Origin of the sequence: Rhizobium tibeticum, assembly GCF_900110205.1 — a bacterium.
Classification (GTDB): Bacteria; Pseudomonadota; Alphaproteobacteria; order Rhizobiales; family Rhizobiaceae; genus Rhizobium; species Rhizobium tibeticum.
Map to the genome: position 1 here is coordinate 114,510 of NZ_FOCV01000012.1, position 56,322 is coordinate 170,831.

The 56,322-nt window shown below is 59.8% G+C and carries 58 protein-coding genes and 2 pseudogenes (1 of these 60 cut by a window edge); 48 read left to right on the forward strand and 12 right to left on the reverse strand.

Features of this window, described 5'->3' with window-relative positions; genetic code table 11:
• From pyrH to lpxB, 11 genes are all read left to right on the forward strand, one after another.
• A protein-coding gene (gene pyrH / locus BSG20_RS15210; RefSeq protein WP_072376537.1) for a UMP kinase crosses the window boundary here: on the forward strand, nt 1-615 show its 3' portion. 108 nt of this gene lie to the left of the window's left edge; the window shows 615 of its 723 coding nt (coding positions 109-723); the start codon falls outside the window, past its left edge; its stop codon occupies nt 613-615.
• A 52-nt stretch (nt 616-667) separates the two neighbouring features.
• Nucleotides 668-1,228, forward strand: coding sequence for a ribosome recycling factor (frr, locus tag BSG20_RS15215; protein ID WP_024316952.1), 561 nt, complete (start codon nt 668-670; stop codon nt 1,226-1,228).
• 43 nt (nt 1,229-1,271) lie between these two features.
• Nucleotides 1,272-2,018 (forward strand): isoprenyl transferase, encoded by a 747-nt coding sequence (locus BSG20_RS15220; protein ID WP_072376535.1) that lies wholly within the window; start codon nt 1,272-1,274, stop codon nt 2,016-2,018.
• A complete protein-coding gene (locus BSG20_RS15225; RefSeq protein WP_072376533.1) occupies nt 2,018-2,854 on the forward strand; it encodes a phosphatidate cytidylyltransferase in 837 nt (278 codons plus the stop codon). Before BSG20_RS15220 ends, BSG20_RS15225 begins: the two co-directional genes overlap by 1 nt.
• 28 nt (nt 2,855-2,882) lie before the next feature.
• On the forward strand, nt 2,883-4,016 hold the full coding sequence (rseP, locus tag BSG20_RS15230) for an RIP metalloprotease RseP (RefSeq protein WP_072376531.1): 1,134 nt from the start codon (nt 2,883-2,885) through the stop codon (nt 4,014-4,016).
• A 194-nt stretch (nt 4,017-4,210) separates the two neighbouring features.
• On the forward strand, nt 4,211-6,547 hold the full coding sequence (gene bamA, locus BSG20_RS15235; protein ID WP_072376694.1) for an outer membrane protein assembly factor BamA: 2,337 nt from the start codon (nt 4,211-4,213) through the stop codon (nt 6,545-6,547).
• A 50-nt stretch (nt 6,548-6,597) separates the two neighbouring features.
• The gene (gene lpxD / locus BSG20_RS15240; protein WP_072376529.1) at nt 6,598-7,659 is read left to right on the forward strand and encodes a UDP-3-O-(3-hydroxymyristoyl)glucosamine N-acyltransferase; all 1,062 of its coding nucleotides are present in this window, start codon (nt 6,598-6,600) and stop codon (nt 7,657-7,659) included.
• Nucleotides 7,652-8,119: a 3-hydroxyacyl-ACP dehydratase FabZ gene (gene fabZ, locus BSG20_RS15245; protein WP_072376527.1), complete on the forward strand. Its 468-nt coding sequence runs from the start codon at nt 7,652-7,654 to the stop codon at nt 8,117-8,119. The genes lpxD and fabZ overlap by 8 nt, the downstream gene beginning before the upstream one ends.
• The gene (gene lpxA, locus BSG20_RS15250; RefSeq protein WP_072376524.1) at nt 8,116-8,934 is read left to right on the forward strand and encodes an acyl-ACP--UDP-N-acetylglucosamine O-acyltransferase; all 819 of its coding nucleotides are present in this window, start codon (nt 8,116-8,118) and stop codon (nt 8,932-8,934) included. Before fabZ ends, lpxA begins: the two co-directional genes overlap by 4 nt.
• Before the next feature lie 3 nt (nt 8,935-8,937).
• Entirely contained in the window at nt 8,938-9,819 is an 882-nt protein-coding gene (locus BSG20_RS15255; protein ID WP_072376522.1) for an LpxI family protein, read from the forward strand.
• The gene (gene lpxB / locus BSG20_RS15260) at nt 9,816-11,003 is read left to right on the forward strand and encodes a lipid-A-disaccharide synthase (protein ID WP_072376520.1); all 1,188 of its coding nucleotides are present in this window, start codon (nt 9,816-9,818) and stop codon (nt 11,001-11,003) included. Before BSG20_RS15255 ends, lpxB begins: the two co-directional genes overlap by 4 nt.
• 74 nt (nt 11,004-11,077) lie before the next feature.
• Here the strand turns inward: lpxB and gltA are convergent, their stop codons facing one another.
• The gene (gltA, locus tag BSG20_RS15265; RefSeq protein ID WP_024316962.1) at nt 11,078-12,367 is read right to left on the reverse strand and encodes a citrate synthase; all 1,290 of its coding nucleotides are present in this window, start codon (nt 12,365-12,367) and stop codon (nt 11,078-11,080) included.
• Between the two features lie 595 nt (nt 12,368-12,962).
• On the reverse strand, nt 12,963-13,679 hold the full coding sequence (gene lexA, locus BSG20_RS15270; RefSeq protein WP_072376518.1) for a transcriptional repressor LexA: 717 nt from the start codon (nt 13,677-13,679) through the stop codon (nt 12,963-12,965).
• 199 nt (nt 13,680-13,878) lie between these two features.
• Here lexA and BSG20_RS15275 point away from each other — a divergent pair, with 199 nt between their 5' ends.
• Both BSG20_RS15275 and kdsA read left to right on the forward strand, forming a co-directional pair.
• Nucleotides 13,879-14,763: a VOC family protein gene (locus tag BSG20_RS15275; protein WP_072376516.1), complete on the forward strand. Its 885-nt coding sequence runs from the start codon at nt 13,879-13,881 to the stop codon at nt 14,761-14,763.
• On the forward strand, nt 14,760-15,605 hold the full coding sequence (kdsA, locus tag BSG20_RS15280; protein ID WP_072376514.1) for a 3-deoxy-8-phosphooctulonate synthase: 846 nt from the start codon (nt 14,760-14,762) through the stop codon (nt 15,603-15,605). Before BSG20_RS15275 ends, kdsA begins: the two co-directional genes overlap by 4 nt.
• Before the next feature lie 22 nt (nt 15,606-15,627).
• Here the strand turns inward: kdsA and BSG20_RS15285 are convergent, their stop codons facing one another.
• Nucleotides 15,628-17,472, reverse strand: a complete 1,845-nt coding sequence (locus tag BSG20_RS15285) for a methyl-accepting chemotaxis protein (RefSeq protein WP_072376512.1) — start codon at nt 17,470-17,472, stop codon at nt 15,628-15,630.
• 425 nt (nt 17,473-17,897) lie between these two features.
• Between BSG20_RS15285 and eno the strand changes: the two genes are divergently transcribed.
• From eno to BSG20_RS15355, 14 genes and pseudogenes are all read left to right on the forward strand, one after another.
• On the forward strand, nt 17,898-19,172 hold the full coding sequence (gene eno, locus BSG20_RS15290; protein WP_007790407.1) for a phosphopyruvate hydratase: 1,275 nt from the start codon (nt 17,898-17,900) through the stop codon (nt 19,170-19,172).
• A gap of 140 nt (nt 19,173-19,312) precedes the next feature.
• Nucleotides 19,313-19,633, forward strand: coding sequence for an FtsB family cell division protein (locus tag BSG20_RS15295; protein WP_072376510.1), 321 nt, complete (start codon nt 19,313-19,315; stop codon nt 19,631-19,633).
• A 146-nt stretch (nt 19,634-19,779) separates the two neighbouring features.
• Nucleotides 19,780-20,826, forward strand: a complete 1,047-nt coding sequence (gene pdhA / locus BSG20_RS15300; protein ID WP_018858807.1) for a pyruvate dehydrogenase (acetyl-transferring) E1 component subunit alpha — start codon at nt 19,780-19,782, stop codon at nt 20,824-20,826.
• Between the two features lie 17 nt (nt 20,827-20,843).
• Entirely contained in the window at nt 20,844-22,220 is a 1,377-nt protein-coding gene (locus BSG20_RS15305; RefSeq protein ID WP_072376508.1) for a pyruvate dehydrogenase complex E1 component subunit beta, read from the forward strand.
• An 18-nt stretch (nt 22,221-22,238) separates the two neighbouring features.
• Entirely contained in the window at nt 22,239-23,588 is a 1,350-nt protein-coding gene (locus tag BSG20_RS15310; RefSeq protein WP_072376506.1) for a pyruvate dehydrogenase complex dihydrolipoamide acetyltransferase, read from the forward strand.
• A gap of 19 nt (nt 23,589-23,607) precedes the next feature.
• Nucleotides 23,608-24,249, forward strand: coding sequence for an SGNH/GDSL hydrolase family protein (locus BSG20_RS15315; RefSeq protein ID WP_024316973.1), 642 nt, complete (start codon nt 23,608-23,610; stop codon nt 24,247-24,249).
• A 2-nt stretch (nt 24,250-24,251) separates the two neighbouring features.
• Nucleotides 24,252-24,829, forward strand: a pseudogene (locus BSG20_RS15320) (GNAT family N-acetyltransferase).
• 15 nt (nt 24,830-24,844) lie between these two features.
• Nucleotides 24,845-26,290: a dihydrolipoyl dehydrogenase gene (lpdA, locus tag BSG20_RS15325; RefSeq protein WP_072376504.1), complete on the forward strand. Its 1,446-nt coding sequence runs from the start codon at nt 24,845-24,847 to the stop codon at nt 26,288-26,290.
• 51 nt (nt 26,291-26,341) lie between these two features.
• Nucleotides 26,342-26,620 carry a GlsB/YeaQ/YmgE family stress response membrane protein gene (locus BSG20_RS15330; protein ID WP_072376502.1) on the forward strand — a complete coding sequence of 93 codons (279 nt, stop codon included), beginning with the start codon at nt 26,342-26,344 and terminating at the stop codon, nt 26,618-26,620.
• Between the two features lie 14 nt (nt 26,621-26,634).
• Nucleotides 26,635-26,882, forward strand: a pseudogene (locus BSG20_RS15335) (GlsB/YeaQ/YmgE family stress response membrane protein).
• A 42-nt stretch (nt 26,883-26,924) separates the two neighbouring features.
• Nucleotides 26,925-27,896 (forward strand): lipoyl synthase, encoded by a 972-nt coding sequence (gene lipA / locus BSG20_RS15340; RefSeq protein WP_072376500.1) that lies wholly within the window; start codon nt 26,925-26,927, stop codon nt 27,894-27,896.
• A gap of 61 nt (nt 27,897-27,957) precedes the next feature.
• The gene (locus BSG20_RS15345; protein ID WP_072376498.1) at nt 27,958-28,530 is read left to right on the forward strand and encodes a P-loop NTPase family protein; all 573 of its coding nucleotides are present in this window, start codon (nt 27,958-27,960) and stop codon (nt 28,528-28,530) included.
• 41 nt (nt 28,531-28,571) lie between these two features.
• Nucleotides 28,572-29,141, forward strand: coding sequence for an AAA family ATPase (locus tag BSG20_RS38840; RefSeq protein WP_072376496.1), 570 nt, complete (start codon nt 28,572-28,574; stop codon nt 29,139-29,141).
• A gap of 9 nt (nt 29,142-29,150) precedes the next feature.
• Nucleotides 29,151-29,594 (forward strand): type II toxin-antitoxin system RatA family toxin, encoded by a 444-nt coding sequence (locus tag BSG20_RS15355; protein ID WP_024316979.1) that lies wholly within the window; start codon nt 29,151-29,153, stop codon nt 29,592-29,594.
• Here the strand turns inward: BSG20_RS15355 and BSG20_RS15360 are convergent.
• Together BSG20_RS15360 and BSG20_RS15365 are read right to left on the reverse strand one after the other, a co-directional pair.
• Nucleotides 29,585-30,085, reverse strand: a complete 501-nt coding sequence (locus BSG20_RS15360) for a CinA family protein (protein WP_072376494.1) — start codon at nt 30,083-30,085, stop codon at nt 29,585-29,587. The two genes, BSG20_RS15355 and BSG20_RS15360, sit on opposite strands and share 10 nt — an antisense overlap.
• A 1-nt stretch (nt 30,086) precedes the next feature.
• Nucleotides 30,087-31,298 (reverse strand): bifunctional 2-C-methyl-D-erythritol 4-phosphate cytidylyltransferase/2-C-methyl-D-erythritol 2,4-cyclodiphosphate synthase, encoded by a 1,212-nt coding sequence (locus tag BSG20_RS15365; protein WP_072376492.1) that lies wholly within the window; start codon nt 31,296-31,298, stop codon nt 30,087-30,089.
• A gap of 160 nt (nt 31,299-31,458) precedes the next feature.
• Here BSG20_RS15365 and dusB point away from each other — a divergent pair, with 160 nt between their 5' ends.
• The 8 genes from dusB (at nt 31,459) to hflX (ending at nt 41,568) form a co-directional block, all read left to right on the forward strand.
• Nucleotides 31,459-32,460, forward strand: a complete 1,002-nt coding sequence (gene dusB / locus BSG20_RS15370; protein WP_072376490.1) for a tRNA dihydrouridine synthase DusB — start codon at nt 31,459-31,461, stop codon at nt 32,458-32,460.
• Nucleotides 32,457-33,611, forward strand: a complete 1,155-nt coding sequence (locus BSG20_RS15375; protein ID WP_072376488.1) for a two-component system sensor histidine kinase NtrB — start codon at nt 32,457-32,459, stop codon at nt 33,609-33,611. Before dusB ends, BSG20_RS15375 begins: the two co-directional genes overlap by 4 nt.
• The gene (gene ntrC / locus BSG20_RS15380) at nt 33,608-35,059 is read left to right on the forward strand and encodes a nitrogen regulation protein NR(I) (RefSeq protein ID WP_024316984.1); all 1,452 of its coding nucleotides are present in this window, start codon (nt 33,608-33,610) and stop codon (nt 35,057-35,059) included. The genes BSG20_RS15375 and ntrC overlap by 4 nt, the downstream gene beginning before the upstream one ends.
• A gap of 190 nt (nt 35,060-35,249) precedes the next feature.
• Nucleotides 35,250-37,520 (forward strand): sensor histidine kinase NtrY-like, encoded by a 2,271-nt coding sequence (locus tag BSG20_RS15385; RefSeq protein ID WP_072376486.1) that lies wholly within the window; start codon nt 35,250-35,252, stop codon nt 37,518-37,520.
• Entirely contained in the window at nt 37,510-38,874 is a 1,365-nt protein-coding gene (gene ntrX, locus BSG20_RS15390) for a nitrogen assimilation response regulator NtrX (RefSeq protein ID WP_024316986.1), read from the forward strand. The genes BSG20_RS15385 and ntrX overlap by 11 nt, the downstream gene beginning before the upstream one ends.
• A 65-nt stretch (nt 38,875-38,939) precedes the next feature.
• Nucleotides 38,940-39,803, forward strand: a complete 864-nt coding sequence (locus tag BSG20_RS15395) for a D-amino-acid transaminase (protein ID WP_072376484.1) — start codon at nt 38,940-38,942, stop codon at nt 39,801-39,803.
• 110 nt (nt 39,804-39,913) lie between these two features.
• Nucleotides 39,914-40,156: an RNA chaperone Hfq gene (gene hfq, locus BSG20_RS15400; protein WP_003539403.1), complete on the forward strand. Its 243-nt coding sequence runs from the start codon at nt 39,914-39,916 to the stop codon at nt 40,154-40,156.
• Nucleotides 40,157-40,233: 77 nt separating this feature from the next.
• The gene (gene hflX / locus BSG20_RS15405; protein WP_072376482.1) at nt 40,234-41,568 is read left to right on the forward strand and encodes a GTPase HflX; all 1,335 of its coding nucleotides are present in this window, start codon (nt 40,234-40,236) and stop codon (nt 41,566-41,568) included.
• 69 nt (nt 41,569-41,637) lie between these two features.
• Here the strand turns inward: hflX and mazG are convergent, their stop codons facing one another.
• On the reverse strand, nt 41,638-42,471 hold the full coding sequence (gene mazG, locus BSG20_RS15410) for a nucleoside triphosphate pyrophosphohydrolase (RefSeq protein ID WP_072376692.1): 834 nt from the start codon (nt 42,469-42,471) through the stop codon (nt 41,638-41,640).
• A 6-nt stretch (nt 42,472-42,477) separates the two neighbouring features.
• Complete coding sequence (locus BSG20_RS15415) at nt 42,478-43,065, reverse strand: nucleoside deaminase (RefSeq protein ID WP_072376480.1); 588 nt, start codon at nt 43,063-43,065, stop codon at nt 42,478-42,480.
• Between the two features lie 261 nt (nt 43,066-43,326).
• On the opposite strand from BSG20_RS15415, the gene cysG reads away from it, so the two are divergent.
• Genes cysG through BSG20_RS15440 form a run of 5 tightly spaced genes read left to right on the forward strand, consistent with a single transcriptional unit; the run spans nt 43,327 to nt 48,532 of the window.
• Nucleotides 43,327-44,763 (forward strand): siroheme synthase CysG, encoded by a 1,437-nt coding sequence (gene cysG / locus BSG20_RS15420; protein WP_072376690.1) that lies wholly within the window; start codon nt 43,327-43,329, stop codon nt 44,761-44,763.
• Nucleotides 44,764-44,765: 2 nt separating this feature from the next.
• Nucleotides 44,766-45,080 carry a DUF2849 domain-containing protein gene (locus BSG20_RS15425; RefSeq protein ID WP_037117850.1) on the forward strand — a complete coding sequence of 105 codons (315 nt, stop codon included), beginning with the start codon at nt 44,766-44,768 and terminating at the stop codon, nt 45,078-45,080.
• 8 nt (nt 45,081-45,088) lie between these two features.
• Nucleotides 45,089-46,759 (forward strand): nitrite/sulfite reductase, encoded by a 1,671-nt coding sequence (locus BSG20_RS15430; RefSeq protein WP_047517260.1) that lies wholly within the window; start codon nt 45,089-45,091, stop codon nt 46,757-46,759.
• Between the two features lie 10 nt (nt 46,760-46,769).
• Entirely contained in the window at nt 46,770-47,282 is a 513-nt protein-coding gene (locus BSG20_RS15435; protein WP_072376478.1) for a DUF934 domain-containing protein, read from the forward strand.
• Nucleotides 47,283-47,320: 38 nt separating this feature from the next.
• The gene (locus BSG20_RS15440; protein ID WP_072376476.1) at nt 47,321-48,532 is read left to right on the forward strand and encodes a UbiH/UbiF family hydroxylase; all 1,212 of its coding nucleotides are present in this window, start codon (nt 47,321-47,323) and stop codon (nt 48,530-48,532) included.
• Here the strand turns inward: BSG20_RS15440 and BSG20_RS15445 are convergent.
• The 5 genes from BSG20_RS15445 to BSG20_RS37425 form a co-directional block, all read right to left on the reverse strand.
• A complete protein-coding gene (locus BSG20_RS15445) occupies nt 48,512-49,462 on the reverse strand; it encodes an AEC family transporter (RefSeq protein ID WP_072376474.1) in 951 nt (316 codons plus the stop codon). The genes BSG20_RS15440 and BSG20_RS15445 overlap by 21 nt on opposite strands.
• Nucleotides 49,463-49,505: 43 nt before the next feature.
• Nucleotides 49,506-50,255 (reverse strand): cytochrome c biogenesis CcdA family protein, encoded by a 750-nt coding sequence (locus BSG20_RS15450; protein WP_072376472.1) that lies wholly within the window; start codon nt 50,253-50,255, stop codon nt 49,506-49,508.
• A gap of 166 nt (nt 50,256-50,421) precedes the next feature.
• Nucleotides 50,422-50,712, reverse strand: coding sequence for a hypothetical protein (locus tag BSG20_RS15455; RefSeq protein WP_072376470.1), 291 nt, complete (start codon nt 50,710-50,712; stop codon nt 50,422-50,424).
• 313 nt (nt 50,713-51,025) lie between these two features.
• A complete protein-coding gene (locus BSG20_RS37420) occupies nt 51,026-51,253 on the reverse strand; it encodes a hypothetical protein (protein WP_024316999.1) in 228 nt (75 codons plus the stop codon).
• 207 nt (nt 51,254-51,460) lie between these two features.
• Entirely contained in the window at nt 51,461-51,616 is a 156-nt protein-coding gene (locus BSG20_RS37425; RefSeq protein WP_072376468.1) for an entericidin domain-containing protein, read from the reverse strand.
• Between the two features lie 529 nt (nt 51,617-52,145).
• Here BSG20_RS37425 and msuE point away from each other — a divergent pair.
• Genes msuE through BSG20_RS15490 form a run of 8 tightly spaced genes read left to right on the forward strand, consistent with a single transcriptional unit; the run spans nt 52,146 to nt 56,210 of the window.
• Nucleotides 52,146-52,709: an FMN reductase gene (gene msuE / locus BSG20_RS15470; protein WP_072376466.1), complete on the forward strand. Its 564-nt coding sequence runs from the start codon at nt 52,146-52,148 to the stop codon at nt 52,707-52,709.
• 19 nt (nt 52,710-52,728) lie between these two features.
• Complete coding sequence (locus BSG20_RS36460; RefSeq protein WP_167371569.1) at nt 52,729-52,899, forward strand: hypothetical protein; 171 nt, start codon at nt 52,729-52,731, stop codon at nt 52,897-52,899.
• A gap of 22 nt (nt 52,900-52,921) precedes the next feature.
• The gene (locus BSG20_RS36465; protein ID WP_167371568.1) at nt 52,922-53,080 is read left to right on the forward strand and encodes a hypothetical protein; all 159 of its coding nucleotides are present in this window, start codon (nt 52,922-52,924) and stop codon (nt 53,078-53,080) included.
• A 9-nt stretch (nt 53,081-53,089) separates the two neighbouring features.
• Nucleotides 53,090-53,221: a hypothetical protein gene (locus BSG20_RS38400; RefSeq protein WP_280142192.1), complete on the forward strand. Its 132-nt coding sequence runs from the start codon at nt 53,090-53,092 to the stop codon at nt 53,219-53,221.
• A gap of 36 nt (nt 53,222-53,257) precedes the next feature.
• A complete protein-coding gene (locus BSG20_RS15475; RefSeq protein WP_072376688.1) occupies nt 53,258-53,857 on the forward strand; it encodes an RBBP9/YdeN family alpha/beta hydrolase in 600 nt (199 codons plus the stop codon).
• 8 nt (nt 53,858-53,865) lie between these two features.
• A complete protein-coding gene (locus BSG20_RS35610; RefSeq protein ID WP_143147486.1) occupies nt 53,866-54,141 on the forward strand; it encodes a hypothetical protein in 276 nt (91 codons plus the stop codon).
• 37 nt (nt 54,142-54,178) lie between these two features.
• Nucleotides 54,179-54,838 (forward strand): peroxiredoxin, encoded by a 660-nt coding sequence (locus BSG20_RS15485; RefSeq protein ID WP_024318796.1) that lies wholly within the window; start codon nt 54,179-54,181, stop codon nt 54,836-54,838.
• A gap of 40 nt (nt 54,839-54,878) precedes the next feature.
• The gene (locus BSG20_RS15490) at nt 54,879-56,210 is read left to right on the forward strand and encodes an LLM class flavin-dependent oxidoreductase (protein WP_072376462.1); all 1,332 of its coding nucleotides are present in this window, start codon (nt 54,879-54,881) and stop codon (nt 56,208-56,210) included.
• The last annotated feature ends 112 nt before the right edge of the window (nt 56,211-56,322 follow it).

Sequence of the window (56,322 nt, forward strand, 5' to 3'; positions counted from 1 at the left end):
GCTGACATAGCCGAAGCGCGGCAGATGGGCGTGGAAGTCGGCGTTGTCGTCGGCGGCGGCAACATCTTCCGCGGCGTTGCAGTTGCCTCCAAGGGCGGCGATCGTGTCACCGGCGACCACATGGGTATGCTTGCGACCGTGATCAACGCGCTGGCGCTGGCAACCTCGCTGCGCAAGCTCAACATCGATACCGTCGTACTGTCGGCGATTGCGATGCCCGAGATCTGCGAGAGTTTCTCACAGCGCGCGACGCTCTATCATCTGTCGCTCGGCCGCGTCGTGATCTTCGCAGGCGGTACCGGAAACCCGTTCTTCACGACGGACTCGGCGGCCGCGCTGCGCGCTGCCGAAATGGGTGCGGAAGCGATCTTCAAGGGAACGCAGGTCGATGGTATTTATTCGGCAGACCCGAAGAAGGATCCCGAAGCGACTCGTTTCGACCATCTGACGCACAGGGAAGTCCTCGACAAGGGGCTGGCCGTCATGGACGTCGCGGCCGTGGCGCTGGCACGGGAGAATTCAATTCCGATCATCGTCTTCTCGATCCACGAGAAGGGTGGTTTTGCTGAAATCCTCAAGGGCGGCGGCCTCAAGACCGTCGTTTCTGACAACTGATCGAGTGGACGGCTGGTTTTGCCGCAGCTTCTACCAAGACGGGAGCAATGACATGAGTGAAGGCATCGACATCAAGGAACTCAAGCGCCGCATGGATGGCGCGATTTCCGCGTTCAAGCACGATATCGCATCGTTGCGCACGGGCCGCGCCTCGGCCAACATTCTCGACCCCGTCATGGTCGAGGCATATGGTTCGCGTGTGCCGCTGAACCAGGTGGCCAACATTACCGTGCCGGAGCCGCGCATGCTGTCGGTTTCGGTCTGGGATAAATCGATGGTCAACGCGACCGACCGCGCCATCCGCGAGTCGAATCTCGGTCTCAATCCGATCATCGACGGCCAGAACCTGCGCATTCCGCTGCCGGAACTCAATGAGGAACGCCGCAAATCGCTGGTGAAAGTCGCCCACGACTATGCCGAGAAGAGCAAGGTTGCAATTCGCCATGTGCGCCGCGACGGTATGGACGGCCTTAAGAAGGCCGAAAAAGACGGTGTGATTGGCCAGGATGAAAGCCGGGCGCAATCAGATCGTGTGCAGAAGATGACAGACGAGACGATTTCTGAAGTCGACCGCTTGCTTGGCGAGAAGGAAAAGGAAATCATGCAGGTTTAGGGCGCGCTGCGGCTGCGCCATTGCTGCAAGAACCGGACGGGAAATGTCGGAACGAACATTTTTGACTGTGCCAGAACACGTCGCCATCATCATGGATGGCAATGGCCGATGGGCAAAGCAGCGCGGACTTCCGCGGACGATGGGTCATCGAAAGGGCGTTGACGCGGTGCGCGAGACCGTGCGCGCTGCGGGTGACGCAGGGATCAAGTATCTCACCCTCTTCGCCTTTTCCTCGGAGAATTGGCGCCGTCCGGAAACCGAGGTTTCCGATCTGCTTGGCTTGCTGAAGGCCTTCATTCGTCGCGACTTGGCGGAGCTTCATCGCCAGAACGTGCGCGTGAAGGTGATCGGCGACCGGCTCAGCCTCAAGAGCGATATCCTCGATCTTCTGGTGGACGCAGAAGAGAGGACGAAGTCGAACACCGCACTGACCCTCGTTATCGCCTTCAACTATGGTTCGCGCGACGAGATCGCTCGTGCAATGGCAAGTCTTGCGCGTGACGTCGAGGCAGGACGGCTGAGGGCGCAGGACATTTCACCCGCGCTCATCAATGCGCGGCTCGATACGGCGGGCATCCCGGATCCCGATCTGATCATCCGTACGAGTGGTGAGGAGCGCCTTTCCAACTTCCTGCTCTGGCAGGCCGCTTACTCGGAGTTCATTTTCGTTCCTGAATATTGGCCCGATTTCAGCCGGGAGATCTTCCATTCAGCGTTGGAGACCTTCGCGTCGCGCGACCGTCGTTTCGGTGGATTGGTAGCCCAAACGGCTGCGGCAGTAGGTACTTGATGCAGCAGGAGCTGAAGTTACGCATTCTCTCCGGAGTGATTCTTGCCGTCATCGTTCTGCTCGCCACCTGGTATGGTGGTGTCGCCTTTAGCCTTTTGTCCGCATTGATCGGACTGCTGATTTATTATGAATGGTCGACAATCACGAGGCTTGCGACCGAGCAACCGGTCGCCAACGCGATCGGTTGGCTGGGGCAGGTGGCAATCGCCGTGGCCGTCGTGGCTGGCACATTTAGCTATTCGCTGCTTCTGTTATCGCTGTTCTTCCTGGTTGCTGTTGGCTTCGTGCTTGTGTCGAAAACATCGTCACGCTGGTTTCCCACGGGTATGATGTACGCCGGTCTTACCGGCATTGCGCTGTCGAGTATACGCGGCGCCGACAGCGTCGGGCTCGTTGCGATGCTCTTCGTCTTTGCAGTCGTGTGGGCAACCGACATTCTTGCCTATTTTGTCGGCCGCGCCATCGGGGGCCCGAAACTGGCGCCGAAGATATCTCCGGGAAAGACATGGTCCGGTGCCATTGGCGGAGCCGTCTCCGCAGTGATTGCCGGCAGTCTGGTGACTTATTTTGCGTTTCCGCAAAGCGTCGTGTTTGTGGCGCCGATCGCGTTCGTCCTGTCGATATGTAGCCAGGCCGGCGATCTCTTCGAATCTTTCATCAAGCGGCGCTTCGGCGTCAAGGATTCGAGCCGTCTCATTCCTGGGCATGGTGGCGTCATGGATCGGGTCGACGGGCTCATTTTTGCCTGCTTTGCAGCGTTCTTGCTAGCTGGGCTTTTTTCGCTGATAAAGGGCGGCGAAATGACGTCGCTCGGTGCAGCCCTGTTCGGCGTATAATGTCTGCAAAGGCTGGCGGAAAGATCAGATGCTTGGCTTGACCGGTATATTGGCGTTGCTGACGGGCTATATCGTGCCCTTCGTCCTCGTCTTGTCGTTGCTCGTCTTCGTGCACGAGATGGGGCACTATCTTGTCGGGCGCTGGAGCGGCATCCGGATATTGGCGTTCTCGATCGGCTTTGGCCCGGAATTGGTCGGCTTCACCGACAAGCACGGAACCCGCTGGAAGCTTTCACTGATACCGCTTGGCGGCTACGTCCGCTTTTTCGGCGATGAGGATGCGTCGAGCAAGCCCGATGATGACAAGCTCGCAGCGATGTCGGAAGAGGATCGTGCGCGTTCGTTCGCCGGCGCGAAGCTGTGGAAGCGTGCCGCAACGGTTGCCGCCGGCCCGATTGCCAATTTCGTCCTGGCGATTGCGATTTTTGCGGTTCTTTTCTCGATCTACGGCCGATCGGTCGCGGATCCCGTTGTCGCGGAGGTCAAGCAGGGCAGCGTGGCTGCCGAGGCGGGCGTGGTGCCGGGTGACCTTCTGATCGCTATCGATGGCACGAAGGTCGAGACTTTCGACGACGTCCGGCGCTACGTCAGCATTCGGCCCGAGCAAAGAATCATCGTGACGATCGAGCGCAACGGCGAGAAGTTGGATGTGCCGATGGTACCGGCTCGAACCGACATGACCGATCAGTTCGGCAACAAGATCGAGATCGGCCTTATCGGTATCGTCACGAACCAGGAGGTCGGCCACTTCCGGGTGCAGACCTATTCGCCGCTGGCGGCGGTCAAGGAAGGAACGATCCAGACCTGGCACATCGTAACCGGCACCTTCAAGTATATCGGCAATCTTATCTCCGGTTACATGAAGCCCGACCAGCTCGGTGGACCGATCCGCGTGGCGCAGGCTTCCGGCCAGATGGCGACACTAGGCGTTGCAGCTTTGCTGCAGCTCGCTGCTGTCTTGTCGGTTTCTATCGGATTACTGAACTTGATGCCGGTTCCGGTACTTGATGGTGGTCATTTGATGTTCTATGCGATTGAGGCGGTGAGGGGAAAACCGTTGGGATCGTCTGCCCAGGACATTGCGTTCCGCATTGGCTTGGCGATGGTTTTGAGCTTGATGGTTTTTGCCACCTGGAACGATATAAGTGCTTTGATAGGCTGATTGCCGGACGAGGGAAAATTACCGTTTATTTACGATGTTTCAAAGCTGTAGTGGCGAATGCGTCACGCTTGGAAATGAAGTAAACAGAAATTAACTTGCTCCCTTGCTTGTATGTCAAAAGCGGGTAAAACGACACACGTGACCGGAATCGGGGGACGCCTGGGCCGGGGACGAGAAAAAAGGTAATGGGTGAAATGAAGGCTGGTTCAAGATTTTTGAACGCAGTATCGGCGGTTGCGCTGTCTGCAGGTATTGTTGCTTCGGGGGCAGGTGCAACGGTTTTCGTCTCGGCAACGACGGCAGAAGCTGCAGTCATTCAGCGTGTTGATGTACGCGGCGCAAGCCGTGTCGGCGCCGAAGCCGTACGCTCGAACCTGACGATCGTGCCTGGCAGGAGCTTCTCCAACACAGACATCGATGACTCGGTGAAGCAGCTTTACGACACCGGCTATTTTTCCGACGTCAAGATCTCTGTCTCCGGTAGCACGCTGGTTGTTTCCGTTGAGGAAGCGCAGCTGGTCAACCAGGTCGTCTTCAACGGCAACCGCAAGATCAAGGACGACAAGCTCGCTGCTGTCGTGAAAACGCACGCGGCCGGACCATATAACGAAGCGCAGATCCAGTCCGACATTCAGGCAATCAAGGACGCGTACGCCGCGACCGGCCGCAGCGAAGTGCAGGTGACCACGCAGGTCGTGCCGCTCGGTGAGGGACGCGTCAATCTGGCCTTCGTCGTCGACGAAGGTGATCGCACCAAGATTGCTGCCATTAATTTCGTTGGCAACAACGCCTATAGTTCGGGTCGTCTCTCGTCGGTTATCGCGACGAAGCGCTCGAACTTTCTGTCGTTCCTGACCCGCAAGGACGTCTACAGCGAAGACAAGCTTCATGCCGACGAAGAAACACTGCGTCAGTTCTACTACAATCGCGGCTATGCCGACTTCCGTATCATTTCATCGGATGCGGCTTTCGACGAGGCAACGAACAAGTACACGCTGACCTTCAACATCGAAGAGGGTCCGCGCTATAATTTCGGTGCCGTGACCGTGCAGTCGACTGTTCCCGGTATTGATGCTACGCAGCTTCAGGGTATCGTCCTCACGCACGAAGGTCAGGTCTATAGCGCCAAGCAAGTCCAGAAGTCGATGGAAGCGATCTCCGATCAGGTTGCCTCCGCCGGGTATCCGTTTGCGCGCGTGACGCCGCGCGGCAATCGTGACCTGACCAACAATACGATCGGCGTCGAATACCTCGTTGATCAGGGCGAGCGCGCCTACGTAGAACGCATCGAAATCCGCGGCAACAGCCGTACGCGTGACTTTGTCATTCGTCGCGAGTTCGACATGAGCGAAGGCGACGCCTTCAATCAGCAGATGATCACCAGGGCCAAGCGCCGTCTCGAGGCTCTCGGCTATTTCTCGTCCGTCAACATCTCGACGCAGCCTGGCAGTTCGCCGGATCGCGTTGTTGTCGTCGTTGACGTGCAGGACCAGGCGACCGGCTCGTTCGGTATCGGCGCAGGCTATGCTGCCGGCGGCGACGGTCTGCTGCTCGAGGCATCTGTCGAGGAAAAGAACTTCCTGGGCCGCGGTCAGTACATCAAGATTAGCGCCGGTGGTGGTCAAGAGGGCTCTCAGACCTATGGCTTGAACTTCACGGAGCCCTACTTCTTGGGCTACCGCCTGGCTGTTGGTTTCGATCTTAACCACAGTGAGACGTCGAGCAACGACAATTACGACTACGAGGAAAACAGTGGCGTATTGCGCGCGACGGCGCCGATCACGGAAGATCTGGCGACGACGTTCCGCTACAACTACAAGCAGATGAAGTATGATCCCTCGGGCTCGCTGAGCAATCTGTCTGCGCCATACCAGAACCTCGTTGAAAACAGTCCGTGGGTGAAGTCGTCCGTTTCGCAGACGCTGACCTATAACACGCTCGATGACATGACGCTGCCTCGCGAAGGTATCTATGCAAGCGCCACGCATGAAATCGCTGGCCTTGGTGGCGACTCGGAATTCTACAAGATCTACGGTAAGGCGCGGTATTTCCACCTGCTTGCGGACGATGCTGATATCATCGGATCGGTTTCGGGTTCGGCGGGTTATGTCATCGGCTTTAACAAGAATCTGAACGTCTTTGACCAGTTCACGCTGACCAACGGTGATATTCGCGGCTTCGAGAACAAGGGCATCGGCCCACGCATTGCCGGGGCAAACGACGACCCGCTCGGTGGAACGACCTATTTTACGGTGTCGGCTGAAGCGACCTTCCCACTCCCTGCGGTCCCGCGTGACTTCGGCTTGCGCGGCGCCGTGTTTGCCGATGCAGGTACGCTGTTTGGCAATGATGTCGATCCGCGTGGTGATAGTGTGAACGGCGATGACGCATCGCTGCGTGCTTCTGTCGGTGTTGGTCTTATGTGGGCGTCGCCATTCGGTACGCTGCGCGTCGACTACGCTATTCCGGTCCTCAAGGAAGACTTCGACAAAACTCAGCACTTCAAGTTTGGCATAAACAACCAATTCTGATATCGGCAGTCCGGAACCGTAAAATCGAATTCCGTTCTGGAGATTTGCCGATGGAGCAAAATGGCTTTTTTCTGCCCCATGATGGCGTGAAACTCGTGGAGTTGGCGCAGTATCTTGGGGCAGAGCTTGCTGATCCCAAAGATGCAGATGTCGTGATCCGCTCCGTTTCGCCCGTAAGTCGGGCGAAGGCGGGTGACCTCTGTTACATCATGTCGAAGAAGAGCAAGGACGAGCTCGCGACGTGCGCGGCGTCTGCCGTCCTTTGCAGTGTCGGCTTGCGATTGCTGGTGCCGGATCATCTGCCTGTTCTGATTTCGAAGAATGCTCATGCGGCCTTTGCCATGGCTGGGGGCTACCTCTATCCGAAGGCGCTGCGCCCTGAAGCACTGTTGTCCGAAGCTTCCGGTATCTCCGATCGTGCAATCGTTGATCCGACCGTCCGGCTCGAGGGCAAGGTTTCGGTCGAGCCATTCGCGGTCATTGGTGCGCATGCTGAAATCGGTGAGGGCACACACATCGGGGCGGGCGCCATCATTGGGCCAAACGTCAAGATTGGCCGCAATTGCACGATCGCGGCTGGTGCGAGTGTGCTGTGCGCACTCGTCGGCAATGGCGTCATCATTCACAACGGTGCGCGGATCGGCCAAGATGGCTTCGGTTACGCCCCAGGCCCGCGCGGGATGATCAAGATCGTGCAGGTCGGCCGGGTCATCATCCAGGATCATGTCGAGATCGGCGCCAACACCACGATCGATCGCGGGACGATGGATGATACGGTCGTCGGCGAAGGCACAAAGATCGACAATCAGGTGCAGATCGGCCACAACGTGCGCATCGGACGCCATTGCGCCATCGTTTCCCAGGTCGGCATTGCCGGCAGCACGGTGCTCGGCGATGGCGTGCAGGTCGGCGGGCAGGCTGGACTGAACGGGCATATCAAGATCGGTGACGGAGTGCAGATCGCCGCAAAGAGCGGCGTGATCGGAGACATACCTGCCGGCGAACGCTACGGTGGCGTGCCCGCGCGTCCCATCAACGATTTTCTGCGAGAGACGGCAGCGATCTTGGCGCGATCAACGGGCAGCAAGAAAATGGGAGAAAAGAATGACTGAGGAAGCCAAGACTTCGCTCTCTTCGGCGGATATCAACGAGATCATGAAGCTGCTGCCGCATCGTTATCCGTTCCTGCTCGTGGACCGGATTATCGAGATCGATGGCGACGATTCGGCGATCGGCATCAAGAATGTGACGGCAAACGAACCGCACTTCACCGGTCACTTTCCGGAGTCGCCGATCATGCCGGGTGTCCTGCTCATCGAGGGCATGGCTCAGACGGCCGGCGCGATCTGCGCCAAGAAGGAAGGTGAGACCGGCAACCTGGTCTACTTCATGACGATCGACAATGCGCGCTTCCGCAAGCCGGTCGTTCCCGGTGATCGCGTCGAATATCACGTGAAGAAACAGAAACAGCGCGGTAATATCTGGAAGTTCCATTGCGATGCTAAGGTTGATGGAGCGCTCGTCGCTGAAGCCGATATCGGGGCGATGATCGTTCGCAAGGATCAGGCATGAGCACTATAGCAGCCACTGCCAGCATTCACGCTATGGCCGTCGTCGAAGATGGCGCCGTGATCGGCGAGAATGTCAAGATCGGCCCTTTTTGCCATGTGGGCCCGAAGGTCGTGCTGGGCGATAACGTGGAACTGCTGACGCACGCGGTTGTGTCCGGCCAGACGACGATCGGCAAGGGATGCCGCATTTTCCCGATGGCCGTCATCGGCGGCGATCCGCAGAGCGTTCATCATGGCGGCGAAGAGACGACCTTGACGGTTGGCGACAACTGCACTTTCCGCGAAGGCGTGACGGTAAACACGGGTACCGCCGATTTCGGTGGTCAGACGATTGTCGGCAACAACAATCTCTTCCTGGCGAACTCTCATGTCGCCCATGATTGCCGGGTCGGAAACAACGTCATCATGTCCAACAATGTGATGCTCGCGGGCCACGTGACGATCGAGGATCGTGTCATTCTCGGTGGCGGCTGTGCCGTGCATCAGTTCACGCGTGTCGGCCGGCAGGCCTTTGTTGGTGGGCTCTCGGCTGTCAGCTATGATGTCATTCCCTATGGCATGCTCAATGGCAATCCAGGTCTTCTGAGCGGCCTGAACGTCGTTGGGATGACCCGCGCCGGTGTTGACCGGGCGACGATTCATGCCGTGCGGCGGGCCTACAAGGCGATCTTCGAAGGCGACGGTTCGATCCGTGACAATGCCGCCGCGATCAGGGATGAGTATGCCGATTGCGAACAGGTCATGCAGATTCTCGATTTCATTGCCGCCGAAAGCGATCGCGCTCTTTCCTCTCCGACGAGGGGACAGAAAGGGTGATGCTTGGCTCTCGCTGGTGACATGGCAAAAGGCCGCTTGGCAATCATCGCGGGCAGTGGCCTTCTGCCGTCTCATGTCGCCACCGCGGCGCGGCAAGCAGGTGAGAATCCCTTCATTGTTGCGCTGAAGGACGAGGCCGACCGTTCTTGGGAAGGCTTTGACCATGCAGTGATCGGCGTCGGCGATTTTGCTGCTCTCAATCGCATCTTTGCAAGCAACGGCATAGACCGCGTCGTCATGTCCGGGGCTGTGCGCCGGCGTCCGGAGTGGCGGGAAGTCCGGCCGACGCTGAAGACTCTGGTGAAATTGCCGTCGACAATCCGTACGCTGCTCGCTGGCGGCGACGATACGGTACTGCGCATGGTTATCACCTTGATTGAAGAGAATGGACGCCGGGTCGTCGGCGCGCACGAGATCGCACCGGATCTGCTTGCATCGGTCGGTCCATTGGGCGCCTTGCAGCCAAGCGCCGACGATACGAAGGACATAATACGTGCAGCCGAAGCGGCGGATGCGCTCGGTAGGCTGGACGTTGGTCAGGGGTCGGTTTCAGTCGGCGGTCGCATCGTTGCGCTCGAAGGAGTGGAAGGCACGGACAGCATGCTGGAGCGTGTCGCTAACCTGCGGTCGGCCGGGCGAATTTCCGCGCGCCGGCGCGGAGTGCTCGTGAAACTCTGCAAGCCTCAGCAGGATATCCGCGCCGACCTTCCATCGATCGGAATTTCGACGATCGAGAACCTGCGCCAGGCGGGATTGGCCGGCGTGGCCGTTGAAGCGGGCCGCTCGCTGATCCTGGAGCGTGACGCTGTCATCAAGGCCGCGGACGAGGCTGGTATCTTCGTCTGCGGACTGGATAGGGGATTGCGATCCTGGGGGTTAGCGTGAGCGAGGCTTCGCTAAAAGTTGCTATCGTCGTTGGAGAGGTATCGGGCGATCTTCTGGGCGCGGATCTGGTCGCGGCGCTAAAGCGGCAATATCAAGGTCGCGTCGAGCTGATCGGCGTTGGCGGCGAGGGGCTGGACGCGCAGGGCCTGCGCTCGCTTTTCGATTTCTCCGAACTATCGGTCATGGGCATCACGCAAGTGCTTTCGAACCTGCCACGGCTGGTTCGACGCATTCGAGAGACGGCGGCGGCGATCATCGCGGCAAAACCGGATGTACTTGTTATCGTCGACAGTCCCGATTTCACCCATAGGGTCGCCAAGCGCGTGCGCGCGGCGCTGCCCGAACTGCCCGTCGTCAATTATGTCTGTCCAAGCGTATGGGCGTGGAAGGAATACCGCGCGCAGCACATGCTCTCATACGTCGACCAGGTGCTGGCAGTCTTGCCCTTCGAGCCGGAAGTGATGCGCAAGCTGGGTGGTCCGCCGACAATTTATGTTGGTCACCGTTTGACCGCCGATCCGAACCTCCTGGATGCACGGCGCCAGCGGGCGCAGACGAAACCGCGAAATGAAACCGACCGCAAGACGGTGATGTTGCTGCCCGGTTCGCGTTCGTCCGAGATCATGAAGCTGCTGCCGCATTTTGGCGATGCCGTGAGCGAGCTGGTGGCGCGCAACGGCGACGTGCGCTTCGTTTTGCCGACCATGCCACGACGCGAATCCATGATCCGTGATCTCGTCAAGGATTGGACGACCAAGCCGGAGATCCTGACGGGGGTGGAGGCGAAGTGGCAGGCATTCGCTGAAGCGGATGCGGCCATGGCCGCGTCCGGGACTGTCGTGCTGGAGCTTGCGCTGACCGGTGTTCCCTGCATTTCGGCCTACAAGACCGACTGGATCATCAAGCTCATGACCAGCAAGATCAAGACGTGGAGCGCGGCCCTCCCGAACCTGATCACGGACTACACCGTCGTGCCCGAATATATCAATGAAGTCGTCCGAGGCGGCAGCTTTGCCCGCTGGATGGAGAAGCTTTCGGCAGATAGCTTGCCGCGACGGGCGATGATGGAGGGGTTTGATGCCCTCTGGCAGAGGATGCAGACCGAAAAGCCGCCCGGAGAGCACGCGGCTGAGATTGTTCTCGACGTCCTGCAAAAGAAAAAGCCCGGCCATTTCTTGAACTGACCTCCGAAGGTTGGTGTCCAACTTTCGGGGGTCAGTCCATTCTGACCGGGCTTTCTGCTGTCTGCTGTCGCGGTTTAGCGCTTGGAGACCGGCAGGTAATCGCGCTGCGGCTCGCCGATGTAGAGCTGGCGCGGACGGCCGATACGCTGCTCCGGATCTTCGATCATCTCGTTCCACTGTGCAATCCAGCCGACCGTGCGGGCCAGAGCAAACAGCACGGTGAACATGGTCGTGGGGAAGCCCAGAGCCTTGAGCGTGATGCCGGAGTAGAAGTCGATATTCGGATAGAGCTTCTTTTCGATGAAGTATTCATCAGTGAGAGCGATACGCTCCAGTTCCATTGCGACCTCGAGCAAAGGGTCGTCCTTGACGCCGAGTTCGCCGAGAACCTCGTGCGTCGTCTTCTGCATGATCTTGGCGCGCGGATCGTAGTTCTTGTAGACGCGATGACCGAAGCCCATGAGACGGAACGGATCGTTCTTGTCCTTGGCGCGGGCTATGTATTCCGGAATACGGTCGACGGTGCCGATCTCGGTCAGCATGTTCAGCGCTGCTTCATTGGCGCCACCGTGAGCCGGGCCCCAGAGGCAGGCAATGCCGGCGGCGATGCAGGCGAACGGGTTTGCGCCCGATGAGCCGGCGAGGCGGACCGTCGAGGTCGACGCATTCTGCTCGTGGTCGGCGTGCAGAATGAAGATGCGGTCCATGGCGCGGGACAGCACCGGATTGACGACATATTCTTCGCACGGAACAGCAAAGCACATGCGCAGGAAGTTCGAGGCGTAGTCGAGATCGTTCTTCGGGTAAACGAAGGGCTGGCCGACGTGATACTTGTAGGCCATGGCCGCAAGCGTTGGCATCTTGGCGATCATGCGCAGGCTTGCGACCATGCGCTGATGCGGATCCGTGATATCGGTGGAGTCGTGGTAGAAGGCCGACAATGCACCGACGCAGCCGCACATGACCGCCATCGGATGCGCGTCGCGGCGGAAGCCCGTGAAGAACCGGCTCATCTGCTCATGCACCATCGTGTGATGCGTGACGCGATAGTCGAAATCCTTCTTCTGGGCAGCGGTCGGCAGTTCGCCGTAGAGGAGCAGGTAGCAGACCTCGAGGAAGTCGCCATGCTCGGCAAGTTGCTCGATCGGATAACCGCGATGTAGCAATACACCGGCATCACCATCGATGTAGGTGATTTTCGATTCACAGGATGCGGTCGAGGTAAAACCAGGATCGTACGTGAAGGAAGCCGTGTGCTTGTACAGGGCGCCGATATCAATGACGTCAGGGCCGATCGTGCCGCTCTTGACGGCGAGATCGACTGACTTATCACCGATTTTCAGTGTTGCGCTTTGTTCCGTCATTCTGATCCTCCAAACTGGCGGTTGGCGCCATAAAAGCGCCATAGGGTTAAGCGTCGTCGACGATAGCTATATGATCGCGCGCCTAATGCCAAGTTCCCGTGATGCCATTTTGTGCATCGCAGTATCAACTTTTGGGCACTGCTGCGATGAGCCCTGCGCATAGCAGAAGCTAATGATTATCCTTGGCTTTTCTGGCTTCCGATTTTGCTTCGGATTTCAATCGATTATTGTTGCCTGAAGCCTGAAGAGCTTGCATTGTGGTTGCAGGGGCGGCTGTTTTTGGCGCAGATGCATGCCGGGGTTGAAGCCATTTGTGAGGGAGGCCGCCCCCGGCGTGGATGGGCTTGCTCGCGTGGCAGAGCGTTCCTTGCTCCGGGCTCAATCTGCTCACAAGCCTCCGCGTGCTTTGCGCACGTCGAGCGCACTGCTATTCACCGGAGAAACCCTGCGTCGCGGCTCTGGCGCCACCGACATATGGAAAGACGAACAGGCAACACCAAAGTGTGACCGCCTATTAACACGCTTTGACCGCCCCTGGATGCGGCATCGGGCATACAACTGGCGAAGCGGCACGTTTGACGGTGAGCCCCTGCGGTCAATGATAACGACGAATGAGACCGACGAGCTTGCCCTGAACCTTGACGCGGTCGGGTCCAAAAATACGCGTTTCATAAGCCGGGTTCGCGGCCTCGAGTGCAATGGAGGCGCCCTTCCGGCGGAAGCGCTTGAGGGTCGCTTCTTCGTCATCGACGAGTGCGACAACGATGTCGCCGGGATTTGCGGTGCTGCCATTGCGAATGATCACCGTGTCGCCATCGAAAATGCCGGCTTCGATCATCGAGTCGCCCTTGACCTCAAGCGCATAGTGCTCGCCCGGGCCAAGCATGTCGGCCGGAACGGTGATGTCGTGAGTATTGTTCTGGATTGCCGAAATCGGTACGCCGGCGGCGATCCTTCCCATAACCGGTACAGAGGCGGAGTTGCCGTTGTCGGCATGTGCTGCCGGCTTCGGCGGCGCAACGGGCTGTGGTTTGCCGAGGCTGCCTTCGATGACGCTCGGCGAAAAGCCGCGGCGGGGTTGCAAGCTCGGGTTATATGCCTCTGGAAGCTTGATGACCTCCAGGGCGCGGGCCCGATTCGGCAGTCGGCGAATGAAGCCACGTTCTTCGAGCGCTGTAATCAGCCGGTGAATGCCTGACTTCGACGCGAGGTCCAAGGCATCTTTCATTTCATCGAAAGAAGGGGGGACACCGGACTCCTTCATTCGCTCGTGAATGAAGAGGAGAAGTTCCTGTTGTTTGCGCGTCAGCATCGCAGTTGAGCCCCAGAGTCGTGAAACAAAGCCAGAACAGACACTATATGTTCCATATGTGTTCCGCAAGTGCCTAAATTTTCGTAAAACTTCCCCGCAACTTGTTCAGTTTTCTCAGATCATTTGACTGAAAGCGCCGAAGGGGGTTGCATTGTCCTGCTACCCGGCGCACATCTTCGCAAATTCCGGAGAGTTTGCTATGAGCGAAGCGCATCCGCTGGACCACATCGTGCTGCCGGTCTCCAATATTGGACTCGCGCGCGAACGTCTCGGAAAACTTGGGTTCACCGTCGCGCCTGATGCCCGGCATCCGTTTGGAACAGAGAACGCCTGCATATTCTTCTCCGACGAAACTTACCTAGAGCCCCTGGGGGTCGCCAACGCGGAACTGCACGAGGCGTCGGCGAAGAAAGGGAATGTCTTCACCGCGCGTGACCGTGCCTTTCGGTTTCGATGCGGGGATGATGGATTCTCTGCCGTGGTCTTCGCGACCGCAGATGCCGATCGCGATCACGCCCGGTTCCTTTCCGAACGGATCAATGGTGGCGAGATGCTGCAGTTCGAGCGACCGATGAAGATGCCAGATGGCTCGGAGGCCACAGCCGCGTTCAAGCTCGCTTTCGCGGTGGATCTGCGGGCTCCGGATTTCTTCTTTTTCACGTGCCAACGCGTCAATCCGCTGCCAGCCGATCGAAAAGCGCTGCAAGTGCACGCGAACGGCGTCCAAGGGATCGCAGAGATCGCTCTGGTTTCGCCAGATCCGAAGGCGTTCGGGTCATTCGTACGCGCAGCGGCGCACGGCCCGGGGATCGTCAACGACGCTTTCGGCGTGAGCGTCGCCGCTCCGAATGCCAGGATCAGCGTTCTATCCCCCGATGGATTGTATGCCTATTTCGACCTTCCTGCAGCGTCCACCGATCGCGGCTTGCGCGGCATCGCGATCGTCTTCAAAGTTGGCGATCTCGCCGTGACAGAAGCGCATTTGGCTGCTAACGGGATGACCTACACGCGCAAGAACAATCGAATTCTGGTGAAGGCGGCTGCCGGGCAGGGCGCGCTCTTCGCCTTTGAGGAGAAAAGATGAGCCAGACAAAGTCCGAAGTCGTGGTTGGCGAAGGCGCCGGCCGTGTCACCTTTTCCAATGCCGGCAAGCTGTCGCTGATTGCTGGGCCCTGCCAGATGGAGAGCCGCGACCATGCCTTCATGGTCGCGGGCGTGCTAAAGGAACTCTGCGACAAGCTTGGTCTCGGCCTCGTCTACAAGTCCTCCTTTGACAAGGCGAACCGAACCTCGCTGTCGGCCCAGCGTGGGATCGGCCTCGAAACGGCGCTTGCGGTCTTTGCTGACCTCAAGAAGGAATACGGCTTTCCGGTTCTGACTGACATCCACACCGAGCAGCAGTGCGCCGAGGTGGCGACCGTCGTCGATATCCTGCAGATCCCGGCCTTCCTCAGCCGCCAGACCGACCTGCTGGTCGCAGCCGCCAAGACCGGCTGCACCATCAACGTCAAGAAGGGCCAGTTCCTTGCTCCTTGGGACATGAAGAATGTCCTCAACAAGCTGAACTCGACCGGCAACCCCAATATCCTGCTGTGCGAGCGTGGCGCCTCCTTCGGCTACAACACGCTGGTTTCGGACATGCGTTCGCTGCCGATCATGGCGGCGATGGGCGCTCCCGTGATCTTTGACGCCACGCATTCGGTGCAGCAACCAGGCGGGCAGGGCGGCTCAAGCGGCGGCCAGCGCGAATTCGTGGAGACGCTGGCACGGGCAGCCGTTGCCGTTGGCGTCGCCGGCGTCTTCATCGAAACGCACGAAGACCCTGACAATGCGCCGTCCGACGGGCCGAACATGGTTCACCTGAAGGATATGCCGCGGCTACTCGAAAAGTTGCTGGCCTTCGACGTGATCGCCAAGGCGGCCTGAAACCTGAAGAAAGTGCCGGCCGTCAACCGGCAAGCGCCATCCGTTTGTGGGTCGGATATCCCCTGGTCAGGGAGTTGCCCGTATCGTCGAGACGGAAACGCGACAGCAGGTGGTTGAGGTGCACTGCCTCGTCGCCGAGTTCTCGGCAGGCGGCGCTGGTTTGCTCGACCATCGCCGCGTTCTGCTGCGTGACGCTGTCCATGGTGTTGACGGCGGCGTTGACTTCCAGGAGCGCGGTGGTTTGTTCGGAGGAAGAACGCACGATCCCCTCGATCAGCGCAGTGACATTCAGAACCTGCTGATCGATAGTGCTGAGCGCTTCGCCTGTGCGGTTGACGAGGCCAACGCCTGCTGAAACCTGTCTGGAAGACGTCTCGATCAACTGTTTGATTTCTTTCGCCAGATTGGCGGAGCGACCGGCAAGGTCGCGCACTTCCTGCGCAACGACGGCAAAGCCTTTTCCGGCCTCACCTGCACGGGCGGCCTCCACACCGGCATTGAGCGCGAGGAGGTTGGTCTGGAAGGCGATTTCGTCGATGACGTTGATGATCTCGCCGATCTGCGCGGATGATGTCTCGATCTTCTCCATCGCGGCCACCGCCTCGTGCACGACGGTTGCCGAGTAGCTGGCGCTTTCCTTGGTGGCCGTCATCATCGCGTTCGCTTCATTGGCCCGTTCCGATGAGTTCTTGACGGTGACGGTGATCTGGTCGAGCGCGGAGGCTGCCTGCTCCAGTGAGGCAGCCTGATGTTCCGTTCGCCGGGCCAGATCATCCGTGCTCGAGGCGATTTCGCTCGAGCCGGTCCTTACCGTATTCGTGACGGCCGAGATTTCCTTCATTGCGCTGGAAAGCGTGCGGATGCTCGAGTTGAACTCCTGGCGCAGCTTTTCGTAGGCAGCTTCGAAGGGTTCGCTGAGCTGGACAGTGAGGTCGCCGCCCGAAAGGCGCTCCAGACCGCGGCTCAGGCTTGCAATGACGCGCTCGCGGGCGGCTTCTTCTTCTGCCTTGGTCGCGGCAAGCGCCGCATCACGCTGTGTCTGCACCTGGCGTTCGGCATCTTGGCGCTCGCGGATATTGTTTCGCTCTTCGGCAGATTGACGGAAGACGGCGACGGCGCGAGCCATCTCGCCGATCTCATCGGCGCGGCGGCTGAAGGGCACTTCCTTCGAATAATCGCCACCGGCAAGGATCGCCATATAGTCGCGCATCGCCGAGAGCGGCACGATCGCGCGTCGGCGGAAGGCATAGAGGCCGCCGAGCAACAGGCAAAAGGACACAGCGGCTGCCGCAAGCGTGATCGTGGAGAGGATGCGGGTTTGTTCGGCAGCATCCCTTTCGGCAGCAGCAAGGAAGGCGTTCGCCATGTCCACGAGCTTATTGACGGCCTCTTCATGAACATGGAAATTCGTTGAAAGCTTCTCGAAGGCCGCCGGGATGACGGCTGCGTCGTTCCTGAGAATGGCCGGGGCGAGTTCTTCCGCCAGCACCTTCCAGAAGACGTCGCCTTTGACGAGGACGTCGTTCAGGAGTTTTTCCTTGAGATCGGCGCTGAGGGCCGTTTCCGACCAATATTTGCGGCGATCCTCATAGGCGGGCTTCAGGACAGTCTGGATGCGCTCGATATTCTTCGGCGCGACTTCAGGACGCTGCACCGCCTCAAGTGCAAGCATGTAGGTTTCGACGATGTAGAGAGGCGGCGGCAGGATATCGGCGACGAGATCCTTGCCGTAGACGATCTGCTTATACATTTCGCCGTTCACCCGCAGCTTGTTGAAGGCGTAGTTCTGTATGCCGATCGAAGTAATCAATCCCGCGGTGACGACGGCCGCGAAGATGGCAAGGCTGCGAGCAATATTGAGTTTCATCCGGCGCGCCCCGTAAATTTTGATAGTGAACAGGTGTGGTTTATTGAAATGGCTTGGAATTTTGAGGGAACTTAAAAGCCCTACAAGCAGGCGGGTTTGAACCGCACAAGGAAGTGCATCATGCAATACTACTTGCCGGCGGACAGGCAGTATTTCCTTATCGAGTATTAATTGTAATATTAATTGGTTACTGATCGATAAATGTGCAACCACATCGAATGCCGTGACTTGTTTTTCAAAACCTGTAGTTTCGAAACACTGGAGCAGGGCAGGAGAAAGATGGAGTGGCAAGCCTCTTCAAAAGCCTGACATATTCGCGCGGTAGGCCGTGACATGCCGTGTGTCGTCGGTGTGGCATTGTAATTTGCGTGCCTTCGATTAAACAGGCTTCGAACGATTTATCCACCCTCGAGCAGGAAGAGCCGATGACCGCAATTACCGACATTATCGCCCGCGAGATTCTCGACAGCCGTGGTAACCCGACCGTCGAAGTCGATGTCTATCTCGAAGATGGCAGCATGGGCCGCGCGGCGGTGCCGTCGGGCGCTTCGACCGGTGCTCACGAAGCAGTCGAAGTGCGCGATGGCGGCAAGCGCTATCTCGGCAAGGGTGTTGAAAAGGCCGTCGAAGCCGCCAACACGGAAATCTTCGACGCGATCGGTGGTATCGACGCCGAAAACCAGATCCAGATCGACAACATCATGATCGAGCTGGACGGCACGCCGAACAAGTCGCGTCTTGGCGCCAACGCCATCCTCGGCGTGTCGCTAGCCGTTGCCAAGGCAGCTGCACAGGCTTCCGGCCTGCCGCTTTACCGCTACGTCGGCGGCGCCAGCGCCCACCTCCTGCCGGTTCCGATGATGAACATCATCAACGGTGGTGCGCATGCCGACAACCCAATCGACTTCCAGGAATTCATGATCCTGCCGGTCGGCGCCGATTCCATCCGTGAAGCCGTTCGCATGGGCTCAGAAGTCTTCCACGTCCTTAAGAAGGAATTGTCGGCTCAAGGTCACAACACCAACGTCGGCGACGAAGGTGGCTTCGCGCCAGGCTTGAAGAGCGCGCCTGAGGCCCTGGACTTCATCATGAAGTCCATTGAAAAAGCCGGCTACAAGCCGGGCGACGATATCAGCCTCGGCCTTGACTGCGCCTCGACGGAATTCTTTAAGGACGGCAAGTACGTTCTCGAAGGTGAAGGCCGGACGCTGGAATCGGGCGCCATGGCCGAATATCTTGCTCAGCTCGCGGCCCAGTATCCGATCATCTCGATCGAAGACGGCATGGCTGAAGACGATTGGGACGGCTGGAAGGCTCTGACCGATCTGGCTGGGAAGAAGGTTCAGCTGGTCGGCGACGATCTCTTCGTGACCAACTCGGCCCGTCTTCGTGACGGCATCCGCATGGGTGTTGCCAACTCGATCCTCGTCAAGGTCAACCAGATCGGCTCGCTGACGGAAACGCTCGATGCCGTCAACACCGCACACAAGGCTGCCTACACCGCCGTCATGTCGCACCGTTCGGGCGAAACCGAAGACTCTACGATTGCAGATCTGGCTGTTGCCACGAACTGCGGTCAGATCAAGACCGGCTCGCTGTCGCGTTCGGACCGCCTGGCAAAGTACAACCAGCTGATCCGTATCGAAGAAGGCCTCGGCCCGCAGGCCCGCTATGCCGGCCGTTCGATCATCCGCGGCTAATCGCATCTGATTTTTATCGACTTCGAACCCGCGCCTCAAAAGGCGCGGTTTTTTCTTGCCGATTTTTCATAGTCAACGGACAGTTAATCTCTGCCCGGTAGGCTTGAGCGCATCGAGGTAATGCGTTCGAGCGTGCGTTTATGTGGACAAAGCATCACAAGAAGAAAAAGATCGGTCGTTTCGTCGTTCCGGCGATGACGATCGCGTTTCTTTCCTACTTCGGCTATCATTGCATTCATGGTGATTACGGTCTGCGGGCAACCGAGGGGTTCGAGCGTCAGCGGATAGCGCGCGAAAGGGAGTTGGCGGTTCTAAAAGGCAAGCGCGAGCATCTCGAAAAGCAGGTCGCGCTGCTGAGCGACGGTTCGATGGACAAGGATATGCTGGACGAGAAAGCGCGTCTTCAGCTGAATGTTTCTCGTGCCGACGAGATCGTCATATTCAATCACTATTCCAATTAACCGAAATTCAGTTAATCTCGATAAATGCTTATTTATCAGTAATTTACTGATGAATACGAGCCATGCATTTATGGCATTGCTGCGGCGAAATTTCTTCCCTATGGTACGCGCCACCAAAGAACCGACAAACCCACAGGGAGGGTTGAATGGCGCCGCGAAAAACCGCGACCGTTTCCAGCCGTAAAACTAGCGCAAAGCCGGCAAACAAGGCATCCAATGGTGGTCCTGTTGCTGATTTTACGCGCGATGAGGAGCTCAAGGCCTATCGCGAGATGCTCCTGATCCGCCGCTTCGAGGAGAAGGCCGGACAACTCTACGGCATGGGCTTCATTGGCGGTTTCTGTCACCTCTACATCGGCCAGGAAGCTGTGGTCGTCGGTATGCAGATGGCCCAGAAGGAAGGCGATCAGGTCATAACCGCCTATCGCGACCATGGCCACATGCTGGCCACCGGCATGAGCGCGCGCGGCGTCATGGCCGAATTGACCGGACGCCGCAGCGGTTATTCGCGCGGCAAGGGCGGCTCGATGCACATGTTCTCTAAGGAGAAGCATTTTTACGGCGGTCATGGCATCGTTGGTGCCCAGGTCTCGCTCGGAACGGGCCTTGCCTTCGCCAACCGCTACCGCGGCAATGACAGCGTCTCCGTCGCCTATTTCGGTGATGGTGCCGCCAACCAGGGCCAGGTCTACGAGAGCTTCAATATGGCTGCTCTCTGGAAGCTCCCGATCATCTATATCGTCGAAAACAACCGCTACGCCATGGGCACGTCGACTGCGCGCGCTACCGCGCAGTCGAACTACTCGCTGCGTGGCTCCGGTTTCGGCATCCCCGGCATCCAGGTCGATGGCATGGATGTCCGTGCGGTGAAGGCTGCAGCGGACGAAGCGCTCGAGCATTGCCGTTCGGGCAAGGGGCCGATCATCCTCGAGATGCTCACCTACCGTTACCGCGGCCACTCGATGTCCGACCCGGCGAAGTATCGCACCAAGGAAGAAGTGCAGAAGATGCGCTCCGAGCAGGATCCGATCGAACAGGTGCGTGCGCGCCTGCTCGAAAAGGGCTGGGCCTCCGAAGACGATCTGAAGGCGATCGACAAGGACGTCCGCGATGTCGTTGCTGATAGCGCCGACTTCGCCCAATCCGATCCGGAGCCGGATGCATCCGAGCTCTATACTGACATTCTGCTCTAATCGGGGAGGGACGACCCATGCCAATCGATATTCTCATGCCCGCCCTCTCTCCGACGATGGAAGAAGGCACGCTTTCCAAGTGGCTCAAACAGGAAGGCGATACCGTCAAGTCAGGTGACGTCATTGCCGAGATCGAAACCGACAAGGCGACGATGGAAGTCGAAGCCGTTGATGAAGGCGTCATCGGCAAGCTGCTGGTGCCGGCCGGTACCGAAAATGTGAAGGTCAACGCCAAGATCGCAGTCCTGCTGCAGGACGGCGAGTCGGCCTCCGATATTTCGGCAGCACCTGCCGCGCAGCCTGCTCCCGCCACCACGGCCCCACAGGTGGAAGAAAAGCCGGCTGCTGCTCCTGTTCCAGCCGGGCCGAAGGCAGCCGTGCCGAACGATCCGGAAATTCCGGCCGGTACCGAAATGGTGTCGATGACCGTTCGCGAAGCGCTTCGCGATGCCATGGCGGAAGAAATGCGGGCTGACGAGAGCGTTTTCGTCATGGGCGAGGAAGTTGCCGAGTACCAGGGCGCCTACAAGGTCACACAGGGCCTCCTGCAGGAGTTCGGTGCGCGCCGCGTCATCGATACGCCGATCACCGAGCACGGCTTTGCCGGCGTCGGCGTCGGTGCTGCGATGTCTGGCCTGAAGCCGATCGTCGAGTTCATGACCTTCAACTTCGCTATGCAGGCGATCGACCAGATCATCAACTCCGCTGCCAAGACGCTCTACATGTCCGGCGGCCAGATGGGCGCCCCGATCGTGTTCCGCGGCCCGAACGGCGCTGCTGCCCGTGTCGGCGCCCAGCACAGCCAGGATTACTCGGCCTGGTACAGCCAGATCCCGGGCCTCAAGGTCGTCATGCCTTATACGGCATCCGACGCCAAGGGTCTGCTGAAGGCTGCCATCCGCGATCCGAACCCGGTCGTCTTCCTCGAAAACGAAATTCTCTATGGTCAGCATTTCGATGTGCCGAAGATGGATAATTTCGTCCTGCCGATCGGCAAGGCGCGTATTCATCGTCCGGGCAAGGACGTGACGATCGTCTCCTTCGGTATCGGCATGACCTATGCGGTCAAGGCTGTCGCCGAACTCGAGAAGATCGGCATCGACGCCGAACTGATCGACCTGCGCACGCTGCGCCCGATGGATATTCCGACCGTGATCGAATCGGTCAAGAAGACCGGCCGTCTGGTCACTGTCGAGGAAGGCTATCCCCAGAACTCCGTCGGCACCGAAATTGCCACCCGCGTCATGCAGCAGGCCTTCGATTATCTCGACGCGCCGGTTCTGACGGTCGCCGGCAAGGACGTTCCGATGCCTTATGCCGCCAACCTCGAGAAGCTCGCTCTCCCGAATGTTGGTGAAGTCGTCGATGCCGTGAAGGCCGTTTGCTACAAGTAACAAGGGGAGGGTATTTCGATGCCTATCAACATCACGATGCCTGCCCTGTCTCCGACCATGGAAGAGGGCAACCTCGCCAAGTGGCTGGTCAAGGAAGGCGACACGGTCAAGTCGGGTGACGTCATTGCAGAGATCGAGACCGACAAGGCGACGATGGAAGTCGAAGCCGTCGATGAGGGCACCGTTGCCAAGATCGTCGTTCCGGCCGGCACTGAAGGCGTCAAGGTCAATGCCTTGATCGCCGTGCTCGCAGCGGAAGGTGAAGACGTGTCCGCCGCTGCCAGCGGCGCAGGCTCCGCTGCTCTGGCTCCAAAGGTCGATGCCGCGGCAGCGCCGAAGGCTGAAGCCGCACCGGCTCCCGCCGCTGAGGCGCCGGCGGCGGCCGCTCCTGCTCCGGTCGCTGCACCCGCAGCCGCGCCGCCAAGTGGCAACCGCGCCTTCTCCTCGCCGCTCGCGCGTCGTCTGGCGAAGGAAGCCGGTATCGATCTGTCTGGCATCGCCGGCTCCGGTCCGCATGGCCGCATCGTCAAGAGCGACGTGGAAGCCGCTGCCGCAGGTGGTGCCAAGGCTGCTCCGGCCGCCGTTGCCACGCAAGCTGCTGCACCGGCTCCGGCTGCTGCACCCAAGGGCGCTTCGGAAGAAGCCGTTCTCAAGCTGTTCGAGCCTGGCTCCTACGAGCTAGTGCCGCATGACGGTATGCGCAAGGTGATCGCCAAGCGCCTCGTCGAATCCAAGCAGACGGTGCCGCACTTCTACGTCACCGTCGATTGCGAGCTCGATGCGCTGCTGGCGCTGCGCGCCCAGCTCAACGACGCGGCTCCCCGCAAGGATGGCGGCGCCTCCTACAAGCTGTCCGTCAACGACATGGTCATCAAGGCCATGGCTCTGGCGCTGCGCGATGTTCCGGATGCCAACGTCTCCTGGACCGAGGCCAACATGGTCAAGCACAAGCACGCCGATGTCGGCGTTGCGGTCTCGATCCCGGGCGGCCTGATCACGCCGATCATCCGCAAGGCCGAGGAAAAGACCCTGTCGGTGATCTCCAACGAGATGCGCGACCTCGGCAAGCGTGCAAAGGATCGCAAGCTGAAGCCTGAGGAATATCAGGGCGGCACGACGTCTGTTTCGAACATGGGCATGATGGGCGTGAAGAACTTCGCAGCCGTCATCAACCCGCCGCATGCAACGATCCTTGCCGTCGGCGCTGGCGAGCAGCGTGTCATCGTCCGCAAGGGCGAAATGGTCATCGCAACCGTGATGAGCGTCACGCTTTCGACCGACCATCGCTGCGTCGACGGTGCGCTCGGTGCCGAGCTGCTGCAGGCGTTCAAGGGCTACATCGAAAATCCGATGGGTATGCTCGTCTGAGACCGGAGCGGTGGCGGAAATGACGAAGACCGTTCTTTGCTATGGTGACTCGCTGACCTGGGGTTATGACGCCGATACGATCGGGCGTCATGACTACAAGGATCGCTGGCCAAGTGCACTCCAGGCGGCACTCGGCAACGAGGTGCGTGTTATCGCCGAAGGATTGAATGGACGGACCACCGCCTTCGACGACCATCTCGCCGACTGCGACCGGAATGGCGCGCGCATCCTGCCGACGATTCTGCAGACGCATGCGCCGCTTGATCTTGTCATTCTGCTTCTCGGTACCAACGACATGAAGCCCGTCGTGGCTGGATCGGCTTTTGCCGCCTGCCAGGGCATCGCACGGCTGGTGCGGTTGATCCGCAATCATGCCTGGCCGTTCGAATTCGATGGGCCTGACATTCTGATCGTTGCGCCACCGAAGATTCGCGAGACGGCAAACGTGCCCTTCGCGGCCTCGTTCGTCGGCGGCATCGAGGAATCGACAAAGCTTCCGACGCTCTATCGTGATCTCGCCGACGAGCTCGGCTGCGGCTTCTTCGATGGCAATTCGGTGGCGAAGACGACGCCGGTCGATGGCATCCACCTTGACGCTGAAAATACCCGCGCTCTCGGGCGCGGCATGGAATCGACTGTGCGGATGATGCTGGGGCTTTGAGCATGAGATCCTTCGTTTTGCTTCCGCCCGCCGCGCGGGAGGATGCGACGGAGCTGGCGTTGCTCACGGATACCGCCTCTCACGGCTTCGCCTCCTGGCTTTGCTCACGGAGCAAGGAAGCGGCGGTGGCGGCGTCACCCGACGGAGCGCGGACGGCAGAAGCCGCGCGGCGACGATGGGCAAGGCAACTGGTGCGATGCCGTGATTGCCGGGCCCATGGCGAGATCGCGGGAGCCGCGATCGGCTACGGACGAGATGAAGGCATACGCAACATTCCGGCGGATCGCCCGGCGCTGAAGCCGGTTATCAATCTCCAGCAGATGGTGATTGGAAGCTGATTTATCGGAACGCTCGGTGTCCACAGCCATTTGCGCGGCACCGGGATCGAAGGCTTCTGGTGGATCAGATCGAGCGGGCAAAAACCGCGCCGGTCAGTCTGATCACAGCAAGTTACAACGAAGCGGCTCTGTCGCTTTACAAGAACAATGGATTTTCGCAGACGGCGCGCGCAGATGCCGTGGCGTTCTTCGAAAACGGCAGAAAACACGAGTGGGTGCTACTCACCCGCGACGCCCGATAGCAAAGGCAGGAAAACATGGCTGAGAATTACGACGTCATCATCATCGGCTCCGGACCGGGGGGCTATGTCGCCGCCGTGCGCGCCACCCAGCTTGGCCTCAAGACCGCGATCGTGGAACGCGAGCATCTCGGCGGCATCTGCCTGAACTGGGGCTGCATCCCGACCAAGGCTTTGTTGCGCTCGGCCGAAATTCTCGACCATTCCAACCATCTCAAGGATTACGGCCTCGTGCTGGAAGGCAAAGTCAGCGCCGACGTCAAGGCTGTCGTCGCCCGTTCGCGCGGCGTGTCGGCGCGCCTGAACGGTGGTGTCGGCTTCCTGATGAAGAAGAACAAGGTCGATGTGATCTGGGGCGAAGCCAAGATCACCAAGCCCGGCGAAATCGTCGTCGGCAAATCGTCCAAGCCTGTCGTCGAGCCGCAGAACCCGGTGCCGAAGAACGTCAAGGGCGAGGGCACCTACACCGCCAAGCACATCATCGTCGCCACAGGCGCCCGTCCGCGCGCACTGCCTGGCATCGAGCCGGACGGCAAGCTGATCTGGACCTATTTCGAAGCGCTGAAGCCGGATGTGCTACCGAAGTCGCTGATCGTTATGGGCTCGGGCGCCATCGGCATCGAATTCGCAAGCTTCTATCGCTCCATCGGCGTCGATGTGACTGTTGTCGAAGTCATGCCGACGATTATGCCGGTCGAGGATGCGGAAGTCACCGCGATCGCCCGCAAGCAGCTGGAAAAGCGCGGCCTGAAAATCTTCACGAGCGCCAAGGTCGCGAAGGTCGAAAAGTCCGCCAACAGCGTCACCGCGCATGTCGAGACATCGGACGGCAAGGTGCAGCAGATTACGGCTGACCGGATGATCTCGGCAGTCGGCGTTCAGGGCAACATCGAAAACCTCGGATTGGAGGCTGTCGGCGTCAAGACGGATCGCAGCTGCATCATCATCGACGGTTACGGCAAGACCAACGTGGCAGGCATCTATGCGATCGGCGACGTTGCCGGTCCACCGATGCTCGCCCACAAGGCTGAGCACGAGGGCGTCGTCTGCGTCGAGAAGATCGCGGGACTGCCGAACGTTCACGCCACCGACAAAAACAAGGTTCCGGGCTGCACCTACTGCAACCCGCAGGTCGCCTCGGTAGGCCTCACTGAAGCCAAGGCCAAGGAGCAGGGCCGCGACATCCGTGTCGGCCGCTTCTCCTTTGCGGCCAACGGCAAGGCGATCGCGCTGGGAGAAGACCAGGGTCTATGCAAGGTGATCTTCGACAAGAAGACCGGCGAGCTGCTCGGCGCCCACATGGTCGGCGCCGAAGTGACCGAGCTCATCCAGGGCTTTGTCGTCGCAATGAATCTCGAGACGACCGAGGAAGAACTGATGCACACGATCTTCCCGCATCCGACCGTTTCCGAAACGATGAAGGAAGCAGTCCTTGATGCCTATGGTCGTGTTCTGAACGCTTGATAGTTTCCGTCGCCGCCCTCTATCTCGGGGTGGCAAATCCATCCCTAGGGGGTGGAAAAAACAAAAGGAAATTATCATGTCTATGGTACGCAGGCACTGCTCATCTTTCTGCTCATCGGTCTGCTCGCGGGCTTCCTCGCAAGCCTGGTCGTCGGTGGAGGTGGATTGATACGATGCCTGCTGAGCGGCATCATCGGCGCGTTTGTTGGGGGCTTTCTCTTCAACGCCCTCGGAATATCGCTCGGGATCGATAATGTGCTTGTGGTGCAGATCATTCACGCAACGGTCGGGGCCATCATCGTGGTGCTGATCGCGAGGGCGATAGCGTAAGGGCGAGGGGCAGGATGGAAGGCGTAGGTTGGATTGCGGCAATCATCATCGGCGGTTTTGCAGGCTGGCTCGCGGGCAACTGATGGAGGCGCGCTACGGGATATTGCTCAACATCGTGCTCGGGATTGTCGGCTCCGTGATCGCAACGGCGATTTTGGCACAATTTCATATAGAGGTGGCTGGCGGCAGGCTCGGCTACTTCGTCACGGGTTTTCTTGGTGCCTGCTCGCTGATATTCGTCGCGCGGCTCGTCCGCCGATAGATAGGGCTTTTGCCGCATGGAGCGGCGGAGATTTGAATTGCCATGGTAACCATTCTCGACACGATCAATCCCGACGCCAAGCGCGTGCGGCATCCGGAAAAGGCGCATCGGCCCGATCAGGAAGTCCTGCGCAAGCCGGACTGGATTCGCGTCAAAGCACCAACCTCCAAGGGCTACGCGGAGACACGCTCGATCGTGAAGGAGCATAAGCTCGTCACCGTCTGCGAAGAGGCTGGATGCCCTAATATCGGCGAATGCTGGGACAAGAAGCACGCGACGTTCATGATCATGGGCGAGATCTGTACCCGCGCTTGCGCCTTCTGCAACGTCGCGACTGGCAAGCCGAATGCGCTCGATATGGCCGAGCCGGAGAATGTCGCCAAGGCGGTGAAGGAGATGGGGCTCTCCCACGTCGTCATCACCTCCGTCGACCGTGATGATCTGGCGGACGGCGGTGCCGAGCACTTCGAAAAGGTGATCTGGGCGATCCGTGCTGCCTCACCGACGACGACCATCGAAATCCTGACGCCTGACTTCCTCAAGAAGCCGGGCGCGCTGGAGCGCGTCGTTGCCGCCAAGCCCGACGTCTTCAATCACAACATGGAAACCGTGGCCGGCAACTATTTGACCGTTCGTCCAGGTGCCCGCTACTTCCACTCCATCCGCCTGTTGCAGCGCGTGAAGGAACTGGACCCAACCATGTTCACCAAATCGGGCATCATGGTCGGGCTCGGTGAGGAGCGCAACGAAGTGCTGCAGCTGATGGACGACCTGCGTACAGCAGACGTCGACTTCCTGACGATCGGCCAGTACCTGCAGCCAACCCGCAAGCACCACGCGGTCATGAGCTTCGTCACCCCAGACGAATTCAAGTCCTATGAGACGGTTGCCTACACCAAGGGCTTCTTGATGGTGGCCTCCAGCCCGTTGACGCGCTCGTCACACCATGCCGGCGAGGATTTCGCTCGCCTGAAGGCCGCACGCGAGAAGAAGTTGCTGATCCCCGCCGAGTAAGAGCGGTTGTTCCTAATCTGAAGTTGTGTATGTTGCGCGGCTCCCAGTCTCGGAGCCGCATATGCCCAACGACACCACCGCGATAGAGGATGCTGCCGAAGTCCTTGGTGCGGCGCGCAGGATCGTTGTTTTCGGCTGCTCCGGTGGTGGCAAGAGCACTTTTTCCCAGAAACTCGCGCGGGTCATTGGCGTCCGCTACGTGTCCATGGATCGCGAGGTCTCCTGGCTGCCGGGTTGGATGTCACGCGCGAGGCCTGAGCAAAGGCAACGGATCGCTCAGATCGTTGCCGAGAGCCACTGGATTATCGACGGCAACAATCCGAGCTCACTCGACCTTCGATTGCCGCGCGCCGATCGGGTCGTCCGGGTGCGGATCCAGCGCTGGCTGTGCCTTTGGAGTATCGTCAAACGCGAGTTCTTGGACCGCGGAAAGACCCGCCCCGACATGGCCCCGGGTTGCCTTGAGCAGATGCCGGATTGGCAATTCATTTCCTATGTCTGGAACTTCGAGCGGGATGACGTACCGGAATTTATGGAGGGCATTCGTCGCTACGGTGCATCGGTTCCTGTCGTCCAGCTGAAAAGCCGAGCAGACATGGCGCGCCAGCTGCAGCGCCTCGATCCAGTAGACTGAGCGACCTTTTCAATTCGACCCCTGTCTGCAGGGATGGAAACATGCCAAATTTCATTACCGATTTTGCGCACGCGGCCGAATTATTGCTCCGCTCTAAGCGTGTTCTGGTCGTTGGATGCTCGGGTGGCGGGAAGACAACGCTATCGCGCCAGCTCGCGCGGCGGCTCGGCATAAGCCATATTTCGATGGACCGTGAGTTCTATTGGTTGCCTGGCTGGGTGAAGCGGCCGAAAGCTGAGGAGCGGGACTTGATCGCGGTTGCGGTTGCGTCTGAACGGTGGCTGATGGATGGAACGGGATCGTCAACCTTCGATCTCCGTCTGCCGCGAACAGAATTCGTCCTATGGGTGCGATTACCACGCTGGCGCTGCGTTCTTGGTGTCACCGGTAGGTGGCTGCGCTGGCGGGGAAGGGCGCGGCCTGAATTGCCGGCGGGCTGCCCCGAAAAGCTCGATCTCGAATTTCTGAGATTCATCTGGAGTTTCGAGCGCCGGTTTGTGCCACATATCGTTGCTGGAATCGATCGATTCAGTCCCGACGTGCCCGTCCTTCAGTTGAAATCGCATCAGGAAATGCGCCGCCTTCTTGATCTTCTCGGCGCTCCCACTTAACTGCCGATCATGCCTCAGTTCGAAACGCATCGCCCCGTGCCGCATTCCGCCGATCAAATGTTCGACCTCGTCGCCGATGTCGAGCACTACCCACAATTCCTACCACTCTGTGAGGCGCTAAGTATTCGCAGCCGCAAGGAGCGTGACGGCAAGGTGTTGCTGATCGCTGATATGACCGTAGGTTACAAGGCTATCCGCGAAACCTTCACGACGCAGGTGCTGTTGAACCGGGCCGAACGCCTTATCGAGGTGAAGTATATCGATGGGCCATTCCGCTATCTCGACAATCGCTGGCGCTTCGAGGAAACGGCAACGGGCTGCAACGTCCACTTCTTCATCGACTACGAGTTCAAGAGCCGCATCTTGGGGGCAGTCATGGGCTCGATGTTTGACCGCGCCTTCCGCATGTTCTCCGAAGCCTTTGAAACGCGGGCGACCAAGATCTACAGCTGAGCCAGTTCCTGGATCATGCCAAATGCGGTCCTGACCGTCGCAAGGCGCACCTCGTCGCGACCGATATCGCCATAGTGCATCTTCTGATGAGTGAGGCCGCCGGCGCGTGACTTGGCAGCGAGATGGACGAGGCCGACCGGCTTTTGCGCCGACCCGCCGCCGGGGCCGGCAATGCCCGTCACGGCAACGGCGATGGCAGCGCGGGAGCGGAAGAGGGCACCGTGCACCATCTGCCGCGCCGTCTCCTCCGACACAGCACCGAAGCGGATCAGCGTTTCCTCCTGCACGCCAAGCATCTCCATCTTGGCGGTGTTGGTATAGGTGACGAAGCCTCTGTCCACGACCGAAGAAGACCCCGAGATCTCGGTCAGTGCGCCGGCAATCAACCCACCGGTGCAGGATTCTGCCGTTGAGACCATCAGCCCCGCAGCAGTGAAGTCGCGAATGATGGCTTCGGCTTGTGCGACGATATCAACCGGGAAGATACTCATCTCAGTTTTCCCTATAGACGACGGTTGCCGTCGCGATCGCGGCAATGCCCTCGCGGCGGCCGACGAAACCGATCGTCTCGTTCGTCGTCGCCTTGACCGAGCAGCGATCGATGGAAATGCCGAGAAATTCCGACAGCTTGGCGCGCATCGCGTCACGGTGAGGCCCGACTTTCGGGGCTTCGGCGATCAGCGAGACGTCGGCATTCATGATCGTGCCGCCGCGCTCGCGCACGATCTTCGCCGCATGTTCGATGAAGATGCGCGAGGGTGCACCCTTCCATTGCGGATCCGATGGCGGAAAATGGTCGCCGATGTCGCCGGCGCCACAGGTCGCAAGCAGCGCGTCCGTCAGCGCATGCAACGCCACGTCAGCGTCAGAGTGGCCCTTGAGCTTCTGATCGTGGGGAATGAAAACGCCGCAAAGCGTCACGCCATCGCCGGGCTCTAGCTGGTGAACATCGTAGCCGTTGCCCGTGCGCACATCGGGGAGTGCCTGACCGGAGAGTCTGCTGTCTGCCATCGCAATGTCTCGTTTGACCGTCAGTTTCACATTGTCCGCCAGCCCCTCGACGATTCGTACCGGTATACCGGCCCATTCGGCAATGGCCGCGTCATCGGTAAAGTCCGTCAGGTTTGCGGAGGCTGCCTTCTCGTGGGCGGCCAAGATAGGTTCGAAGGCAAACGACTGCGGCGTCTGCGCTGCATAAAGCTGTGAGCGGGGCACCGTATCGAGAACCGTTCCGTCGAGGTCGGCTCGCTTCAGCGTATCGGCTACAGGCATAGCGGGGAGAATCGCGGGCACGCCTTCCGACAGGACGCTGGCGATGCGATCGAGAAGGGCGTGGTCGAAGAAGGGCCGCACAGCGTCATGGATCAGAACATGTGTGAGGTTCTTGCTGCGCAAATGGTGCAGTCCCGCCAGAACGGATTGCTGGCGCGTCGCGCCGCCATGGACCGCATCGATCGGCGCGCCCGAGTGGACCTGACTGGCTGCCTTGGCAAACAGGACCTCGTCATCGGGGTGGATGACCACGACGATGTGGCGGGAAAGCTCCCAACTGGCGAATTTCTCCAATGTATGAGCGATTACCGGCTTGCCGCCAATTATCCGATATTGCTTGGGGCCCTCTTCGGACGCGCCTGCGCGTTCGCCACGCCCGGCTGCTACGACGACAATACCTATTGCTGGTTGCTTTTCATGCATTTGCGGCATAAATCCTCAAAACGCGATTTTGCACCGGTGCTTAGCGGCTTGGCGCATCGAATTCCAGCATTTGCCCTAAAAATGTCAATTCGCGCACTGCCCTCTTGGCAAGCCATCTAAATCTGTCTAAAAATAGTGCACGCATTTTGCGTGCCTGAAAGATAATCAATTGCTGGACTTTGACCTCGCATCACCTTTGCGGATCGGACCTGTGGAAGTCAGGAACCGCGTTGTTTTGGCACCCATGTCCGGCGTCACGGACATGCCGTTTCGGCAACTGGCGTGGCGCCATGGCGCCGGGCTTGTGGTCACCGAAATGGTTGCGAGCCGTGAGCTCGTCAACAGCACCGCCGAATCATGGGCCCGCCTTGAGAGTGCAGGCTTTGAGCCGCACATGGTGCAACTCGCTGGCCGCGAAGCGCATTGGATGGCCGAGGCCGCGAAGATCGCGGCCGACCATGGCGCTGATATCATCGACATCAACATGGGGTGCCCGGCCAAGAAGGTGATCGGCGGTTATTCCGGCTCAGCCTTGATGCGCGATCCTGATCACGCCCTGAGCCTCATTGAGGCGACAGTCAAGGCGGTGAGCGTTCCCGTGACCCTGAAGATGCGGCTCGGTTGGGACGAGAATTCCATCAACGCGCCCGAGATTGCGCACCGCGCGGAGGAGGCAGGCGTCCAGTTGATTACGATCCACGGCCGTACGCGCATGCAGTTTTATGAAGGCCGGGCTGACTGGGACGCAATCCGGGCGGTGCGCAATGCCATCGCCGTTCCCCTGGTCGCAAACGGCGATGTTGAAACCGTCGAAGATGCGCACGCGATTCTGCGGCGCTCAGGAGCCGATGCCGTCATGATCGGCAGAGGGTGCCAGGGCAGGCCATGGCACCCCGGTGTATTGGCCGGTCACGCGGCGCCTGACGTATGGGAAATCCCCGACATTGCCGCTGAACACTACCGCATGATGCTTGCGTTCTATGGCGATGCGGTCGCCGTCCGCCATGCACGGAAGCACCTCGGTTGGTATCTCGATCGCTTCGCACCTGATGTCGCGGCCGAGGAGAAGGCTGCAATCATGACAGCACGCGAGCCTGAAGAGGTTGCCGCACGGTTTTACGATGCATTGATGGCTGCGGCATCGAACACGCAGACCCGGGAGGCTGCATGACGAATGACGTGTCATCGTCGCTCGACAACGGAGGCAGCGCCGTTGCCACTGCTGTGCTCAACGCGATCCAGAATCCCGTCGTAATGGTCAACGAGGCCGGCCTCGTCGCTTTCGCCAATTGGGAAGCGGAGGCCTTCTTTGGTGCCAGCGCCGCCCACCTTGCCCGGTACAAGATCTCGACCTTCATTCCCTTTGGCAGTCCGCTATTGGCCTTGATCGATCAGGTTCGCGAACGGCGGGCGCCGATCAACGAGTATCGCGTCGACTTGAGCTCGCCGCGCCTCGGACAGGACAAGCTCGTCGATTTATACGTTGCCCCGGTTGTGAGCGATCCGGGCTCGGTGGTGATCGTCTTTCAGGAGCGGTCGATGGCGGACAAGATCGATCGCCAGCTGACGCATCGTGCGGCCGCTCGCTCAGTCACCGGCCTTGCCTCCATGCTGGCGCATGAGATCAAGAATCCGCTTTCCGGCATTCGCGGTGCAGCACAGCTGTTGGAGCAATCGGTCGTCGACGACGACCGCGCATTGACGCGGCTGATCTGTGACGAAACCGACCGCATCGTCTCGCTCGTGGACCGCATGGAGGTCTTCTCAGACGAGCGGCCGGTTGATCGGATGCCCGTCAATATTCACTCGGTTCTCGATCACGTGAAGGCTGTGGCGAAGGCGGGCTTTGCGCGGCACCTGCGCATCACCGAGAACTACGACCCCTCATTGCCGTCCGTCTACGCAAACCGCGACCAGCTTGTTCAGGTGTTCCTCAATCTCGTGAAGAATGCCGCCGAAGCCGTAGGCGATCGCCCGGATGGCGAAATCGTTTTGACGACGGCTTACCGCTCGGGCATTCGTCTATCCGTCGCCGGTACGCGCGAAAAGATTTCGCTGCCGCTCGAATTTTGTGTTCAGGATAATGGCCCTGGCGTGCCGGCCGACTTGCTGCCGCATCTGTTTGATCCGTTCATTACGACAAAGACGAACGGCAGCGGCCTCGGCCTGGCGCTCGTCGCCAAGATTATCGGCGACCATGGCGGCATCATCGAATGCGACAGCCAGAACAGCCGCACCACATTCCGCGTCTTGATGCCTGCCTCCAAGGACGCATCGCTGGAAGACGCAACGACCATAACTCCCACAGGACCTACTCGATGACAGCAACGATCCTCGTCGCGGATGATGATGCGGCAATTCGTACCGTGCTTAATCAGGCTCTGAGCCGCGCCGGCTATGACGTGCGAATTACCTCCAACGCCGCCACGCTCTGGCGCTGGGTTTCGGCGGGCGAGGGCGATCTCGTCGTAACCGATGTCGTGATGCCGGACGAGAACGCCTTCGATCTGTTGCCGCGGATCAAGAAAGCGCGCCCGGATCTACCCGTGCTCGTCATGAGCGCCCAGAACACCTTCATGACGGCGATCAAGGCTTCCGAGAAGGGCGCCTACGATTATCTGCCGAAGCCGTTCGACCTGACGGAACTGATCGGCATCATTGGTCGCGCGCTCGCCGAGCCGAAGCGCAGACCTGCCAAGCTTGACGAGGACATGCAGGACGGAATGCCGCTCGTCGGCCGTTCGGCAGCGATGCAGGAAATTTACCGCGTCCTTGCACGCTTGATGCAGACGGATCTGACCCTGATGATCACCGGCGAGTCCGGCACCGGCAAGGAACTCGTGGCGCGGGCGCTGCACGACTACGGCAAGCGTCGCAACGGGCCGTTCGTTGCCATCAACATGGCGGCGATCCCGCGCGACCTGATCGAATCCGAGCTTTTCGGCCACGAGAAGGGTGCATTCACGGGCGCCCAGACGCGCTCGACCGGGCGTTTCGAGCAGGCCGAAGGCGGCACGCTGTTTCTCGATGAAATCGGCGATATGCCGATGGATGCCCAGACGCGCCTCCTGCGTGTGCTGCAGCAGGGCGAATACACCACTGTGGGCGGCCGCACGCCGATTCGGACCGACGTTCGGATCGTCGCCGCGACCAACAAGGACCTGAAGCAGGCGATCAATCAGGGACTCTTCCGCGAGGACCTGTACTATCGCCTGAATGTCGTTCCGCTGCGTCTGCCGCCTCTGCGCGATCGTGCCGAGGATATTCCGGATCTCGTGCGCCACTTCATCCAGCAGGCGGAAAAGGAAGGGCTCGGCTCCAAGCGCTTCGATCAGGAAGCGCTCGATCTGATGAAAGCCTACGCCTGGCCGGGGAACGTGCGCGAACTGGAGAACCTCATTCGCCGGCTGATGGCACTTTATCCACAGGATGTAATCACGCGCGAAATCATCGAGGCTGAGCTTCGGTCCGATGTTCCAGACAGTCCCATCGACAAGGGTCCGATCCGCACTGGCAATATGACGATCGCCCAGGCTGTCGAGGAAAACATGCGGACGTACTTCGCCGGTTTCGGCGATGGCCTGCCACCGCCGGGGCTTTACGACCGTGTGCTGACGGAAATGGAGTATCCGCTGATTCTCGCCGCCCTTACGGCCACGCGCGGTAACCAGATAAAGGCGGCCGATCTTTTGGGTCTGAACCGCAATACGCTGCGCAAGAAGATCAGAGAGCTCGGCGTATCGGTGTACAGAAGCTCCCGCACTGCTTGACAATGTGACTGCCGACGTTGCATTTTCGCCACAATGCGTTGCTTAGAAGTCACGCATGGGGTTCGGGTTTTCGCAGCTGCCCAAGAGCGAACGGCACTTGTCGTTGCGTCGTGTCGGCAGGCTGGCGGCTTCCGGCCCTGTCCGCGGGGAGCGGCGGAAGCGACGGTCTGCCGCCAGGAGAATTAAGCGAATGGAACAGGATGCGATGCCGCCTGCGGCGGAAGGCGAAGCTGTCACGGCCGTGACCGATCGCCGTGCCCTGTTTGCGCTACCGGGCCTGATCCTTGCCGGCGGGGCGCTTCTCTGCGCGACGCTGACGCTCTTCGTCTTGCTTGGGTTGACCCCGATCGCGCCGACCTACCATGTCGTCGTCACCTCCGTCGTCGTGAACTCGTTCTTCGTACTCGGTTTGATGGCCCTCATTGCACGTGAGGTTTCCCGCCTCGTCAAGGCACGCAAACGCGGGCGCGCGGCGGCACGCCTTCACATCCGCATTGTTGTGCTCTTTTCGATCGTCGCAATCACCCCGGCGATCCTTGTCGCCATTTTCGCCAGCATCACGCTGAATGCCGGCCTCGACCGGTGGTTTGCCCTTCGTACGCAGTCGATCATCAGTTCCTCCCGCAACATCGGGCAGGCATACATGATGGAGAATGCGAGCTACCTGCAGGGCCAGACCGTATCGATGGCGAACGACCTCGAACGCAATCGAGCGCTGTTCAATCTCGATCGCACAGGCTTTTCCGATTTGATGACGCGACAGGCGCGGGGCCGCGGGCTGCTGGGCGCATTTCTGGTCCAATCTGACGGCTCTGTGATTATCCAGGCTGATATCAAGACCGAGAAGCCGCTGCCGGCAATTCCTCAGGACGCTTTGAACAAGGCCGCGGCCGGGCAGCCCACCTTGATCCCGCCGGGCATAACGAACTTAGTCGGCGCGATCATCAAGCTCGATGCGATTAATGGTGCGTTTCTCTACACGGTTCGCGCCGTGGATCCGAAGGTGATGGGCGCCATGCGGATGATGGAGGAGAACGCCACCGAATATAAATCGATGGAAGCGGGACGTTTCTCACTGCAGATCGCGTTCGCGGTCCTTTACATCGGCTTCGCTCTCATCGTTCTGCTCGCTGCCATCTGGACGGCGATTGCCGTAGCCGACCGTATCGTGCGCCCGATCCGGCTGCTGATTACGGCGGCGGATAGCGTGGCTTCGGGTAACATGGATATCGTCGTGCCCGTCCATGCCGTGGACGGCGACGTTGCAAGCCTGTCGCGCACATTCAACAAGATGATCTCGGAAATCCGCACGCAACGTGACGAGATCCTGGAGGCCAAGGACGAAGTGGACGACCGTCGTCGCTTCATCGAAGCCGTTCTTTCCGGCGTGACGGCCTCGGTCATCGGTGTCGAGAACGACCGCAGGGTGACGATCGTCAACAGTTCGGCGGAAGCCCTGATGGCGTTGCCGGCGTCGGAAATGCTCGGCAAGCAGCTTTCCGAGATTGCGCCCGAGGTGGATCAGGTTTTGACCGAAGCTGCTTCCCGCTATCGTGGCGATTTCCGCAAGCAGATCGCTCTTGTGCGCGCTGGGACCGTACGGACCCTCAGCGTCCAGGTGACGCGCGAGGAGGTTCGCGACATGAGCGAATCCTATGTCATCACGCTCGATGACATCACTGATCTCGTCATCGCCCAGCGCTCGACGGCATGGGGCGATGTCGCCCGTCGTATCGCTCACGAAATCAAGAATCCGCTGACGCCGATCCAGCTGTCGGCCGAGCGAATCCAGCGCCGCTACGGGAAACAGATCGACCAGGACGACCGGGGTGTCTTCGACCAGTGCACGGAGACCATCATCCGCCAGGTGGGCGATATCGGCCGCATGGTCGACGAGTTCTCATCGTTCGCTCGGATGCCGAAGCCGATCAAGGAGCCGAGCGATCTCCGCAAGATCCTGCACGACGCGGTGTTCCTGCGCGAGATGGGCAACAGTCACGTGAGCTTCCAGCAGGAACTGGGCGACCAGCCCCTGGAAGGACAATTTGATAGTCGTATGCTCGGTCAGGCTTTCGGCAATCTGATCAAGAATGCGGTGGAGGCGATTGAAGCCGTGCCGAGCGGCGAGCGCGAAGAACGCAAGATCCTGGTTCGTGCTTCGCTCGATCAGGTACGCGACCGCTTTACCGTCGATGTGATCGACAACGGTCGCGGCCTGCCGGTGGAGAACCGCCATAGCATTCTCGAACCGTATACGACGATGCGCGAGAAGGGCACCGGGCTTGGTCTGGCGATCGTCAAGAAAATTATTGAGGAACATGGCGGGCAGCTCGAACTGCATGATGCGCCCGCTGATTTCGACCAGGGAAGAGGGGCCATGATCCGCGTGCACCTGCCACGTCTGGAAACCGTGCCTTCTGCCCCTGCCGCAAGTGACAAGGAAAGTGTTTATGGCCTCTGATATTCTGGTCGTCGATGACGAGCACGACATCCGCGAGATCGTCTCCGGTATCCTGTCTGATGAGGGACATGAGACCCGCACGGCACACGATAGCGACAGCGCTTTGGCAGCGATCTCCGATCGTGCGCCGCGGTTGATCTTCCTCGACATCTGGATGCAGGGAAGCAAGCTCGACGGTCTATCGCTGCTCGACGAGGTCAAGACGCGCCACCCGGATATTCCCGTCGTCATGATTTCCGGTCACGGCAACATCGAGACTGCTGTGTCCGCCATCAAGCGTGGTGCATTCGATTTCATCGAGAAGCCGTTCAAGGCCGACCGGCTGATCCTGATCGCCGAACGCGCGCTCGAGAATTCGAAGCTGAAGCGCGAGGTATCGGAACTCAAGCGCAAGGCTGGCGATCCGGTCGAACTCATCGGTACGTCGGTGGCGGTCTCGCAACTGCGCCAGACGATCGAGAAGGTTTCGCCGACCAACAGCCGGATCATGATTTTCGGCTCGTCGGGTTCCGGCAAGGAGCTCGTCGCCCGGATGATCCACAAGAAGTCGGCGCGTGCAAGCGGTCCGTTCGTGGCGCTGAATGCCGCCAATATCACGCCGGAGCGCATGGAGATCGCGCTGTTCGGTACCGAAGGTTCGCCCGGCCAGGCGCGCAAGATCGGTGCGTTGGAAGAGGCGCACCGCGGCATTCTCTATCTTGACGAAGTCGGAGAAATGCCGCGCGAGACGCAGAACAAGATCCTGCGCGTTCTCGTCGATCAGCAGTTCGAACGCGTCGGCGGCTCCAAGCGCGTGAAGGTCGATGTGCGCATCGTTTCGTCGACGGCCTACAATCTGGAGAGTCGCATCGCCGAGGGCTGGTTCCGCGAAGATCTTTACCATCGGCTCGCCGTCGTGCCGGTGCGCGTACCGGCGCTGGCAGATCGTCGCGAGGATATTCCGTTCCTGGTCGATCAGCTGATGCGGCAGATCTCCGAGCAGGCCGGCATCCGTCCGCGCCGCATCGGCGACGACGCCATGGCCGTGCTGCAGGCCCATGATTGGCCGGGCAACATCCGCCAGCTGCGCAACAACATTGAGCGGCTGATGATCCTTGCCCGTTCTGACGGTCCTGACGCGCCCATCACCGCCGAGATGCTACCGACCGACCTCGGCGACATGCTGCCGAAGGTCTCGGCCAAAAACGACTATCACATCATGACGCTGCCGCTTCGCGAAGCACGAGAAATGTTCGAAAAGGACTACCTGATTGCGCAGATCAATCGTTTTGGCGGCAATATCTCGCGTACCGCAGAGTTCGTCGGCATGGAGCGTTCGGCGCTGCACCGCAAGCTGAAGTCGCTTGGCGTTTGAGACCAGGGCGGCGCTGCTGCGCCGTCACTCATTCACCTGCTTTTACCCCCACGCACAGGTTCTCCATGCCCAAAATAGCCTATGTGAACGGCCGTTATGTCACGCACTCGAACGCGATGGTCCATATCGAGGACCGCGGCTATCAGTTCGCGGATGGCGTCTACGAAGTCTGTGAAATCAGGCATGGCTATATCGTCGATCTTACGCGCCACCTAAACAGACTGGACCGATCGCTTGGCGAGTTGCGCATCGCCTGGCCGATGAGTCGTAATGCGCTAACCCAGGTCATTCGCGAAACGTTGCGGCGCAATCGGGTCCGCAACGGTCTCTTCTACATGCAGGTCACGCGCGGCGTCGCGCGGCGCGATCACGTATTTCCGGCAGAGGGAACCCTGCCGTCGCTCGTGATCACCGCCAAGAGTACTGATCCCGCAATCATCGCCAAAAAGAACGCCAGAGGCATCAAGGCAATTACGGTTCCGGACAATCGATGGGATCGCGTCGACATCAAATCGGTCGGCCTCCTGCCGAATGCGATGGCGCGTCAGCAGGCGAAGGAAGCCGGGGCGCAGGAAGCGATCTATGTCGACGCCGCGGGCATGGTGAAGGAGGGCGCTGCGAGCAACGTCTGGATGGTCGACCGCGATGGTACTCTCATCACGCGCCCGGCAGAACATGGCATTCTGCGCGGCATTACCCGCACGACGCTGATCGATGTCGGAGCCAAGCTGGGGCTGACGATCGAAGAGCGGGAGTTCTCGGTGGCCGAGATGCTTGCCGCACGCGAAGTCTTCATCACGGCTGCAACCAGCATCTGCTTTCCGGTCGTGTCGATCGATGGCCAGTCAATCGCGAACGGTCATCCGGGCAGCATCTCCCAGAAAATTCGAGAGGCCTTTTTCGACGTTGCGGAAAAGATTGCGATTTGATACCAAGGCTTTCTGGGCAGAGGGGATGAGGGTTGTCAGCTGCCTGCAGGCGAGGTTGATTAGTATTTCACCGGCAAAACGAAGCCGGCAATAAAGAAAGAAGCGGCGCGATGGCGGAACGTTCTCAGAATCTGCAGGACTTATTTCTCAATACTGTTCGCAAGCAAAAGATTTCACTGACAATTTTTCTGATTAACGGCGTTAAGCTGACGGGTGTGGTTACGTCCTTCGACAACTTCTGTGTTCTGCTTCGCCGTGACGGCCATTCGCAACTCGTGTATAAGCACGCAATCTCGACCATCATGCCCGGCCAGCCGATGCAGATGTTTGAGAGCGAAGAAGCCGCTTCCTAACAGGAACTGCAATTATTTCGACACGCGATACCAAGAACGATTCGATCATCCCGGAAGCTGCTAAGCACCGGGATGACATGCGCGCGACCGTTGTCGTGCCTGTGCTCAAGCAGGCGCGAGCCGGGCGCGGCGCGGGCGATGCTGCGCCCGTGGTCACCAGGACGCCCGAGAGCCGGCTGGAAGAGGCGACCGGTCTTGCCCAGGCGATCGACCTTGATGTGGTGAATGGCACCATCGTAACCGTCAACGATCCGCGACCCGCAACGTTGATGGGCACGGGCAAGATCGGAGAGATCAAGGCGACGCTCGATGCGAACGATTCTGGTCTCGTTATCGTCGACCATCCGCTAACGCCGGTACAGCAGCGCAATCTCGAGAGAGAATGGAACGCCAAGGTCATTGACCGCACCGGCCTCATCCTCGAGATTTTCGGCCGCCGCGCTTCCACCAAGGAAGGCACGCTGCAGGTCGATCTCGCGCATCTCAATTACCAGAAGGGCCGTCTGGTCCGCAGCTGGACGCACTTGGAGCGTCAGCGCGGTGGTGGCGGCTTCATGGGCGGTCCCGGTGAAACCCAGATCGAAGCCGACCGTCGCATGCTGCAGGATCGCATCATCAAGCTCGAGCGCGAACTGGAGCAGGTCGTGCGCACACGCCAGCTTCATCGCGCCAAGCGCAAGAAGGTGCCGCACCCAATCGTGGCGCTGGTCGGCTATACCAACGCCGGCAAGTCGACGCTATTCAATCGCATAACCGGGGCAGGCGTGCTTGCCGAAGACATGCTCTTTGCGACGCTCGATCCGACACTGCGCCGAATGAAGCTGCCGCATGGCCGCACCGTGATCCTCTCTGATACGGTCGGGTTCATCTCGGACCTTCCGACTCACCTTGTCGCGGCCTTTCGCGCCACGCTGGAAGAGGTTTTGGAAGCCGACCTCATCCTCCATGTCCGTGATATGTCCGACATCGACAACCAGGCGCAGAGCGCGGATGTGCTCCGCATCCTGAAGGACCTCGGTATCGACGAGGCCGAAAGCGACAAGCGCATCATCGAGGTCTGGAACAAGATCGATCGCCTTGAGCCGGAAGCCCACGATGCGATCGTTCAGAAGGCGAGCGGTGCCGAGAACGTGGTTGCCCTATCCGCAATCAGCGGTGAGGGTATCGATACGCTGATGGGAGAGATCAGCCGCAGGCTTTCCGGCGTGCTGACTGAAGCGACCGTACGCTTGCCTGTCGACAAGTTGGCGCTGCTGCCTTGGCTCTACGACCACGCGATTGTCGACAACCGCGAAGACAACGAGGACGGGTCGATCACACTCGATGTGCGCCTCTCGGAAACCGAAGCGGTCGAATTGGAGCGCCGTCTCGGCAACGGGCCGAAGGCTGGCAAAGAGGACTGGGAGCGCTAGAGGCTCCCCAATAGCGGGTACTTGAGTTTACGCCCGCGATTGCGCTTCACGTGAGGCGAGGGTGTCGGCTCAACCCAACTGCCGTTCGATTGCCTTTGCCGCCTGCCAAATTTCTTCCATCCGCTCCAGGCTAGCTGCTGCCAGAGTTTCACCTTCTGCATCAAGAACAGCTTCGATGTGATTGAAGCGTCTACGAAATTTCATATTCGTTCCGCGGAGAGATTCTTCTGGGTCGGCCTTCACGTGCCTGCCGATGTTGACGACGGCGAAGATAAGATCGCCGAGTTCATCACTGACCTTCGCCTGATCGCCTTCGGCCAGCGCGGCGCGCAGCTCGCCGATTTCCTCCTCGATCTTGTCGAGGATCGGCTCGGGCGCCGACCAATCGAAGCCCACCTTCGCAGCGTGCTCCTGCAGCTTCAGCGCCTCGGTCAGGGCAGGGAAATTTCGCTGGACCGATCCCAGGAAACCGGCCTTGAAATCCTCGCTGACACCGCGCTTGGCTCGCCGTTCGGCGCGCTCGCGCTTTTCGGCCTGCTTGATATCGTCCCACTGCTTCTTCACCGCATCCGGCGTATCTGCATCGGAACGGGCGAAGACATGTGGATGCCGGCGGATCATTTTGCGGGTGATGGCCTCAACGACATCGCTAAATGCGAACTCGCCGGCCTCTTCCGCCATGCGCGCGTGGAAGACGACTTGCAGTAGCAGGTCGCCCAGTTCCTCACAGAGATCGTCCATGTCATTACGCTCGATCGCATCGGAGACCTCGTAAGCCTCCTCGATCGTGTAGGGTTTGATCGTCTCAAATGTCTGGACGATGTCCCAGGGACAGCCGGTTTCCCGATTGCGCAGCGCGGCCATGATCTCGATCAGGCGTGAAATGTCTTTGGAAGCGTCCATGATCACTCAATTCAGCGGAATGTCGTTGTCGCCCTTCGACGCCTGGTAGCTGTCGGAGAGCGCGTCGTAGCGCGCCTTGATGCGCGCCGTTTGTGCCTTCAACGCGGCCTTCAAATGCTCGTCTTCCGTCTCGACGAGATCGGCAACCGCAAAGCTGTTCCAGAATGCGTTGCTGCGACGGTAGCCGCCAGGTTCCAGACCGAAGACTTCCTTCAGGATCTTCAGGTCATGGGGAATGGCGAAGGCGTCGCGGGAATCTTCGTGGCTGAAGAAATAGTAGAAATTGTCGAACCCAGCCCAGGTGATCGCAGACATGCACATAGTGCAGGGTTCGTGTGTCGAGAGAAAGACCAGGTCCTTCGTGGCTGGCTTCTCGCCAAGCTCGTAGAAACGCTTCAGCGTGTGCACCTCGCCGTGCCACAGCGGGTTTTCAAGCTCGTTGTTGGTCTCCGCAACGACGAGCGAGAGGTCGGATTTGCGAAGGATCGCGGCGCCGAATACCTTGTTGCCGGCGGCGACCCCGCGTTCGGTCATCGGCAGGATGTCATGTTCCATCACGTTGAGCAGGCGGGCGGCGATGGTCGTGTCGGGCATGGTCGTCTCCTTGGTGACTGCACTCTACCGGCAGCGCCAGACGAGGCAAATGCCCATTTAATCGCGTCCTCGGATTTCTCACAGCCTTCTGCTGCGTTGCGGCAGGTCCAGGTGTGCCCGCTGCGCCGCACCGGTGACTTTTACTCAAATCGTTGGAAGAGCGGGTAAAAGAATACGCACCCGCGCAGGCTTTGGAATTTCTGTTTCTTCATTTGCCTGGCTGGACGGTGCATATTCCGGCAACTTCGAAATGGATTGATGATGCCTTCCAAGAGTGAACAACTGTCGGTATTTCCTGCCTTCTTTCGCGTCGAGGGCAAGATCACGGCTGTCTTCGGCAATGGCGACGAAGCCTTTGCGAAGGTTCGCCTGCTGCTGAATACGCAGGCGAGCGTCGTTGCCTATACCGATCGCCCCGAGGCCGATTATCACGCCTATCTGATCGCCAATCGCATCGAAACCGTGCGCGCCGGCTTTGTAGCCGAACAGGTCCGCAGGGCAACTCTGGTCTTTGCGGCGACAGGCGACGCCGCGCAGGATCGCGTCATCGTCGAGGCCGCACGCGCCGAGAAAGTGCCCGCCAACGCCGTCGATCAGCCTGACTATTGCGATTTCTTTACGCCTGCGCTTGTCAATCGAGCGCCGGTGGCTGTCGCAATCGGTACGGAAGGCGCTGGACCGGTACTCGCACAGATGATACGCGCCCAGGTGGACCAACTGCTTGCGCCGTCGCTGGGGCGTCTGGCCGATCTTGCCACCAGCTATCGCAAAACCGTCGAGCATCTCGTGCCGAAGGGGGCTGCGCGCCGTCTGTTCTGGCGCCGTTTCTTCTCCGGCGTGGTCGCGGACGCTGTCGCCAACGAGAACCTGCCGCAGGCGCGTCGTGCAGCCAATAGCCTGCTGCAGTCTGCAGAAAAGGTCGAGGGCCACGTATGGCTGGTCGGTGCCGGGCCAGGCGCAGCGGACCTGCTGACGCTGCGCGCCCAGCGTGTGATGATGGAAGCCGATGTCATCGTCTATGATGCCCTCGTGCCGCAGGAAATTGTCGACATGGGCCGCCGCGACGCCGAGCGGCTATCGGTCGGCAAGCGCAAGGGGTGCCATTCGAAGTCACAGGAGGAGATCAACGATCTTCTCGTGCACCTCGGTCGCGAAGGCAAGCGTGTCGTTCGCCTGAAGTCCGGCGATCCGCTGGTCTACGGTCGGGCAGGGGAGGAAATGGCGGCTCTACGAGTTGCTGGCATTTCCTATGAAGTGGTGCCGGGCATCACCTCGGCATTCGCCGCCGCTGCCGATTTCGAGCTGCCTCTGACGCTGCGGGGCGTTGCGTCCTCGCTGGTCTTCACGACCGGCCACGATCTGACGGGCGATGTCTTGCCGGATTGGGCAAGCCTTGCGGTATCCGGTGCGACAATCGCCGTCTATATGGGCCGTACCGTTGCCGCCTCGGTAGCTGAACGCCTGATGCAGGCCGGCCTTCCCGCGGAAACGACGGTTGCCGTCGTCGAGAACGCCAGCCGCTCCGATCGCCGTCTATTGCATGGGATTTTGCGGGATCTTCCCGACCTGCAGCACCGCAACGAGTTGACCGGCCCGGTCATGGTCATTATCGGCGATGCGGTCGCAGGCGCCAATTTCGAACTGTCGGAACCGCTGGTACGCGAACGCGCCCGGTCCGACGAATTTGCAAGGAGCTGAACATGGTAGACAAGGTTCTGACCGCCAACCGATTGACGGATGGTGTCGCCGTCTGGTTGAACGCCAATGGCGAATGGGTCACCTCGCTGCAGGACGCCCTCGTTGCTCGCCATGCTGAAGCCGTTGCGGCGCTGGAAGCGATTGGCAAGAAGTCCTATGCCGACAACGAGGTCGTCGATGTTGCCGTCGTCGAAGTTCAGGAGACCAACGGCGTGCTCTGGCCGCTGCGCCTTCGCGAGCGCATTCGTGCCCAGGGTCCGACCATGGAATACGCGCCGGGCTACAAGCCCGCCGACCCCGCATTCATCGCAGTCTGAGGAAGCAGATGTATCGTTACGACGAATTTGACCACGCTTTTGTCGCCGAGCGCGTCGAGCAGTTTCGCGACCAGGTGCAGCGCCGCCTTTCCGGCGAGCTCGCCGAGGACGCGTTCAAGCCGCTGCGCCTGATGAACGGCGTCTATCTGCAACTCCACGCTTACATGCTGCGCATCGCCATTCCCTATGGCACGCTAAGCTCTCGTCAAATGCGCATGCTCGCTCATGTCGCGCGCACTTATGACCGCGGTTATGGCCACTTCACCACGCGCCAGAACCTGCAGTTCAACTGGCCGAAGCTCTCCGACATGCCTGATGTGCTGGCCGAGCTTGCCACGGTCGAGATGCACGCGATGCAGACCTCGGGCAACTGCATCCGCAACGTCACGGCCGATCACTTCGCCGGCGCTGCTGCGGATGAAGTCGCCGATCCGCGTCCCTATGCGGAAATCCTGCGCCAGTGGTCCTCCGTGCATCCGGAGTTCTCGTTCCTGCCGCGAAAGTTCAAGATTGCCGTCACCGGTGCCGAGCGCGACCGCGCTGCGATCCAGGTCCACGACATCGGCCTGCATCTGAAGAAGAACGACAAGGGCGAAATCGGCTTTGCCGTGTATGTCGGTGGCGGCCAGGGCCGCACGCCGATGATCGCCAAGCTGATCCGCGACTTTCTGCCGGAGGAGGATCTGCTATCCTATACGACCGCAGTCATGCGCGTGTATAACCTGCATGGCCGTCGCGACAACAAGTACAAGGCCCGCATCAAGATCCTCGTGCATGAAACCGGAGCGGAAGAATTGGCACGCCAGGTCGAGGCCGAATTCGCAGAGCTTAGGGATACCGAACTGAAGCTGCCCGAGCAGGACGTCGAAGCGATTGCGGCCTATTTCGCGCCGCCGGCTCTACCCGATCGCGCCGAAGGCTGGGAGAACCTTGCCCGCTGGAAGAAGGCCGACCCGGCTTTTGCCCGCTGGGTGCAGCAGAACGTACAGCCACACAAGCATCCCGACTACGGCATGGTGACGATCTCGCTGAAGCCGATCGGCGGCATCCCAGGCGATGCTTCCGATAGCCAGATGGATGCCGTTGCCGATATCGCTGAGGAATATGCCTTCGATGAAATCCGCGTCAGCCACGAGCAGAACCTGATCCTGCCGCATGTGGCACTCGCCGACCTCGAAGCCGTCTATCGCGGTCTGGTAGCCATCGGCCTTGCGGAGGCTAATGCCGGTCTCATCACTGACATCATTGCCTGTCCCGGGCTGGACTACTGCGCGCTCGCCAATGCGCGCTCCATTCCGGTGGCGCAGGAAATCTCCAGGCGCTTCGGCGATCCAGCTCGTCAAGCCGAGATAGGCGAGCTGAAAATCAAGATCTCCGGCTGCATCAATGCCTGCGGCCATCACCATGTCGGTCATATCGGCCTGCTTGGCGTGGAAAAGAAGGGCGCTGAGCTCTACCAGATCACGCTCGGCGGGTCAGGCGACGAGCACACGTCGATCGGCGAGATCATCGGTCGTGGCTTCGAGCCCGAGAAGGTGACCGATGCGATCGAAACGATCGTCAACACCTACCTCGCGATCCGCAAGGAACCGTCAGAGATCTTCCTCGACACCTATCGCCGCGTCGGTCCACAGCCGTTCAAGGACGCGCTGTATGGTTCGGCGGCGGAAGCGGCGTAAGGAGGCGACGATGAGCAAGATCTGGAGAGAAACCGGCTTCGTCGACAACGATCCCTGGGTGATCGAGACGGAAGAGGTGAAGGCAGGCGAGGGGCAGAAGCCCCTTCTTGGCCTGGATGAGCTGATCGCCAAAGCCGACGAGAGCAATGAAGTCGGCTTCGGCGTGCTGATCAAGCCGGCGGACGATGTGCGCAAGCTCGAGCCATACCTCTATCGGCTTGAAATCGTCGCGGTGGCCTTTCCGGCGTTCAATGATGGCCGCGCGTTCAGCCATGCGTCGCTGCTTCGCGGCCGCCTCGGATACACCAACGAACTGCGCGCCGTCGGTGACGTGCTGATCGATCAGATCCCGCTGATGCAGCGCGTCGGTATCGACAGCTTCGCGGTGGCTAATGAGACTGCGATCAAGCGTCTGACGGAGCGCCGCCTGCCGGGAATTCCGCATCATTATCAACCGGCTGTGCGTGACGCGGACGCCGGCAAGGGCTATAGTTGGCGCCGTCAGGCGAAGCCGGCTGCATAAGCACCGGATCGCCGTCGATGAATTGACGGAACGGTGCAATGAAGACTTTTGAAATCGCGGTTGTCGGCGGCGGGCTTGCCGGCATGATTGCCGCTATCGCCCTGGCACGCGGTGGACGCAACGTGGTTCTCGTTGCTCCCCCGTCAGCCAGCCAGGACCGGCGCACGACCGCGCTCATGGATCAGTCGATCCGCTTCCTCGACAGGCTGACCCTTTGGGATAAGCTGCGCGCGGCTGCCGCTCCGCTTTCCACGATGCGCATCATCGACGGCACGAATCGTTTGCTGCGCGCGCCGATCACCACCTTCCGGTCCGTCGAACTGGACCTGGAGGCCTTCGGCTACAATTTCCCGAACAGGGCGCTGATGGAGGTGCTGGAGGCTGCGATTGCGGTTGAAGGCAATATCACGCGTTTCACGTCTTTTGCCGACGTGATCGACATCGGCGCGGAGCACGTGACAGTCACGCTCGCCGATGGCGAAGTCCTCTCGGCGACTTTCGCGGTCGGCGCCGATGGGCGCAAGTCGAAGCTCCGCGAAACCGCCGGCATAGACGTTCGCACCTGGTCCTATCCCCAATCGGCCATGGTGTTGAACTTCGAACATTCGCTGCCGCATGAGAATATCTCGACCGAGTTCCATACGGAAAGCGGACCATTCACGCAGGTGCCGCTACCGGGCAATCGCTCCAGCCTCGTCTGGGTCCAGAACCCTTCCGACGCCGTCGCGCGCAACGAACTCTCGCTTGCCGAATTGAGCAATGTCGTCGAAGAGCGAATGCAGTCACTGCTCGGCAAGGTGGCCGTGGAGGAAGGTGTGCAACTCTGGCCGCTCTCCGGCATGATGGCACATCGCTCCGGCAAAGGGCGGATTGCCCTGATCGGCGAGGCTTCGCACGTCTTCCCGCCGATCGGTGCACAAGGGCTCAACCTCAGCCTGCGCGATGTCATGGCGCTTTCGGATATTCTCTGCGCACGGCCCGAACTGCCGATCGCCGCCGATGCCGGCGACCGTTTCGATCGCAAGCGCCGCGCCGATATCATGACCCGCACGGCAAGCGTCGATCTCCTCAACCGCTCATTGCTGTCCGATTTCCTGCCTGTTCAGGTGATGCGCGCTGCCGGCCTGCACATCCTGTCGGCACTCCCGCCACTGCGCAGCATCGTCATGCGCGAGGGCATCGAGCCCGGTCGCGGCTTTCGCGACATTCCCGGCGCCATCAAGGAAAAGCTAAGCCGGAAGAAAGCCTGATTTGATCGCGATCAGGATGAGCGAGACCGTCACGACGGAAAGGGCCGTCGTGATCAGGATCGTCGCCGAGGCGCGCTCCTGCCAGACTCCGTATAGCTGGCCGATGACGAAGACATTGGTTGCCGTCGGCAGGGCGGCGAGCAGTACCGCGGCATAGATCCAGACCGGCTCGACGCCGCCAACCGCTGTCAGTGCGAGATAGACGACGATCGGGTGCACAATGAGCTTGGCCGGAACGATATAGCCGATCTCGGCTGGTATCCGCTTCAGCGGCCTAAGGGCCAGCGTGACGCCCATGGCAAACAAGGCGCAAGGTGCGGCGGCCTGCGCGAGATATTCAACGAAGCGCTGGAAGGCGAGCGGCTGATCGATGTGCAAGCCTGCGGCAACGAAGCCGAGCGCCGTCGAAAGGATGAAGGGGTGAAAGGCCACTTTCCGAGCAATATCGATCGCCAGCCGCCCGGCGGAGCGCCGATCATCGCCAGCTGCCGCCATGAGCGCGGGTGCGACGATGAAATGCAGTGCGTTCTCAAGGCAGACGATAAGCGCAACCGGCACAGCCGCACCTTCGCCCAGAGCCAGCAAGGCTAGGCCAGGCCCCATGTAACCGATATTGCCATATGCGCCGGCAAACGACTGGATCGTGCAGTCAGCGAGCGAACTGCCGCGGATCCAGCGACCGATCGCAAACAGCACAATGAAGATCGAATACGTCGCAGCGAGATCGGTGGCGATGAAATCGATGCGTGTCAGATCCTCGAAGGGTGTGCGTGAGACGAGTTTGAAGAAGAGCGCAGGCAGCGCGGCATAGATAATGAAGGTGTTCATCCAGCCGAGCGCGTCGGCGGGCTGCTTCGTCACTTTCCCTGCGATATAGCCAATGAGGATCAGGCCGAAAAACGGCAGAAGCAGACTGACGATATCGGACAACGGCGGCTATTCCAACGCAAATTCCTGCGGGGGCGATTTCGGCTTAGCCGATTTTCATCAGGATTGGAAAGGTCTGCTGGAACCAGATTGCCACGTCACTGACGAAACCGAACATGAAAGCGAGGCCGGTCAGGATCAGGAACGCGCCCATGACTTTCTCGACGGTTCCGAGATGTCGGCGGAAGCGCGTCAGAAAGCCCATGAAGGCACCGGAAAAACCAGCGGCAATCCAGAACGGGATGGCAAGGCCAAGGGAATAGACGGCGAGGAGCCCGGCACCCGAGCCAACTGTCTCCCGCGAGGCTGCGACGCCAAGGATCGCACCGAGCACCGGGCCGATGCAGGGTGTCCAGCCGAAAGCGAAGGCTAGGCCCATGACATAGGCACCCGTCAACGTCGCCGGCTTGCCGCTGCCCTGAAAGCGCGCCTCGCGGGCCAGAATTCCAATTCGGAAGACCCCGAGGAAATTCAAACCCATGACGATGATGATCAGGCCGCCGATCTTTGCCAGGAGATCGAGATGCTGGCGAAGCGCCATGCCGATGCTGGATGCGCCAGCCCCGAGCGCCACGAAAACGGTGGCGAAGCCGAGCGTGAAGAAAAGCGCTGAAAACAGCACGCCCCGCCGCCCATCCGGGGCAACGGCGATCGCGCTGCCGCCGCGGAACTGCTCGACGGAAATGCCGGCCATGTAGCAGAGATAGGGCGGAACGAGAGGCAGGACGCAGGGAGACAGGAACGACAGCGCGCCGGCAAATAGGGCGCTCAACAAGGAAATATCGGCGATCGACACTTAGGGACTCCGGCGGCAGGCAATCATCCGCGAAGTCCTATCGCAGCCTAGGCACCGGGGCCAATCACCTTTTTGCGCTTCTCTTGAAAAGAGCCTCCTGACATGCTGGCGCGCTGTCTGCGCACCAGAGATCGACGGGGATTCTCACGCCGTCGGCGACGACGCATTAGCGCTCGCGGCAGACGGTCCTGTATTTGGTGATGTAGTGATGATGGCTCTTCTTCTGGTAGGGCTGTTCCCAGCATACCTGCCGGGACGCATAGCGCGGACGATCATAATCGTCATCGTCATCGTCGTAGGCATAGCGCGGGCCGTGTCTGTAGTAGCGGGGCGGTGGCGGATCGTCATAGTAGCGCGGACCTCCGGAGCCGAATTCGAAGTATACGCCGTCCGCGAAAGCCGGTGCGCTCACAAGCAGCGTCGCGAACCCGGCAGCTGCAACAATAAGCTTTCTCATGATCGGTCTCCATCTGTATCTGCTCACGTAACGCCTTTGGAGCGCTGTTGGTTCGACAGATTAGATGTAAGGAATGAATGCGCACTGAAACCGGCGTTCATGTTCCAGTCATGTGCGAGATGAACACAGAGCGTTATGATTCGATGGAGCTTGCCTCGCACCGCCGGGCGTTAAACGCATCGGAAACGGAATGCGGTGAAAGACAGCCGCACACAATTTCTGCAACGTGCGATCAGATGCTACCAAAATAGAAGTCTCGGGTCCGGTGTCATCCGTGCCGCAATCGGCGTCGCCAGGAAGACAAACGCTACGCTCAATGATCAGCATCCGAAACATGGGGAATATGCAGTATGTGGCCATCGAGCAGGAGGAGGAAATGTTCTTCATCGAGCCGATTCACGATCTCGCCGTCCTCCGTCATATAATCGGTCTTGGGCGAAGCCGCGTTCTGTCCAGAAATCCTGATCTGCTGAATGACAACGTAGGTTTTCCCTCCGTCGTCCTGACACCGAAACCGCCTTTCCTCTCTATAGTTCGACATGGCGTGGCCTCCATCGCATCAGGAGGAATCTTTGCCGCGATCAATGCGATTTCAAGGCCCGCCGATTATTTCGGACAATTTGACGCGAAGATTAAAGACGTCCGTGCCGAAACGCAGTTTGGCATGCCCACCAAGGACGGGTCCTCAGCAGCGTTCAAACCGGACATCAGGCCCGGCCCGGTAAATGGCTGCGAACCATCAATGAAATTAACGGGACGCAGCGTGCGCGACACGACTGCCGGCGTTCTGGGTAGCATTGACGGTATTGGCCGCATCGCGCCCAACGCCCTTGATCGTGTTTGCGCACGAACTCAATGCGATGAGCAGGCACAAGGCAGCAGTAACTTTGGCGGTGATGGTCATCGGGGCGTTTCCCAGTTGGAATGATAGGTAATGCGCCAGACCGCAAGTTGTTCAAAACGAACTGGAATCGCGTTGAGCCAGTCCATGAGATGAGGGCGGGAAGGGAATGTCCACAGAGAAAAGCCCGGCGGGTAGAATCCACCGGGCCTTTTGGACCGACATAGGCGATGCTGGTCCGGCAGCGCGGATTTCAAACGCTGCACTCCCTTAACGAAGATCGCGACCAAAGGTTCCCACAAATACTATGCCGCAGCCCAAGCTCACGGCGCGTGCTATGCGGCCTTGAATAGTTCCCTCTGGGAGGCTCGCCACTGGCGGCCTTGGCGATATCGGCGGTCATGGCAGGGGTGATCACGCGGGGCTCGCAGGTTTTGCGCTCAAAAGGCTAGCAAGCGCTGCGGAAGCCAAGCTGCCGCGATGGCGCGTTTGAGGGCATCGAATTTCACGCTTCCTTGTCATAACGGAACGTCATTTCTTTTGTTCATTAAATTTATAGACAATATTCGGTGCGATAACGAAGGAGAGATATATGTCGCTGCGATTGGTGGGCATTGCCGGTAGTTTCAACCGTCCGTCCAAGACCTATGCCCTGGTCGAGCATATTGCCGGGCTTGCCGCTGCAAACTATGGCTTTTCCTCGAAAATCTACGATCTCAAGGACGTTGGCCCATCTTTGGGCACTGCCCTATGGCGCAGCGAGCTGGATGAACAGGCCAGCCAGGTTCTCGATGATATCGTCAAGGCGGATGTCCTGGTTGTCGGCTCGCCGACCTACAAAGGATCTTATCCCGGCCTTTTCAAGCATCTGATCGATCTTATCGAGCCGAGCGAACTCCGCTCCAAGCCGATCATCATCTCTGCGACCGGTGGCGGGGATCGCCATGCCCTGATTGTCGAGCATCAACTGCGGCCACTGTTCGGCTTCTTCATGGCCCATACGCTGCCGACGGCCGTCTATGCCTCGGACCGCGATTTCGTCGACTACAAAGTCGTCTCCGAGGCGCTGTCTGGCCGCATCGGCTCTGTCGTCGATGAGTTGGCTGCCTTCTCCTTCCTCCCGTCGGCAAAGGCCACGCTTCAGGCCGCCGAGTGAGATCTGGGGGGATGGTGACATGGACAGTGTGGAGAAGACGCCGATGGGAAGCGAGCTTTGGAGCGTCTTCGACTTTGCTCGCCGTTATCGGCTGACGGTGCGCGAGCAAAACCGTCTGCTGATGCTGTTCGGCCCCGTCGCCAGCGCCGCGGACTTGCTTTCGAATGCGAGGCGAAACCAGTTGATATGACAAGGTAAACAAGGAGAAGCCGATGCTGCAGTCTCTTCTTTTATGGCTACGGTGGGCCGTCCTCGGGCCTCCGCAACTGACGGCGAGCGCACCGCGCGTCGAGTTGCAAAGTGACGGCGAGCCGACGGCCCGCGACTATGAAATCTACTATTGGAACCCATCTCCGGGGCCCTGGTACTGAGGGGTCATCATGGCCGTTTTCGATGATCGCCGCATCGCTCCGCGAAGCCGGCTTGTAGGTGTTGTGGCAGATATGGCCGCTTCTGTGGCCACGGTACTCGCCTTCGTCTTTCTCTTCGCGATCACTCTCGGCGTTCTCTAGCAACAGATAGCTCACACGACGCGATAAGGATTGATGATGACGCCAGTACTTATTCTTCCCGGGCTCTTCGGATCAGAGGATGCGCATTGGCAAACCGCCTGGCTGCGGGATCATCCCGAGAGTCGGCTCGTCCATCAGGACAACTGGGATCATCCGCACCTGAGTATCTGGCGGGCAAGGCTCGAGGCCGTGCTCGAAGAGGTCGGCGAGGCCTACATCGTGGCCCATAGCTTAGGATGTCTGCTTGCAGCGAGCCTCGCCGGGCGGCCTGCCGCAGCACGGGTGCGGGGAGCACTCCTCGTGGCGCCGTGCGATCTGCCGGCGACCGAGAAGCTTCATCCCCGCCAGATTGGTTTCGGCACGATGCCGACGGCTAAGCTGCCGTTTCCGAGCATCGTCGTCGGCAGCCTGAACGATCATTACATGTCGCTCGACCGCCTGACGCTCTTCGCCCGTCTCTGGGGCAGCGAGTTGCGCAACGCCGGTCTGGCCGGACACATCAATGTCGCCAGCGGCTATGGCCGTTGGCCGGGCGGCTACCGTGTTTTCGAAGCGCTGAAAGCCAGGACCCGCCATCTCGATAAGATACCGCAGAAAAAGCCGTCTCTCGGCAGAGAGATCTCGTCCGTGTGGTAGAGGATCTCATGGCGTCGCCAAGCCGATTATCGACGATATCGGGTGGAACTCGCCGGCGGACACTTCGTCGTCGTGCGTGGGTTCTCCTCGAATACGCGCATGATCTGGACGACAAATCTGACGCGTCGCAGATCGAGAAGCTTTGTCAAATGATCGACAGAATGAGCGTGGATATTGTTGCGGCTGATAAGGCGAGCTTTGCGGCTATCCTTCATCAGGCGATCGTTTTGACGCAGGTGCTTGAACAGCGGCTGAAAACGGCTAGACAATTCACCCGTCATTGAAAACCAACGCCATTTTTACCAACAAGGGTCAACGCTCATGAGCCTCCGCATCAACGATATTGCACCTGATTTTACCGCTGACACCACGCAGGGTCCCATCCAATTTCACGACTGGATCGGTGATGGCTGGGCGGTGCTCTTCTCGCACCCAAAGAACTTCACGCCGGTTTGCACGACCGAGCTCGGCGCGATGGCAGGACTGGAGCCCGAATTCCGCAAGCGCGGCGCCAAGATAATCGGCATCTCCGTGGATCCTGTGGAAAGCCACGGCAAGTGGAAGAACGACATCAAGACGGCGACCGGCTTCGATGTCGAGTATCCGTTGATCGGCGACAATGACCTGAAGGTCGCCAAGCTCTACGACATGCTGCCCGCTGGAGCCGGAGAAACGTCGGAGGGGCGCACGCCGGCGGACAATGCGACCGTCCGTTCGGTCTTCATCATCGGTCCCGACAAGAAGATCAAGCTGATCCTCACCTATCCGATGACGACGGGCAGAAACTTCAACGAGATACTCCGCGCGATCGATTCCATCCAGCTGACCGCAAAGCATCAGGTTGCGACGCCGGCGAACTGGCAGCAGGGCGAGGACGTCATCATCACGGCTGCCGTTTCGAACGAGGACGCGGCAACCCGCTTCGGTTCGTTTGACACGGTATTGCCGTACCTGCGCAAGACCAAGCAGCCGCAGGCGTAGTCTTCGGGCAGGGCAGGTATAGGACAAGACGGGAGGCTTGATGGCACAGGAGCGGCAATTGCACCTAGGCGCCTTCATGCGCCCTGTCAGCCTGCATACAGGGGCCTGGCGCTACCCCGGCGCCTATCGAGACGCGAACTTCAACTTCAAGCACTTGAAGGAGTTTGCGCAAAAGCTGGAGGCGGCGAAGTTCGACGCCTTCTTCATGGCCGACCACCTTGCCGTGCTCAACATGCCCGTGGAGGCTCTGAAGAGAAGCCAGACGGTAACCTCCTTCGAGCCGTTCACGCTGCTGTCGGCGCTTGCCGCCGTCACTGATCGGATCGGCCTCATTGCGACGGCCTCGACGACTTTCGACGAGCCCTATCACGTTGCCCGCCGCTTCGCTTCTCTCGACCATATCAGCGCCGGGCGGGCGGGCTGGAACATCGTAACGACGGCCAATCCCGATGCCGCGCTGAATTTCGGCCTCGAGGAACATGTCGAGCATGGCGAGCGCTACCACCGCGCCCGGGAATTCTACGACGTCGTTACCGGGCTCTGGGACAGCTTTGCCGACGACGCCTTTACGCGCGATGTGGAAAGTGGCCAGTTCTTCGATCCAGCCAGAATGCATGTCCTCAATCACAAGGGCGAGGAGCTTAGCGTGCGTGGCCCGCTCAACATCGCCCGCCCGCCGCAGGGCTGGCCGGTGATCGTGCAGGCGGGTCAATCCGAGCCAGGCCGCCAGCTTGCCGCCGAGACAGCAGAAGTCGTCTTCTGTTCGCCGCGCGACCTACCGGCCGCGCAGGCGCTCTATGCCGATATCAAGGGGCGCATGACCGCGATCGGCCGGGATCCTCACAATGTCAAGATTCTGCCGGCCGCCTTCATCGTTATCGGCGACAGCGTCGAGGAGGCGCGCGCGAAGCGGGCGCGTCTCGATAGCCTCGTTCACTATGACAGCGCCATCGCCTCCCTCTCGATCGCTCTCGGCCACGATGCTTCGGGCTTCGATCCGGATGGGCCGTTGCCTGACATAGCGGAGACGAATGCCAGCAAGACTGGCCGCACGCAGGTGCTGAAGCTTGCCCAAGAGGATCAGTTGACCGTTCGGCAGTTGGCGCAGCGCTATGGCGGCTACTCCGGCCTTGCCTTCGTAGGAACGCCGGAAACGATTGCCGACCAGATGACGAAATGGCTGGTGGAGTGCGGTAGCGACGGTTTCAATGTCGTCTTCCCGTATCTTCCCCAAGGTCTCGGCGATGTCGTCGATCGGCTCGTACCCGAGCTGCAGCGGCGAGGGATTTTCAGGCTGGATTACGAGGGCACGACACTGCGTGAACACCTTGGCCTTCCTCGACCCACCAACAGATTTTTTGCAAGTCCCTGAACTGCGATAATGGCGGAAGAGATGTCGGACGAATTGTGCTGTACGTGGCGTCCGGCATTTTCCGTTATCATATTGAAAATAATTAGCAATGTTATTTCAAGCCGTGCTGATT

Coding starts and splice junctions, on each gene's coding strand:
- lpxA (WP_072376524.1), top strand. CDS start 8,116: ATGAGCACTATAGCAGCCACTGCCAGCATTCACGCTATGGCCGTCGTC.
- BSG20_RS15310 (WP_072376506.1), top strand. CDS start 22,239: ATGCCTATCAACATCACGATGCCTGCCCTGTCTCCGACCATGGAAGAG.
- BSG20_RS15490 (WP_072376462.1), top strand. CDS start 54,879: ATGGCACAGGAGCGGCAATTGCACCTAGGCGCCTTCATGCGCCCTGTC.
- kdsA (WP_072376514.1), top strand. CDS start 14,760: ATGAGCCAGACAAAGTCCGAAGTCGTGGTTGGCGAAGGCGCCGGCCGT.
- BSG20_RS15315 (WP_024316973.1), top strand. CDS start 23,608: ATGACGAAGACCGTTCTTTGCTATGGTGACTCGCTGACCTGGGGTTAT.
- BSG20_RS38400 (WP_280142192.1), top strand. CDS start 53,090: ATGGCCGTTTTCGATGATCGCCGCATCGCTCCGCGAAGCCGGCTTGTA.
- fabZ (WP_072376527.1), top strand. CDS start 7,652: ATGACTGAGGAAGCCAAGACTTCGCTCTCTTCGGCGGATATCAACGAG.
- BSG20_RS36465 (WP_167371568.1), top strand. CDS start 52,922: ATGCTGCAGTCTCTTCTTTTATGGCTACGGTGGGCCGTCCTCGGGCCT.
- BSG20_RS15225 (WP_072376533.1), top strand. CDS start 2,018: ATGCAGCAGGAGCTGAAGTTACGCATTCTCTCCGGAGTGATTCTTGCC.
- BSG20_RS15285 (WP_072376512.1), bottom strand. CDS start 17,472: ATGAAACTCAATATTGCTCGCAGCCTTGCCATCTTCGCGGCCGTCGTC.
- BSG20_RS15365 (WP_072376492.1), bottom strand. CDS start 31,298: ATGCCGCAAATGCATGAAAAGCAACCAGCAATAGGTATTGTCGTCGTA.
- bamA (WP_072376694.1), top strand. CDS start 4,211: ATGAAGGCTGGTTCAAGATTTTTGAACGCAGTATCGGCGGTTGCGCTG.
- lpxD (WP_072376529.1), top strand. CDS start 6,598: ATGGAGCAAAATGGCTTTTTTCTGCCCCATGATGGCGTGAAACTCGTG.
- BSG20_RS15305 (WP_072376508.1), top strand. CDS start 20,844: ATGCCAATCGATATTCTCATGCCCGCCCTCTCTCCGACGATGGAAGAA.
- BSG20_RS15485 (WP_024318796.1), top strand. CDS start 54,179: ATGAGCCTCCGCATCAACGATATTGCACCTGATTTTACCGCTGACACC.
- BSG20_RS15360 (WP_072376494.1), bottom strand. CDS start 30,085: ATGAGTATCTTCCCGGTTGATATCGTCGCACAAGCCGAAGCCATCATT.
- BSG20_RS15435 (WP_072376478.1), top strand. CDS start 46,770: ATGAGCAAGATCTGGAGAGAAACCGGCTTCGTCGACAACGATCCCTGG.
- BSG20_RS38840 (WP_072376496.1), top strand. CDS start 28,572: ATGCCAAATTTCATTACCGATTTTGCGCACGCGGCCGAATTATTGCTC.
- BSG20_RS15475 (WP_072376688.1), top strand. CDS start 53,258: ATGACGCCAGTACTTATTCTTCCCGGGCTCTTCGGATCAGAGGATGCG.
- lpdA (WP_072376504.1), top strand. CDS start 24,845: ATGGCTGAGAATTACGACGTCATCATCATCGGCTCCGGACCGGGGGGC.
- hfq (WP_003539403.1), top strand. CDS start 39,914: ATGGCGGAACGTTCTCAGAATCTGCAGGACTTATTTCTCAATACTGTT.
- BSG20_RS15375 (WP_072376488.1), top strand. CDS start 32,457: ATGACGAATGACGTGTCATCGTCGCTCGACAACGGAGGCAGCGCCGTT.
- BSG20_RS15385 (WP_072376486.1), top strand. CDS start 35,250: ATGGAACAGGATGCGATGCCGCCTGCGGCGGAAGGCGAAGCTGTCACG.
- frr (WP_024316952.1), top strand. CDS start 668: ATGAGTGAAGGCATCGACATCAAGGAACTCAAGCGCCGCATGGATGGC.
- BSG20_RS35610 (WP_143147486.1), top strand. CDS start 53,866: ATGGCGTCGCCAAGCCGATTATCGACGATATCGGGTGGAACTCGCCGG.
- BSG20_RS15275 (WP_072376516.1), top strand. CDS start 13,879: ATGAGCGAAGCGCATCCGCTGGACCACATCGTGCTGCCGGTCTCCAAT.
- gltA (WP_024316962.1), bottom strand. CDS start 12,367: ATGACGGAACAAAGCGCAACACTGAAAATCGGTGATAAGTCAGTCGAT.
- lexA (WP_072376518.1), bottom strand. CDS start 13,679: ATGCTGACGCGCAAACAACAGGAACTTCTCCTCTTCATTCACGAGCGA.
- BSG20_RS37420 (WP_024316999.1), bottom strand. CDS start 51,253: ATGTCGAACTATAGAGAGGAAAGGCGGTTTCGGTGTCAGGACGACGGA.
- msuE (WP_072376466.1), top strand. CDS start 52,146: ATGTCGCTGCGATTGGTGGGCATTGCCGGTAGTTTCAACCGTCCGTCC.
- BSG20_RS36460 (WP_167371569.1), top strand. CDS start 52,729: ATGGACAGTGTGGAGAAGACGCCGATGGGAAGCGAGCTTTGGAGCGTC.
- eno (WP_007790407.1), top strand. CDS start 17,898: ATGACCGCAATTACCGACATTATCGCCCGCGAGATTCTCGACAGCCGT.
- hflX (WP_072376482.1), top strand. CDS start 40,234: ATGCGCGCGACCGTTGTCGTGCCTGTGCTCAAGCAGGCGCGAGCCGGG.
- BSG20_RS15355 (WP_024316979.1), top strand. CDS start 29,151: ATGCCTCAGTTCGAAACGCATCGCCCCGTGCCGCATTCCGCCGATCAA.
- BSG20_RS15345 (WP_072376498.1), top strand. CDS start 27,958: ATGCCCAACGACACCACCGCGATAGAGGATGCTGCCGAAGTCCTTGGT.
- BSG20_RS15430 (WP_047517260.1), top strand. CDS start 45,089: ATGTATCGTTACGACGAATTTGACCACGCTTTTGTCGCCGAGCGCGTC.
- ntrC (WP_024316984.1), top strand. CDS start 33,608: ATGACAGCAACGATCCTCGTCGCGGATGATGATGCGGCAATTCGTACC.
- BSG20_RS15440 (WP_072376476.1), top strand. CDS start 47,321: ATGAAGACTTTTGAAATCGCGGTTGTCGGCGGCGGGCTTGCCGGCATG.
- BSG20_RS15395 (WP_072376484.1), top strand. CDS start 38,940: ATGCCCAAAATAGCCTATGTGAACGGCCGTTATGTCACGCACTCGAAC.
- rseP (WP_072376531.1), top strand. CDS start 2,883: ATGCTTGGCTTGACCGGTATATTGGCGTTGCTGACGGGCTATATCGTG.
- BSG20_RS15425 (WP_037117850.1), top strand. CDS start 44,766: ATGGTAGACAAGGTTCTGACCGCCAACCGATTGACGGATGGTGTCGCC.
- BSG20_RS15455 (WP_072376470.1), bottom strand. CDS start 50,712: ATGAGAAAGCTTATTGTTGCAGCTGCCGGGTTCGCGACGCTGCTTGTG.
- BSG20_RS15415 (WP_072376480.1), bottom strand. CDS start 43,065: ATGCCCGACACGACCATCGCCGCCCGCCTGCTCAACGTGATGGAACAT.
- BSG20_RS37425 (WP_072376468.1), bottom strand. CDS start 51,616: ATGACCATCACCGCCAAAGTTACTGCTGCCTTGTGCCTGCTCATCGCA.
- BSG20_RS15220 (WP_072376535.1), top strand. CDS start 1,272: ATGTCGGAACGAACATTTTTGACTGTGCCAGAACACGTCGCCATCATC.
- lipA (WP_072376500.1), top strand. CDS start 26,925: ATGGTAACCATTCTCGACACGATCAATCCCGACGCCAAGCGCGTGCGG.
- pdhA (WP_018858807.1), top strand. CDS start 19,780: ATGGCGCCGCGAAAAACCGCGACCGTTTCCAGCCGTAAAACTAGCGCA.
- mazG (WP_072376692.1), bottom strand. CDS start 42,471: ATGGACGCTTCCAAAGACATTTCACGCCTGATCGAGATCATGGCCGCG.
- ntrX (WP_024316986.1), top strand. CDS start 37,510: ATGGCCTCTGATATTCTGGTCGTCGATGACGAGCACGACATCCGCGAG.
- cysG (WP_072376690.1), top strand. CDS start 43,327: ATGCCTTCCAAGAGTGAACAACTGTCGGTATTTCCTGCCTTCTTTCGC.
- BSG20_RS15295 (WP_072376510.1), top strand. CDS start 19,313: ATGTGGACAAAGCATCACAAGAAGAAAAAGATCGGTCGTTTCGTCGTT.